The organism is Infirmifilum sp. (assembly GCF_049970975.1).
Lineage (GTDB): Archaea > Thermoproteota > Thermoprotei > Thermofilales > Thermofilaceae > Thermofilum > Thermofilum uzonense.
This window is the reverse complement of record NZ_JBMFLX010000004.1, coordinates 1-47,469: the sequence shown is the minus strand read 5'-3', so window position 1 is coordinate 47,469 and position 47,469 is coordinate 1. Positions and strand designations below refer to the sequence as shown.

Below are 47,469 nucleotides of genomic sequence, written 5' to 3'. Positions count from 1 at the left end.
ATGGGTCTTCCCATCTTCTTAAACTCTAGGGTTAGCTTGACAGGTTTTTCCTCGAACGTTTCCGGTAAAGGAAAGTTCAGGGGACAGTCAAAACTGCAGCGCCAGCACTTTAAGCACTTCTCAACTGCTAGTTGCTTGTCACGCGAGTAGCCTAGAGGGCTCAAAGCAAGGTTTCCCGTAGATGTATAGGTCGGACAACTAGCGATACATATTCCTGGACAATAAAGACATGGATTCTCAACCTGGCGTGCAGGAAGCATTACAAACCTTGCTACGAGGCCCGGCGTAATCTTGATGATTCTTAATACTTTTATACTCGGCAACCTTATTCACCGAGCCACTTTCCTGGGTTCGAGACGTTATTTGGATCAAGGCAACGCTTTATCCTTTTAAGGTATTCAAGCGTGTCTCCAAGTTCATCTCTAACCCATTTCTTCCTCAGTAACCCGATTCCATGATGGTGGCTAATCGTGGCTCCTGTCTCCAAAAGAGTCTTCATGGCTTCCTCCCACATTCTCCAATACGTTTCTTCATTAGCCTCATATGTCAAGGTAAAATAGATGCAGGCTCCAGTTGTATAGAAGTGGGAGGCATGTGCAAGAACCGCGTACACTCCCTTGACTTTCTTGACTCTTTCCTTGAAAACCCGGTAAACGCGGGGCAGGGCGCTCCAGGTTGCAGCAGTCTCTATGGTGTCGAACCATAGATTAAGTGGTACGACAAGTTTCTTCAACTCTGAGATAACGTCAAAGCGCGTTGCAAGCCACTTTTCAACCGGCTCGGGACCAATAGCTACGCCTCCGTAATTCTTAATGATTCTTTCGGACTCCTCAGTCTTTACGCTTAGGAGTCTCTCGTTATCCTCCTCGAATATGAGGAGGAGGATGTCCCTATCGTGGTGGAATCTTAGCGAAGCATCATCCCTATCATACAATCGGGCGACCGCAGGCGTCAAACCCGAGAGCATCAACTCACGCATCGCCTTTAGACCTGACTCGAAGTCAGGAAATGCATAAGAATTCTTCCATTGATTTTTAGGGAGTCTGAAAACCCTTAAAACGGCTTTAGTGATTACACCGAGCTGTCCCTCACTTCCTATAAGTAGGTATTTAAGATTGGGACCTGTTGCAGCTCGGGGAACAGTGTTTTTCCTCAAAGGAATGATTGAGCCATCAGGGGTTACGACCTCCAAGTCCAATACGAGTTCCTCTATGCCTCCGTACTTAGTGCTGAACTGGCCTGTGCTCATGGTTGCTATCAAACCGCCAATGGCGGCTTCTGGAAATGATTGGGGAATATGTCTCAGTGTAAAGCCCCTAGAGTTTAAGAAATCTTCTAGCTTTTTGAGAAGAATACCCGACTCCACTACAACTATAGCATCCTCCTCTGAGAAAGAGATAACCTTGTTCATCCTCTTCACGTCTATAACTACGCAGTCCTTACAAATCGTTCCTCCTATGACTCCAGACCCTCCGGCGTATGGGACAAATGGGATCCTATAATCGTTACACAGTTTAATTATCCTCGAGACTTCCTCAACGGACTCGGGCCACACAACCCCTAAAGGTAGAGGCAGTTCCTCGCCCCTCGTCTCCTTCAATAAAGCTAGCGGCCAATAGTCCCTGCTGTATAGCCTAAGTGTAGTCTTGTCCCGTGCAAATCGTCCAGGGAACTCTGATTCAAGTTTTTCTATAAGTCTCTCTTTAGGAAAATGTTCTTCTCCCATTTCGATAACACCTTAAGGATTTCTATAAAATTTGACATATACATTTTACGAGTTTCTTCTGGGAGTGTGGGAGTAAAAACTCTCTGAATTTGTGGAAGGTCAGCTAATATCTCCCGACCAGCACGTCCTGATCCAAGCATTAACAATTTAAGAACACCCCGGGAGCTAGCCTCTGTGTCTGTCGGACGGGCCACTTGTATCCCAGTAGCGTCGGCCAGCATTTGCAAAAATGCGTCTGATTTTGAGAAGCCACCGGCAACCCACATAGGTTCTTCAATATGTTTTATGCTTTTCATCGCAGCTTCAGCAAGGTAGGCCATGTAGAGGGCAACCCCCCAAGCTAGACTTGCCACAAGATCAGCCCTTGTTGTATGTAATTTGAGGCCAGCTATTAAACCAGATATGTTGTTGGCTTTAGGCGTCCTGAGGCCTCCAAAGGATGGGAGAAAAAGCAAGCGCTTATCTCCTTGAGCCGCTAAAAACTCCATTTCCTCGTAATCTTTAAAGAAACCAATGCTTCTCAGCCAATCAACAACTGAACCCGTAGTCCTGAGGAACCCCTCAACCCCATATGTGATCGATCCCTGGTCTTTCAAAATAACTATAGGAATAAGCCCTGCCTCTGGCATCCTATAATCCCCGGTGCATAGCTCGAGAAAGCTTCCAGTCCCGTGAACGCTTTCAAGCCTCCCTCTTTTAACGACTCCCAAGCCAACCGCTGCTGCTTGTTGGTCAGCTATAACCGCGTTGACTTTGAGCCCCTCAAGCTCTCCTATTTCTTCGACATTATCGACAACCTCGGGAAGTAATTTTGGAAGGCCTAAGATCTCATATACAAGTCCTATATCTCTAAAGTTACGAGGATGGACAAGACCCGTTAGAGTTATACTTGTCGCATCTGACAGGAATTTTCCCGAGATATTGTAAAGGAGGTAGGAGTCCAGCGTCCATAAAAAAGCTTCTCCCTCTTTAACCTTCTCCCTCAACCCACTAATGTTCTCGTAGATCCATTTCATAAGGACAGCAGGAGAGTCTGGGCTCAATATGTACGAAAGAGGTTTACTTATGCTCCTCAGCGCTTTTACATGGACAGGGAGTCCTCTGAGAACACTATTTCCTCTACCATCAATCCAAGTTATAATATTCGTCAAAGGCTCACCACTTTTGTCCCAGGCAACCACTGAAGCTCTGTAAACTGCGAGCCCTAGATTCTTCGCACCTTTATCCTTCGCCCTACGTGCAAAGCCTTTTACAACTTTCAGGATTTCCCGCGAATTCTGTTCTATTAGGCCTGAAGCTAACTTCTCATAGCCGAGGATAAACTTCTCATTATGGACTAGTCGCCCATCAAGATCGTATACTGAGAGTTTGATGCCCGTTGTCCCCACATCTATAACAGCATACATTTAACCCGCCCTTATTCTAACAACCTTCTCAGCTGGGATTTCCACAACTGGATAGGGCTCATCGACGGTAATTGTGCGTCCATTTATCTCAGCTTTGAACCCCTCTCGTAAACCCAACATGACATACGGATGTCTGAGTTTAAATGTCTGCGGTACCACAGGTATGTTACTCTCAATGCGCCCAGACTCTCCCGGCTCCAAAATAGCATGAGCTACCAAATTTGAAGATTCAACTACCTTAAGAGGATCCTCTATAATCATGGCGGCATTTCCAGTCGCAAACCTCGTGGTAAACATGTTTAAAGGAGTGAGGCAGGCTAGAATAAGCGTGTCAACTGCGAATTCCCCGGCGGTTGTTTTAACTTTTTCTACACGGCTCTTACCCTCAATATATAGAACTTTACCCTTAACAGCTTCGACTCCAAACTCGCGTAGAGTGTCGGGCTTGTAAATAAAGGATTCTTCATCGTAGATAACTATAATCTTTTCAGCTAACCTCGAGAGCTTAGAGACTAAAGACAGAGAAAAATGATTAAACCCGTAAACCAGAATGCGCTCTCCTATGAGGAAGCCCGAGTTGGTAAAGTCCCAGGCTGAGGAAAGTGTGAAAACGCCTGCAGGTCTATATCCATAAATCCCGAGCTCTAAGGTTGTTTTTTCCCGGAATCCAGATGCAAGAACAGGCATACCCTTGTGGAACTCACTTCCAGTTTCTCCTAGAGTCCACACTCCATTCTCCTCGACCCTATAAACCATTCTCTCTGTCACTACTTTTGCTTTAGACAGGAAACCACTGACCAAATCCTTACCCCGCGAACGGCTGACTGGGAGATCGTCGTAGAGGAAGAAACCGCCAGGTCGGCTACGGGTCTCGAAAACGATTGATTGCTCATGGTAAGAAGCTAAGGACAATCCTGCGAGCCCGCCGCCGATAATTAGGAGCTTTATTTCGCCCTTCTCACTAACCAAGAGTTCTCCCCCTTAAAAGTAACATTTTCGACTCCTACACCCAGCTCTTCCGCAACTATCTTCGCAACCTCAGCGATGCATTTAGACCCCTGACAAAGACCCATACCGGCGCCAGTTCGCAGCATAACCCCTTGAAGAGTCTTTGCACCTCTCCTTACCGCCTCCCTAATCTCCTCCTCTGTGACAAGGTTACACATACATACGACTCTTCCCCTAGCTTTCTCGGGTGCATATCTGCTCTTAGTGAATGGCTTGCGTAAGAGTATGTTTTCCTTCTCTGATAATGTGAGACCGGAAGCCTTCAACATTTCGAGAATCTTCTCAGCTATCACTGGAGAGGCTGTGAAGGCGGGCGACTCTGTTCCAACAGCGTGGACTACACGTTTGGACTTTGTAGAGTAAACTATACGGAAGTCGTTCTCAGGGGGTATGGGCCTTATCCCTGCATAAGCCTTGATAGGTATCCCGGGATCAACATCCAAGAGAGGGGAAAATTTCTCCATTAGAGCTTTTATGTCCTCCTCATCAACACTCAGATCAGACTTGTCGCGTGCTGGTCTAAGGTTGGGACCCCAGAGACCCTTACCGTCCACTGTGAACATAATTGCTCCGCCCTTAGTCTTAGGGTCGGGTTTGAGGTAAAGTGGAGAAATAAACCTGCGGGTAACGCTCCTGTCAAACACGAGTAGTACTCCTTTTCCCAGTTCAAAGCTGACTTCATCGCCTAGCATGTTGTATATCTCATCGGCCCAGAGTCCAGCCGCGTTCACGAGGAACCTAGCCTTGTAATTTTCCCCTTTGTCCGTTACAATCTCAACAAAGTCATCTTGAATTGATACACGGCTCGCCCTTGTGCTAAACTTGAATTCAACACCATTATCCTTTGCAAACTCGTATAGACGATACATGAGGTCGAAGTTGTCTATGCATCCATACCCGTACACCTCGATCGCTCCTAGGGCCTTTTTTGTTAAGGCAGGCTCTTCTCGCCTCAAATACGCCCTACTTCTAAGCTTGACGGGGTAGTCTTTGCCGAGATTAATTTTCAAGTAAAGCGCTATCAGGGGCATGGCTAGCAGGTGGTGTAGCTTTGTAGCCACAACAAGAGTACTTGTTTTTACGTATCGGACTCCAAGCCTCTCGGCTATTTCAAACATTCTCTTGTTTCCCTCCCTGGCCATTTTACTCTTAACAGAGCTGAAGGGAAGCTGCACGACGTGAATTATAGCGGCGTGACCCTTAGATACACCCCATCCAGGTTCAGGATTTTCCTCGAGAACCAGAACGCTAACATTGTAATGAGCGAGCTTGTAAGCCGTCATTAAACCTATTATTCCGCTTCCAACAATCACTACGTCATATGATCTCATTGTAAATTTACACATGGAAAATATATTAAAAATTTTTCATGTAGTCTTTACCGAAAGAGAATGTCTAATACGTTTAGACCATATAACTCAAATTAAAGCAAGTTTCAACGGCGAAGCTGACTCATTAATCCCAATATAAGGATTAACACGGCCACAATTAGGGATATATTAGGAGGAATACTGGCCCCCCTTAAGCCGATGTATACAAGTCCCGCGCCCATAGTAGCGAATCCCAAAGCCAGAATCTTCTCCATGACCGCATAAATTATTGCGGCGAAGGCAAGGGAAAGTACTACTAAAGCCGTCTCACCGTTAACTATGTAGCCGGTTGCCACTAAAAGGTAAGATATCATAAAGCCGGTAAGGAGTGAGACGACCAGTTTAAAGGCTGCAAAACCTATCATTGCACCAATAATAAATCCTAGTAAAAAAAGCACGAGAGGGGTAAGCGAGGCTTTAAGCGTAGGTGTAGTGAAGGCATAAAATACGTACCCTAGCCAGAATCCAAAAATGAGTGAAGCTGTAAGCCTTGCCAGGCGAACACCCCAAAGAGCTGTAAAAACCCCTAGTAGTATAAAAAGAATGGAGTCCCAGAAGCCAACTTCACCAAACATGTGTATTCAAGTCTTTTTCAAGGCCTCCATAGATAAACGTTTTCTTGTCTTAAAGTAAAAAACAAGCGAGATCATTAAAAGTCCTGTGAAAACGCCTAGGAATATAGGGCTCCAAGCGGCGCCCTCTCCAACGCTGGACCATACAGGCAACTTAGAGTAGTCGGTAACTAACGGGAGCTGGCATCCCCTCTGCTGAACGTAAATCGATGAGTCAATGTAGGGCTTAAACTGTCCATCATCCCATACTAGCCTCATATCCCAGCCTGCGAGTCCCAGCCTTGCCTGTGACACTATTCTTGCCTTTAAGCTGTCGTTTAAGCCGACGAGAACACCTGACTTTGTGAGTCGTTCAAGTTCAAGACCTAGCACTCGCCTAAGATCCTCGTAAGTCACTGTAGAAGCTTCATCAATGAGTTGAACACGGAGCACCGGGTACGGCGTACTAGAGCCGGGTATTGTCTGGAGGCTTAAGACGACTGCGAATCTATCGTCATAACCGCTCCTATATGCGAAAACATTCAAGCCGATTTTTGAGACCTCCTTGTAAGAGGATAGCTTAATCGTGTCAAGTCTTATAGAAGGAATATTGAGTACAACCTCAAAGGCGTTTTCGTCCAAGGGCTCAAGGCACTGGCCTAACGCACGGATGATCCCCAAAGTAATAAAGAGGACTAGCACATAGCGGCAAGCCTTCATGATCTCCCACCAAGAACTAAATAAGGCCCTCTTAACTGTTTCTAGTCTTAGATAACACTATTTTTTGAACTAAAATGTTTAAAAAACAATAAAGTTTTTTATTACTTGTGTCTCAAGAAAACATCCCTCAAAAAATCAGAGGAGCAACGATAAATCTCATACTTTGGATTTTACTCTATATAATCGTTAATGCCCTGATATTTGCTACCATACCCTCCCTTATCCCATCGTTCAAGGATCTTATAGACCCATATTCGACCTACATAGGGATAGGCCTCGCCTTATTCTTCGGCTACATGATCGTGAGAAGTTTCTCTAATCTCGTCTACTGGATGCTCCGCATACGCCACCCACACAGCACAGCCGCAGCCGTTAGAAGCATCTTCACGATAATGGGCATTGGAGCTCTAGCAGCAGGCATCGCCGGTGGAGCCGCGGGTGGAGCAGCCGGCGTGGCCCTCGGAGGCTTCATAGGTATGATCATAGGCTATGCTACTCAACAAGTCCTTGGCCAGGCTGTTGCAGGATTATTCGTGCTACTCGCCAGACCTGTAAGGATCGGAGACTATGTTAATGTTGCAGGAGAGCAGGGAGTAATAGAAGACATCTCAACACTTTTCACTCAGGTAAAGAAGGATGACGGGACCATTGCATTAATACCTAACAACCAACTCGTGGGCTCCAAGATTTATATAATTAAGAGGTCTCAGTAAACAAAGGATTTTTTCTACGTGAGGGTCTGAGTGCTTCAGCATATTCCACTATTTTTGCTAGGAGACTCTCTTTCTTAATCTCCATTACCGCTATTAACTCTTCTCCCATGACGTCCTTTAACTTTACACGCACACGGTAACCCTTCGACTCCAAGTAGTTTTTAAGGGAGACGGCAAGGCTTAACACGTAGCCCCTTGGACTTGTAGGGGGTGTCTTCTTGAGTAAGTGTCCCTGTGATGTAAGCCTTAGCCCGGCACTCGCCCCCCATGCTAGGGCTAATTGAAAAATATGTTTTCTGGCTTGAGGCTGTACGACCACGCCGCGGGAACCTGGTGCTATGATGAATATTCCGTCGTATGAGGGACGCAGGGTTTGGGCTAAGGCCTTAATGGGAACAACGAATAGTACGTAAAGTAGGAAAGAGAATATGAGCATTAACGATTTGAGAGTCTCGAACAAGAGGCCTCGAATAAGCATTTCCCCCATTCTCACTAATATATTTTTGTCTAGGGTATGACTCGCATAATTTAACTTTTCTATTATATGATAATGAAACAAAACATATTTAGAAAGTTAAAGAACGATTAGATGTGGAGACTAGAAGGATAGTAAGAATAGGGAGCAGTTTTTATGTCGCGCTCCCGAAAACATGGGTTCAGGAAAGGGTTGGAGGAAACGGTATAGTAGCTCTAACAGTGGAAGAGGACGGATCCCTTAAAATTACGCCGTTCTCAATTCGAAAGCAGGACGAGAAAAAACAAGTTAGTTTGTTGTGCAGCAAAGATCTCTTCAGAAACATCGTTTCAGCATACCTTCGAGGATTTGAGGTAATCGAGATAACAGTGAATCCAGAGTGCCGAGACGATGTTCTGAGAACTGTCGAAAGGGCTAGGCAGTTATTACTCGGGTTAGAGCTTGTGGGGGAGGAGCCTGGATTAGTTGTTCTGCAGTCCTTTACGAGGCCTGATTACGATCTGGACTCTTTAGTACAAAGGATGAGTTCTACAACCTTATCCATGTTGAATCTCTCGTTCCGTGTTGTCGAGACAGGGGATCTTTCCCTAGCTGAAAAGATCTTATACATGGATGATATAGTCGACAGACTATACTTCCTTGCTGTACGAATAATAAGAAGCAGGATATCGGATCCCTCATATCCCAGCTCTGAAAAGGTGAAGCTTGTAGATACGAGAGTAGTTGTACGTAATCTGGAGAACCTCGGAGACTTGCTGGAAGAATTTATACGCGCTGGGGTCGTGAAGGGTAAGGTTGACTGGGAGTTATACGACAGGCTAGCAAGCTTTCAAAAGAGGGTTGTAGCGCTTGCTCTAGGAGAGAGTATTGTAAGGGAAAATATCTATGAAGAATACTTAACTCTCGAAGACAAGTTAGCCAGGGCAAGGGTCATATTGCCACCAAGGTTTTATGAGACCTTAGAAGATATGAAGTCACTGTTAAAAGATATTCTTGACCTATCTTGAACAACCCTAACAATTATTATCTAGGGTCAAAAGCTTTATCTCTTTAATGTCACTTCGAATACTTGATGAGAACGAGCGTCCCGGTAATCGTCGGCCACAAGGCTAACCGAAAAAGCATACTACAAAAATACCTCAAGTTGACCTTGAAGTTCATCGAGTTTGACGTTAGCCTAGCTAATGGTCGTTTGGTTGTAAAGCACGGTGTAGAATCAGGAGCTCCCGGTGTTAAAAAGTTCATTATAAACTACGGGTACTTACTTATAGAAGGGAAAGATCCTATCTTAGCTCCTTCAAACCTAGAGGAGCATCTCAAAGAGATAGCGGGTAAGGCGGGAGTTTGGCTTGACGTCAAGAGTAGGGGTGTCGAGACAGAGGTTGTCCGGCTAGCCCTGAGCCATGGCATAAGCGACGTCATTGTCAGCACGGGCTTTCATAACATGCTAAGAAAGGTTAAGGAGAGCTATCCCAGTGTTTTAACTATGTTGGGAAATGTTGATTATCGCCCGGCAAACCCGATAAAAGAGGTTGAACTCGCACACGCTGACGGTGTTTCCATAAATGTCCACTACATCGATAAAGAACTGGTTGAGGAGTTACACTCTGTAGGCTACAAGGTCGCCGTTTGGACCGTGAACGACCCGCAGAAGGCGATGTGGTTAAAGGAACTTAATGTAGACTACATCATAACGGATATACCAGAAAAAATAACCAAGATACTTTTGGGGTCTTAGAGAGAGGCCACAAAACCCGGGATCCGCGGGAAAGCCTGAACCTCTGCGATATGTTTTCGCTGTGTGAGCCAGCGTACAAGTCTCTCAACACCTATACCTGCACCGGCACTCGGGACTAGTAGGCCTTTCCTAGCTAAATCGAGAAAATACCTGTAAGAGTCGAGTAAAACCCTATCTCTTCCCATTTTATAAAGTATTTTCTCGTACTGCCACTCCCTCTCTGCTCCCGACAACACTTCCCCATATCCTCCGGGCAAAATTAGATCGTAGTTGTGCCATTCTCCAGTCTTGAAATCCTCGAAGTCGTAGAACTCTCGGGGAATGTCTATTACCCAAAAAGGTTCTTCAAGGGTGGTAGAAGCCTGAATTTCCCAGTCTGAACCATACGTCTCCTCGAGATCCCGCCTCCTATAGATTTTGAAAGGTGTAGAAGGCTTTTGTATTTCAACTCCGATCTCTCTGAATATGCTTGAGCAACACTCTTCGAGATGGTCAAATAACTCTGAAATCACTCCTTCAACGAGGCGGAATATGTCTTCCCTTTTTGCCTCTCTAACTTCAAAGTCCAGCTGTGTGAACTCATATGCATGCCTGCCTGTGGAAGCGCGTTCTCTTCTTTCTATGCGAATGTTAGGGGATAACGTAAAGATTTTCTCGTAGCCTGCAGCAACAAGTATCTGTTTATGGAGAATCATGCTCTGGGTTAGCCTGACCCTTTCACCATAAATCTCTAGCTCGGGTCGGGTCTCGATACTGCTACCGGGGTCTGGCCAAAGGGGGTCTGTAGCCTTACTTGTTACAACGGGTAGCAACCATATGAATCCCCTATCTAGGAATGACTTGGTGAGTGATTTCAGTGTCTCAGAGAAAATATAGAGAATATGTTTTTTCTCACTGTTTGCAAGTGAGGTGAAAATATCGGAGGTTAGGCTTGCATCAAACAGAACTTGTGTCTGGGCTTTCATTCTTGTTTCACCTTTAGCGACAAATCCTATGCATATTATTCATAAAAGTCTATTTACAATATCTAGGAAAAAACTGCAATTTTATAGCCATTTTCCCTATAGAAATCAGAACAAAATACAAAAACACTTCGCTCATGTTATGAAATTTATTTTAAGTAGAACTCAAGTTTCCTTAGAGCACTCTGAATATCTTCACTCCGAAACACTTTGGCTATTTCTTGCCTTATGGCTGAGGGAGCTAAAGAGGGTCTAACCCCAAGCCTTACAACTCTCTCTGGGGTTGCTATAGGTCCCACTTTCTCGCGTACAGCTTTCACAATCTCCTCCTCATCGGCTTTTCCATAGTATATTACGAGAGGTGTTTCAAATTTGTCAGGGTTTTTCATAGGAACTGTAAGTGCCCATTCGACCGTCGGGTCCGACATTATGCTTTTTTCGACTGCACCGGGACTCAGCCTATAACCGCTAACTTTTAAGATTGCATCGGCGCGTCCCGCAGGGTATATGTAGCCGGTGTCACTCATAACTGCTAAGTCGCCTGTTTCGTAGTAACCCTTGTTCCACGATTCGTAAAATTCCTGTGGCGCCTCTACTGGGGTTGAAGGCCAAGGACTCCTTATCACGAGCTTACCTGTTTTTCCTCGAACAGGGATACCCGAATCGTCTACTACATCTACTGCAAATCCTGGAAAGGGAAGACCCGCGGAGCCGGGCTCGATGGGAGTGAACGTATAGTTTACGAGGTTACCCGTTAGGAAGGTGCCCACCTCACTCTGTATATACATGTCTAAGACAGGTATGCTCCCGTTTCTAGAGGATTGTGAGTCCACTATAGGGTAGGGCAGGGTTCCAAGGATCTCATAGCTCCAATACCAGAATTCCGGCTCAAGTGGCTCAGCCGTTATTATTATCTCTCTTAGTGTATCATTCTTCGACTTGAAGATAGAGGGATCCTGTTTCGCTAGAATCCGTATAGCGCTTCCAGTCGTGATAAAAACCGTAACAGCGTAAGCATCGATTATGTCCAGCCACCTGCTCCAGCTAGGCCAGTCGGGGCCACCATTATATAGCAAGACTGTAGAGCCGAGCATTAGAGGACCGAAGAGCTGATAAGTTACTCCTGTTATCCATCCTGGCCAAACAGTACAGAAGACGGTGTCCCTTGATCTAAGGCCTATCCATCTCGAAGTAGAGTATGCCTGTACGAGGAACCCGCCTGCCGCGTGTGTGATTGGCTTAAAGTCCTCTGCATAGCCGCTGTGAAGTCCGAAAAGCTTGTGGTTTGAGTCCACCACCACTTCTCGCGAGTTACAGGAGTATTCGAGAAGATCATCGTATTCCAAAAATACTCCCTTATTTCCTGAACCCTCCAATATCACCAGAACACCCTTGGAGGACAAGCGTTCAAGATAACTTTTACTGTTCCCTAATACATCTATGTTTTTTCCACGACGCATGTACCTCGCTGTTACAAAAAGTGCTTTAGCATTCCTAGTAATAACACGTCTATACATCTCGTAGGGGCTAAAGCCGGTGAATACAGGCTCGAACGGCAGTCCAGCCCTTATCGCTGCGAGCATAAAGGCGAAGGCAGCGATCGTGGGTGGACTGTAAACAACTACCCAGTCGCCCTGACGCAACCCTAGGTTTTCAAGCGCGCAATGAATCTTCGCAACCATCATTTCCAGCCGTGCATAGCTTACCGCCTCAGCATCTCCATTCTCGTCCAATCCGATAAGAGCCGGTTTTCCCCACAGACTTGTTCCTCTATGCTTGCCTATGATGTTCTCGAAGGGGCTTAGGAGGCCCCCCGTGAACCATCTCGCATTGGGCCCCTCACCTGATTTTATAGAACTCCATTTTCTCGACCACCTAAGCATATCGGCCTCTGAGCCCCAGAACTCCTCTAGTTTGCGGATACTCTCCTCATAGACCTTCCTGTATTCCTGTATCGGTATGGCTTTGTACCTCATTGATGGTGGGACAATCCTACGCGCGCTCAAACTCGGTCAACCTCTAAGAGCACCACCTGAGTATACGGCTGAGTAAGCCTCTTGAATATACGCGCTTTGCTAATATCCTCCCAGTGGACGGGTATCGCGATGGAGGGTCGCAGGGTTTTAACGGCCTCGGAGGCCTCCTCTGGGGTCATAACACCATCCCCACCCACTGGCACCAACATTATGTCTAGTGGCTTGTTCTTGACGCTTAAAATTTCCTCTATTAGATCAGTGTCACCCATGTGGTATATCCTGGGCCCACTACGGAACTCCAAGACATAGCCAGCCCCGAAGCCTCTGGGATGCTTTACAGTCTCTTGAATGCCAAGATTGTAGGCATGTACAGCCTCAACTAATACTCCGTTGCTTAACTCGATACTCTCACCAGGAGCTATTCTATTCCCCCTGAACGGTGAGACTACAACCCGAGACCAATCCTCAGCAGGAGCATGCCTCGGGTGATCATGAGTATAGAGAGCGTAATCACAACGCTCGGGCTGCACGACATCAATGCATATACTGGTTCCTTCATAATCTAACCTGACACCAGCTAACCCCCTTCTCGAAACTTTAACACCCCCGAATCGCAAGGACTTCAACACGACCACCTAGCAAATCCTAGGGACGAGAACTCCTCTAGGCGGCTCAATTACCCTATAGCCTCCCACAGCCGTCTTAGACAAGACATAACTCTTGTACTTCTCGCTTTGTTTAACCTCCCCGATAATCCTGGCATTCTTAAAACCGCTCGAGACAAGCCTCTCTAAGACAATATCTGCCTTCTCGGAAGCCACACTGAGCACAGCAACCCCCTCGCTTGCCAAATATACCGGGTCTACACCCAGCATCTCAGCATATCGCTTAACGGGTTCACGCACGGGTATATCCTCGTCTCTGACAACCATTATGAGCCCACTCTCCTGCGCCCACTCATTCAATACGCCTGCGAGACCACCACGCGTGGGGTCCCGAGCTGCGTGAATATACCCCGCGAATTCTTCAAATACTGTTAGAAGTGGGGTCAAGGGCTTAGAGTCACTTTTTAAAAGTCCATGAGCTATCTCCTCCACATCTCCTAGTCCTAGCTGCGACATCAGGATAACGGTTCCGTGGTCACCGATATAATCTGTCACAATAATCTTGTCCCCCGGTTTAGGCTCGTCCACAATAGGGTGTACGGCAACTCCTATACCAACGGTTGTTATCACGATGCGATCTAGTTGACCCTTAGGCATCACCTTGAAGTCACCTCCAATTAGAGCTACACCCTCTTTTTCCAGAACAGATATTAGGGAGTCCACGATTTCCTCTAGCGTTTTCAGGGGGAGCCCCTCCTCTGCGACGATTGAGTCGAGCATGGCTATAGGTCTTCCACCCATCATCACGACATCATTTATCGAGCCGGACGCTGCTAGACTTCCAATGTTACCGCCGGGAAAGAAAGGAGGGTTAACAGTATAAGAGTCAACGCTTACCACTAAGAACTTACCGTCAGGCAACGGGATAAGGGAGCCATCGTCGGGTTTATCTATCCCGACACCCCCCTCGACACGCTTGAGGTTGTCTGTAACCCTGCTAAAGACTACTTTTCTGAGAAGCTCTATTGTCTCGCTTCCTCCCTGCCCGTGCGCAAGAGCAAGGGCATCGATTTTACTCATCCCGGGTCTACCTCTTCTTGAGCTCCTCTGCCAGCCTCAAAATATTCTTATACATTTGTGCCATTAGTTCGCCTTCCTCGCCCAAAGTCTCTCTTATGAAAGATATTTGTTCGAGTATACTTTCCTCTGTGAGCTTAGTTATAATAACGCCTGCATGAACCACCACAAGGTCACCCTTCTCGACTCTACCCTCCGATATTCCTATAAACACTTCACGTGTAATCCCGTCGCCATAGTCGACCTTAGCGACCTTGCCGTCAGTGTCCAGAACCACCGCCGAGGAACCCCAGCACATACTCTTCAACTTTTTCAAAGTAACACGTTAATATATATTAATTGTAAAAAAGAGAATAAGAATAACGTCAACATCTATATAAGGCGCTTATCCCAGCTCGAACTGTGGCCCAGCAGATATTCATTCTACGCGACCCACTACGCTGCTCAGGATGCCGTTTATGCGAGGTCGCATGCTCTCTACACCATGAAGGTACTGTATGGCCGGAGGCCAGCAGAATAAGAGTATTCGAGTTATACCCTGGGGTGGACGTCCCCCAGACTTGTGCGCAGTGCAGGGACTACCCCTGCGTAAAGGCCTGTGGCCAGGCGGCTCTAAGGGTTGATGAGAAAACAGGTGCGGTTATAGTCGACGAGGCAAAATGCACGGGTTGCGGGGACTGTGTAAGGGCCTGTCCGGGCAAGGTCATGAGGCTACACCCGAAGACAGGTAAGGCGATGGTTTGCGACCTTTGCGGTGGTGAGCCGGAGTGCGTTAAGGCATGCCAGGATGCTGGCTTCCATGCTCTACAGGTTGTACCTTATGAGAGTGTTGCCCTCAAGATCTACTCAATATTCCCCGAGGAAGTGGCAAGGAGGCTGCACGAAACACTTTACGGGGGAGAAGAGGTGTTTCTAGGATGATCTACGGGTATCATGGTCGCCTATTAGACATAGACTTGTCCCATGAGAGAATAGGAGAGCATCCTCTAGAGGAAGAAGTTCTACGCGACTATATAGGGGGCCGAGGACTAGCCGCTTACATTCTTCTGCGAGAACTTGGCCATAGATGGGAAAATGTAGACCCCTTAGGGGAAGAGAACATACTACTCTTTCTAACAGGCCCTCTTACTGGATACTATCCCGGAGTTAAGCTTGCGGTGTCAGGTAAGTCTCCACAAAGTAACGGCATTGTAGGGAGTGTGCTTTCCTCAGAGGTTGCTATTGAGCTCAAGGCGGCTGGATATGATGGTGTATTGGTCAGGGGTAAGGCTAGGGACCCCGTCTATGTATACATTGAAGGGGAACGGGTAGAGATAAGGGATGCAAGCCACCTATGGGGTCTAAACGGGCGTGAAACATTCAGTAGGCTGATGAAGGAGGTCTGGAACAACCTTAAATCTAGGAATCTAGCCCGTCAAGGGTTGACAAAAGAGCCGAGCTTTGTCTACATTGGACCTGCAGGCGAAAACAAGGTCAGAACTGCAGCCGTTATGGCTAAGCTGGCACACGCCGCCGGCTACGGTGGTTACGGAGCTGTCATGGGCTCAAAAAACCTGAAGGCACTCGTAGCAAAAGGATTTGGTCCCATGCCCAAGCCAAAGCACCCTGAGTGGGTCAAGCTTCTCATTAAAGAGTCCTGGAACAGGCTAAACCGGAGGACAACCTTCAAGCAGTGGGGTACGGGTTCAGGGGGCTACCAGACCGCCGCGCTAACGAGCAGTGAGCCTGTGAGAAATTGGCAGGAGGAATGGCACGACAACCGCGCTATGGGACAACAATACTTCGAGGCTCATTGGGTTAAAAGATTCTGGGCTGATTACGGGTGCCCCTCGGCCTGCATGAAAATATCCTACTTGAGGAGCGGGGCTAGAAAGGGTGCCCTTACAGACACTCCGGACTATGAGCTTCAAGCCTACATGGGGCCAAATCTAGGCGTCTTCGAGCCTCGCAGCTGCATCTATTTGTCATCGATCGCTGACGACCTCGGTCTTTGCGGTATACAGACAGGTAATCTTCTAGGTTTTGTAGCCGAGCTCTACGAGAAAGGTCTGCTAAGCGAGAAGGATCTCTCAGGAGTTAAGCCGAAATGGGGGGATGCCGAGGCGTTTGCACGGCTTATGTTAATGATTGCTAAGCGTGAGGGGCTAGGGAACATCATGGCTGAGGGAGGTTTTAGGTTTGCGCTTGAACTTCAGAAACTCAAAGGAGTAGATGTGAGAAAATACCTTGTACACTCGAAGGGCATAGCTATAGGGGCTCACGGAGTCAGGAGCGGAAAAGACTATCTTCCCGAATTCTCTTACGCTACAAGCACACAAGGCGGAGACCACACATCAGCCCCCAGAAAACCATATGAGGCACCCTGGGGCGAACTATGGATGACCTTCCCTGATTCAGCGGTTATCTGCGCCTTTAATGCGGAGACAGACCTTATGTTCCAGTTTCTTGAAGCGATAACAGGGTTCGGGATCACCCGCGAGGAGTGGATGAACGCTCATGCAAAAAGAATATTATCCCTCCAACGCGTCGCCCTTTTGCTCGGGGGACCAGACATATACTGGAGACCTCTAGAGGACGATGATCTTCCTCCACGTTTCTATGAGCCGCTCCCCTCAGGTCCTTTCAAAGGTAAAGCTGTGGAAAAGGAGAAGATTGAAAAAGAGAGAGCGGAGTACTTCTCCTTCATGGGTTGGGACAGCCTAGGAATCCCCAAGGAGGAGACACTACAGAGCCTGAACATAGAGTTTGTGAGACCATTCTTGGCAAGAGTCAAAGGGAGAGTGAACAATACACGAGAAAATTAGTTTATCTCTCTTGCCGTTATCATATATCCATGTACCTACCACAAGCTAGCTCTTGATAGGCGAACCATTCAAGTTATTTTATTGACCAGCACTCCAGGCTAACAGATAACTCGATCTCCATTTGGATTAGTGCTTGATGCGGGAAATAAAAAGCAAAGGAGGTTTCCAACGCCATAATATCCAGATAAGAGAGTAGATGGCACGTTTAGGCATGAGTCGAGGCTATTACCCCTCGAGACTCTAGTCTACACACTTTAAAAGAGGGGAGCCACGTCTTACCCTTGCAAGGCTTCCCAATTGTATGCCCCTAAAGTACCAGGGAAGTGAATACTAGAACACAGACACCTGCTTACCACCGTCGACAGGTATCATGGCCCCATTTATGTAGGAGGCGTAGTCACTCGCAAGGAAAGCTGCAAGGTATCCTATCTCTTCTGGAGTTCCCAAACGTCCAGCTGGGATATCAGAGGTCAGTCTTGATAAGGCCTCTTCGAAGCTTATCCTTTCCTTTTCCGAGGTAACACGCGCTATCTCTTCTACCCTCCTTGTTTTTATAACTCCAGGCATGATCCCATTAACTGTGATACCATTGGCCCCGACTTCACGGGCGAGGGTCCTTACAAGCCCCGCGAAGCTGATCCTGATCACGTTGCTCAGAGCTAGGTTCGGGATGGGCTCCTTTATAGCTAGGCTCGTGAGGAAGATAATCCTCCCCCACCTCTTAGATATCATGTAGGGTAGAACTATCCTAGTGAGGTATATCGCGGGATAAATCAGTAGCCGGAAAGCTTCCTCCCAATCATTCATATCGAAGTCCATGAATCTCCCGGGCTTTGGGCCTCCTATCGAGTAAAAGAAAACGTCAGGCATTCCCAGGGAGCCAAGTTTCTCAGAAATTCTTTCCAGGTCCTCACGCTTGGTGAGATCTGCTGGGATAATGTGAGGCTCTCTACCGGAATACTCCTTGATTTCTTCGCTAGCCTCCTTCAGTCTAGCCGGGCTCCGAGCCACAATAATAACCTCGGCGCCGGCTCGGGACAATACCTTAGCAACGCCGAGGCCTATACCGCTTGAAGCCCCGGTGACCAGGGCTATTTTTCCTTCTAGGCTTATTACGATTGCCATAAAATATAATTGATTCATATCTCTAGATTTATTTTTGTCTAGTGACGCACCAGTTCTAATTTATACGCAGCAAAAGTTTATTTCGCCTAACAAGTGGAAGACATGGGTGCAGGTTTTCTTGGAACTCAGGGTTGAGCGGCTCACAGCTTCCGTAGACAGCAGTGAGATAGTTAAGGATATAGATCTCCTTCTTAGAAGTGGGGAAATTGTACTCCTGCTAGGCCCCAACGGTGCAGGCAAGACTACGCTTCTCTCAGCAATAGCTGGGCTTCCACGCGTTCATGTTTCGCGTGGCCGTATTTTGCTGGGAGGCGAGGACGTTACCCCTCTGCCAGCCTATGAGAGAGCGAAGAAAGGCATAGTCCTATCCTATCAGATTCCACCAGAGTTAACGGGAGTTAAGGTCTCAAGGCTGGCCAAACTGATAGCAGAGCGCATGGGAGGCGAAGATCTCATTGGGGCTTTATCAAATATACTTGAGATAGACTATCTATTTGAAAGAGACGCATTTAGGGGTTTCAGTGGTGGTGAGCGAAAGCGCGTCGAGGTCTTCCTGACAGCGCTTACAAGGCCAAGGTTCGCGCTCCTTGACGAGCCTGACAGCGGCGTAGATCTTGATAGCATAAAGCTTATCGCGGAGGCTATAAGGTTCATGGTTGAGGAGCTCAGAACCGGTATGTTAATCGTTACACACACGAGAATCTTAGCCGAGCGTGTCGGCGTAGAAGCCCATGGAGTGGTGTTGAAGGAGGGCCGTATAGCATGCTCGGGTCGGGCTTCTGAACTGTTAGAGTTGCTCGAGGAGAGGGGGTTTGATGGTGTCTGTGGTGGATAGGGAAAAGGTTCTTAAGGCATTGGAAAAGGCCTCGCCTTACGGACCAGACATCGACTTATCAGCCTACAAACCTGCGGGCTCGGTATACGGTTTAGATTCCTCTATGGAGGGTCTTGAAGAGTCTGTAGAGAAGAAGATAGGTGTAAAGCCGGGACAGCTGAGTTACCTTCAGTGGGGCGAGACCGCGCTCGCAAAAGCGATGTCGGAGAGGTTTAAAGAGGTGGGCGTTACTGTAGAGCCCTTAGCGCAGGCATTAAAAAAGTACGAGCTCGCACGGAGACTTGCATGGAAGCTCATAGAGCCCGACGTGGATAAATATACAGCTCACACGTTCCTGTACGGAAGGGAGGCTGGATACTTTGTATATGTGCCTCCAGGAGTAAAGACTCCTTGGCCAGTCTACACATGCCTAAGCCTTTTCACGGGTTACGATGAAGTTCAACATGCCCACAATATTATTTATGTCGACGAGGGTGCTGAAGCTCATGTCACGACAGGCTGCTTAGTCCCCCATGGGAAAAGCGGTGGCCTACATATCGGCGTGTCCGAGTTCTATGTTGCTAAAAACGCTAAGCTAGTCTTCACAATGCTCCATTCATGGGGTGAAGGAACACACGTCAGACCACGAACCGTTGTCCGCGTGGAGGAGGGTGGACAGTACCTGAGCTATTATGCCCTTTACAGCCCAGTGGCTTCAGTCCAGACTTATCCAAAGGTATACCTAGACAAAAATGCTAACGCTAAGCTAGTCTCGGTTGTAGCAGGTACAGGAAATGGCTACTATGACCTTGGTGGCGAGGCCCTCCTACGTGGCGAAAATGCCTCCGCAGAGCTTGTTTCTCGAGTTATCGCGAGTAAAGGCTCTAAAATTTACACGAGGGCTAAGATCAATGCATCGGCTCCCGGAGGCAAGGGTCATATTGAATGCCTCGGCCTACTAATGGACAACGAGTCGATAATAGAGGCCATACCTGTCCTCTCCTCCTCAAAACAGGAAGTCCAGTTAACCCATGAGGCGGCCATCGGGATGATAGCAGGCGAGAAGATAGAGTACCTGATGTCTAAGGGCTTCAGCGAGGATGAAGCGAGGAGTATACTTCTTAGAGGATTTCTCGCTGCGGAAGTGCCCGGTATCCCGCCAGCGGTGAAGGTAGAGATAGATAGGATCATAGATTACATAGTCAGGCATGCGTTTGGATAACCTCAACCATCAATTGGCGTGTATTTTTGTAGAAACGCTTGGTTTAAGCCCCTGAGGGTTTCTCAACCCGCTCAAGACACTTGGATGAAGAGATTTAAATAAAGGGATACGCGTGAAACACCTGTGGAGTCTCGCAAGATAGCCTTAGCCAGCCTGATAGCATCTCTCTACGCCATACTAGTATACATTCTTCCAATGACGTCATTTCTCCTTTGGCAGGTACGGATTGCCGACTCTCTTCTGCCCCTAGTCACTGTTCTTGGTTATCCAGCCGTAATAGGAGTCAGTGTCGGCTGTTTCATTGGAAATATCCTGGCTGCCCCTTGGGGCTCCTCAGGCCTTAATTTCCTTGACGCATTACTCGGTAGCTTGGTGAACTTTGTCGCGGGATACACTGCATATAAGCTCGCCTACAGGAGGGGATTTTTACTAAGGGTTGCCGCTGTTCTATCACAAGTTATCATAGTGAGTATTGGAGTGGGAAGCTATCTGAGGTGGTTCCTTTTATGGGCCTTTAATACAGATGTGACGCTGGTGGTCTCCATTGCAGGTGTATTACCCGGCTCGCTGGTATCTATTTTCTTTCTAGGCTTACCTCTATCGTTGGGAGTTGAACGTGCTTTAAAAACAACAGGATATCGCGTAGAGGTTTAGGACCTATAAGTCTCCCTTACACCCTTCCAGGCCGTTTCAAGTCTAGTTTTCTTCTATTCAAGGTCCCCGGTTCAAAGGAGAAGCTCACGCCTGGAGTAAGGTTATTAGATTACCAGAATCAATGTTTTCTGTATGGTTGCGATTGACGCAACGAGGCCCTCCCGCCTCTCACTCCTGGGTCGATACGCTTTCCCAGTAATAGTGCTAGTCTTCGCTACTGGGGATTTTCTTGGACAGTTCACAATCTATGTTCCCTTGGTCTTGCTCGGCATCTACCACCTTTTTTCATACGAGTTAGGCTGGCCTGAGAAGTTTTTTACACTAGTCCTTTACTCCTATTCTTTCGGCCTTAGTCTGATAGGCTATTCAAGTTTAAATGATTCTTTCTTCTTGGGCTCTCTGATACTCTCCCCGATAGCCCTTATAACGATAGACGTCGAAAGGCTCTTCAGTGAGTACCGCCTCACCAGGAGCACCCTCGAAATTAGAGGTATCAGGAAAGACTCGATCATCCCACGACTCACTGTAAGATACATCCCAACGTATCTCATAGAGGAGGTTAGAATTAAAAAGCCGATCCTCTCCCGTCTATTCCGGCTAAGGTACCTCGACCTTTCCGTAGGGACACCGGCAGGAGGAATCATGTTCAAAGGCATACGCGAGGACTCCTCCTTATTCAAAAATCTCATAGGACTTGCATCAGGAGTCGATCTACCCCATAAAGAAACAGAAAAAATAATTCTCTACTCCTCGGGAGATGGTTTTGAGGTTAAGGGATCATTTAACCGTGAGAAGGCACATAATCCCTTAACGATTTTTTACCGTTTCCTCCTTTTCTTCTCGAACACCTTCAACTCTACGCTTCACGTGGAGGATGGTTTAAATTCTCAAAGTAATACCTCCAAGGAAGATGAGAACTCCCTAACCCGTATGAGTGAAAAAGACAAAAAAGCTCCACGGGATTCAAGGTTACGAAATCGCATCGAGAGGCTCCTCTAACACGCGGGGTGATGGCAAGTGTCCATCAACATAGACGAGAAGGTCAGAATGCTGTTCGGAGAGTACGCAGTAGACAAGAGCCTTACACGAACTGGTTCTGTTAGCAGGATACCCGCCTTTATAGCTGAGTTCATGATAGGCCGACTATGCAGTGAGCCCGGCGAGAAGTGCATCGACGAGGTTACAGCAAAGGTAAACGAGTTATACCCTGAGCCGAGCTCAAGGGAGTTGTTCCTTGGCAGGCTGAAGGAGAAGGGCGCTATAAAAATCCTAGATGAGTTTAGGGTACGCGTCAACCTGAAAAAAGACTTGTTTCTCCTCCAGATACCCGCCCTAAGCATAGATGATGCGCTCATAGATGAGAGGATAATAAAAGAGAACGAGAGGCTCTACAGTGGGCTTTGGGGAGTTGGATTGCTCATTTACGACCCCGGGCTACAGACAAAGGGTAAGAACTTGACCCCCGTGATGATGGAGGACTTCGAGCCTTTCCAAGCCTACAATATAGATGTCGAGGTTTTTAGAGAAGCTAGGACGAGTTTTTCACTTGGGGAGTGGATAGACGTGCTTGTTACGAGCGTGGGCCTAAACCCTTCAGCGTACAGTTTGAAGCAAAAGCTGCTCTTACTCGTGCGACTAATCCCCATGGCTGAAGCCAACGTTAATATCCTAGAGCTTGGACCCAGGGCTACAGGCAAAACATTCACATATAGAAACTTGACCTACTACTCGAGGATATACTCCGGCGGAATCGTGTCGCCCGCAAAGCTCTTCTATGATGCTAGAAGCAACATTCCAGGAGATCTCGTCGTGAACGACGTTGTCGTCTTCGACGAGATAAGTAAGATAAAGTTTTCAAACTCTGATGAGGTCGTAGCCAAGTTAAAGGACTATATGGTGGACGGATACTTCGAGAGGGGCGGCTTTCACCCGAAGAGACCAAGCACCTGTTCCCTGGTACTTATAGGCAACGTGGATGCAGAGAAAACTGCTACCACGCACGGCATAATCTCGCACCTCCCTAGCTTCATGCATGACACAGCCTTCCTGGACCGTGTTCACGGCTTCATACATGGATGGGAGTTGCCCAAGATTATGAAAAGCGATGAGCACCTGGCAAGGGGCTATGGGATCGCCTCCGACTATCTAGCCGAGGTACTTCACAGGATAAGGACTGAAAGCCTCGAAAAGGAGGTCGAGTCAACCTTTGAGCTGCAAGGAGCCCCAACAATAAGAGACGAGAAAGCTGTTAAAAAGCTGTTATCAGGTGCTCTAAAGCTATTATTCCCAGACGAGGGTTATGATAAGGAGGAGCTAGCCCTTGTCGCGGAACCGCTCGTAGAGCTCAGAAATAACGTGAACAGGTTGCTCAACGCGTTGTCACCACGCGAATTCCCGGCTAGAAACCTGAGATTAAAAGTGCGAGGATAAACTCCAATCCCTTTCTCTGCTATCCTCAGGAGCTGCTAGGCTTTCCGAGACGGGATGTCGACTAAGGAAAGCGTCTGCCTGAGCTTCAAGTAAATCTGCCTTATCTCCTCTACAAGTGCTTCAAGATACTCTTCAGCCTTCTCAGGACTAAAGACGACCTCACCCTCTGTTTCAGAGTAGTTGATTATGGTCCCTGGCAACGGATATGCTCGCACGCCAGCTGAGGCGGTGAAGATCGCATCGCTACTATACTGGCTTTTCTTGACGATGTTTGGTCGGAAGAGTTCAATGAGCGCAGTCTCGTCCGTAGCCGCGTGTCCCCCCTCCTTCCCCAAGTACTTTTTAGTTAATCCCCTGTCTCGTGCAAGTGTCCACCAGTCGATAAGGAGTGTCGCAAGCCTGTGGTCAAGCCAAGCTCTCCGAGCAGCGTTGTCTAAAGCGAGAGTGTTGCCCCCGTGGCCGTTTAGTATCAATGCTATTCTAATGCCATGAAATGCAATGCTCTCAAGAACGTCGTAGACAATGTTTTCCAAGCTCTCAGGCCTCACTCTTATAGACCCCGGATAACCATGTAAGCTGTTCGTGACACCGTAGTTTAAGGTTGGGAGGATAAGAGCGTTGATTTTCACAGCGAGTTTCTCAGCTATCAATTCAGGTATATAGTTGTCAGTGCCGAGAGGAAGGTGAGGGCCGTGAGGCTCGATAGTTCCTATGGGAAATATAACTGTGTCTATTCCTTCGCTGAGAAGCTTCCCGACCTCAACATAAGTGAGTTCGGCTAACCTGCGACTTGCCACGATTTCTAATAATTCCTAAAGCCAAATATCAGTTTATTGGTAGCTTTGCAGCTTTAAGCGAAGCTTTCCTCCTCCCAGCCCGTAACCGGGAAGACGCTAACCTCTGAAGGCTTTATGGCGAGTCTTATTTTCTGACCTGAGCTGAGTTCTAGCGCTGGATCAAGAAGGGCTGTTATCCTCTGATTTCCAACTCTAACCTTAACCTGGTTAAACATGCCTATGAACATCTGGATCTCGACTATGCCCTCTAGTGCGTTAGACTCGGATGCATCAACTTTAAAGTCCTCGGTTTTCATTATGGCAGCGACCTTGTCTCCCTCTCTCACGGTGTGTCCAGGTGCGATAAACCCCTCAAGCGACTGTCCATCAAAGGATACCTTTACTTTTTCTCCTGATATTTCCCTGGCAATCCCTACAAGGTACGTGCTTCTCCCAATAAATGTTGCAACAAAGAGGTTGTTAGGTTTAGAATATATCTCCTTCGGGGTGCCTACCTGGAGGATTTTACCTTTGTTCATCACCGCTATACGGTCAGCCAGGCTCATGGCTTCCTCCTGGTCATGAGTCACATATACTGTCGTTATCCCAAGCGATGACTGTATCCTCTTTATCTCTTCACGCATCTCGATTCTCAGTTTAGCGTCAAGGTTACTAAGCGGCTCATCGAGCAGGAGAACCTTCGGCTCCACTACTAAAGCTCTCGCTAGGGCTACCCGCTGCTGTTGCCCCCCGCTTAATTGCAGAGGATATCTGTCCTCCAAGCCCTCAAGCCTTACTAGTTTCAGAGCATCCCTAACCCTCCTCTCTATATCCTCGTCGCTGAGTCCAAGCTGTTTCCGTCTAATCTTTAGACCATAGGCGACATTCTCGAAGACCGTCATGTGGGGCCATAGCGCATAGTTCTGGAACACCATAGCCGTATTCCTCTGGTAGGGCTTCACGAATGTAACGTCTTGATCTGCAAAGAAGACCTTACCCTCCTCGGGGACCTCGAAGCCAGCAATGATGCGCAGGAGGGTTGTCTTCCCGCATCCACTAGGGCCTAGCATTGTGAAGAGCTCTCCATCGCGGATCTCTAGCGAGACATTGTCTAAAGCCTTAACCTTCCCGTACACCTTTGTCACATTCACGATCTTTATCCACACCATAGCTCACACCCCGATGAACGCATACCTCTGCTTTAATACTCCTACAACAATTAACATTGCGACCAGCTGTATAAATATAAGCAGCACTCCCATAGCAGCGGCGATTTGAACACCTATCGGCGACCCTCCCTTATAGACATTCATCATATAGTATGTCATTGGCGCCTGTGATGGGTTGAAGTTCCCGATCGTTATGCTCGTGCTGACCTCCGTAGCCATGTAAATAAAGCCCAGTACCGCTCCGCTGAAAATATAGGAGAGGATGAAGGGCAACACGACACCAAAAACAACCTTAGCCCTGGTAGCCCCCAGGTTAAGCGCGGCCTCCTCCAAGCCGACGTGAACCTGCTGAAAGCCCGCATAGACGGATCGAACCACGTAGGGCAGTTTCCTCACACTGTACGAGACTACCAGCACTACCCAGGCTTGGAAAGCCCCAATCGAGGCAGGGTCTAGAGGAGTTCCAGAAAATATAGTTGTGAAGAAGTAGTAATAGCCCAGGGCTATCACTAATCCAGGGATAGCTATAGGCACGGTTGCAAGAGTATCAAGTAGGTTGGAAAGCCATGATACACGTATCCTGCTCACGCCATAGCCGACCATTACTGCTACGACGACAGCCAGTATAACGGAGAGTGCAGCATAGATTAAGGTGTTCCTGATATAAGTGAATACACCAGGGTCTGTGAACAATCTCTCGAAATAATCGAGTGTAAAGCTTCCCAAGTTTATCTCGAAGCCTCTTGAAGGCATGACATTGAAGGCTAACAGGAAAACACCTATCTGTGGAAAAGCAGTTAATAGTACTAGGGGGAAGACGATAAGATACACTACGAGCTTCCCCAGGGGACCGAGTGGACGAGCCCGGGAAACCAGTCTGCCTCCACGACTGATCATCGCGTAGGAACGCATCCCCACATAGTTCCTTATGGCAAGGAAGCCCATAACGGCGATAAAAAGCATAACTATACCGAGAGCCGCAGATTCAGGTGATACTATTCCTGTCTGCGTCATGAATCCCCTAAATATCTGAGCACTCATAAGATTCCACTCCTGGAAGATTAGAGGCGCTCCGACATCCTCTAGGCTGAAAATATAAACGATTATAGCTCCGGCGACTATTCCTGGGAGAGCTAGTGGGAAGGTGACGCTCCTGAAGAGGGTGAAGCCCCTAGCTCCAAGGTTTTCTGCTTGCTCCTCAGTACTTGGGTCAACGTTAAGGAAGGCACTGTAAGCGTTGAGGTAGACTATCGGATAGAAGGAGATTATTTGTGCTAAGGCGACTCCTACCAAGCCGTCCAGTCTAAGCTTCCATCCAAATAGACTCTGGGTTACGAGGGAGATTGGACCATACTCGCTGAAAAGGATCTTGACTACATAAGAGTTTACAAAGGGGGTCACGAATAATGGGACAAGGGACAGTATTCTGAGGAAATCCTTGCCTGGGAAACTATACCTTGCAAGTATGAAAGCCATAATGATTCCTATGGCTGTAGCTGCCGAGGTCACGAAGAGGGAGAGTATCAGGCTGTTAACAAGCGCTCCATAGTTCAGACCTTTGATAACATAGAGCGTCTCGTTTCCGAGCTGAACAGCAAAAGCGAACTGCTCCCCTGGGAGAGTTTCCAGCCTAACATACTCGCGGGCGGAGAAGATTCTCTGAAAGTTGGAGTACCATGCACCACCTGAGGGTGCCCTGAACGCATTAACGAGAACAAAGAGTATGGGCGAGACAAGGAATACTATTAGGAAACTAGAACCAAAAACTATGAAGACCCACAACAGAGGGTCTAGCTCGTAAAGAGTTGTCCGGATTCTTCTCGTGAGAGAGACAATACCTTTCCTGGCTTCACGTGTCCTCTTAAAGGATTGAATTTTTTCGTAGAGAAATCCTCCGGCCGCTGTTGCAAGTAAGGGTGTGAGAAGAAACGCGACGCCGCGTGCGATTCCATGAGCACCAATCGAGATAAGGAAAAAATCATAAAGTAGAGTGAAGATTGCTAGGAAGCTTAGCCCTGAACTGAATTTAATCCACCTGTAGTCGTAGCCAAGCTTGTATAATATTACAGCCGAGGCTATGCACGCGATCCACAGTATTGGATCAACAATGTTGAGAATAGCTGGAGCAATGAAAAACGTAAGAAGATATGCAATCGACAGGACAGCTCCGACCGTCCAAAGGGTTCCTCTCCTGATTCTCACAGATAAGCACCTAAAAATCTTAACGGACTCTCTTTATATTCTTAATTATAACTCGAGCTCTTTATACCTACACATGGTCTGTGAGCGTGTTTTTGCCCACAGGAAAGATATTTAAGAAGAAAAAGGGAAAAAAGGGGAATTCTTTTTCTAGGAGCCGGTCATCTGTTTGAGAAGTGATTGTGTATTGAGGTATCTTTGTCTGGCCCCTTCGCGCCACTGATTCATCAAGTCCTGGTATATTGAGGGGTTATTAGCCAATTGGTTGCTGATATTTATTGCGTAGTCGATGGTGAATGTAGTTTTCTTCTTTGTTAATGGGTCAGTGAATATTATTGGGGCAGTTAGAGAGTCAACAAGCTTATTGAATTGGTCCTTAGTTATCTTACCGTTGAGGTATGCCTGGGCGATCTGAGCCCAAACGGGTTGGAGGTCGTCGTGCGCGTCTACAAGTGTTGCTTTAAAGTAGTCTACGACGGCAGTAACCCATAGAGAGGATAGCGTCTCATTAAAGTTGATTCCACCAGCGTTCTGCACGTCTTCAAGGGCTTTCTTCAAGTCAGGTCTCTGAGCTCCTTGTGGAGTATCAAAGACCTTCGGGTTGATCGGAAGCCTGTTAATATTCGGGTCAAGCCATACTAGCTGCCCTCCGGTCTCGTTGAGAACCCAGGCGACAAAAACCGCCGCCTCCCTTGGATGGCTTGCACCCTTAAGTACGGCTATTGGGTCGGCATTTACTATGCTTTCACCGTTGGGTATGATGTATAGACAGGCAGGGTTTTGTTGTTGTGCAGTGTAGCCGTAGAAGTCTATTGTTGTCCCGACAGCTATGTCTCCTCTTATAACTGCATCTCTGACGTCGCTGCTACCGCTGTAAATCTTAGCGTTAGCTGCGAGAAGTGTTAATGCTTTCCAGCCTGCGTCCCATCCGTATGCTTGAAGAATGATCTCGAACATTCTAGTGTTACTTGTACTCATCGTTGGGTCAGCTGTGCCTACAAGTGGTACTGCTGGGAGGTTTTTAGCGTAGATAGGGTTCCCGAGATCTGACCACTTCTTTGGCATGGGTAGCCCGTATTTGCTTAAGAGATCTTTGTTTACCGTGAAGCCGAAACTGCTTATACTGGCGCCTATCCAATGGATAAGGCCGTCGTTTCCCACCTTATAAGTTGGGGCCCCTGCGATAGTTTTGGGTATCTTTGCAAGCTCCTGCTTGACTAGGCTAAACTCGGGTATCTTATTCTCGTCTACAGGCTCAATGAGTCCCTGCTCGTCTATAAGGTTAAAGAGAGTAGGGCCTCCGCCCCACGCTACATCTATTCCCCTACCCTTGGAGACTGCATTTTTGATGTATTCAGGCCATTGCTCTGCGTTCACAGGCAAGAATACTATATTTACAATGTTGTACTTTTTAGCTACGTTACTGTTAAGGAACATTCTCCTGGTGAGATCCTGAATTGTTTGCTCATGCCTTGTGATTACATAGAGCGTGACCCCGCTTGGCTGTGTCGGCTGTGTGGGTTGTGATGGTTGTGTTGGTTGTTGTGGTTGTGAGGGCTGTGTTGGCTGCGATGGCTGTGATGGTTGTTGTTGAGACGGCGGAGCCTGCTGAACGGGTGGTTTTTGTAGGAACAGGAAAGCGGCTCCAATAACTCCGATAAGAAGTACCACGGCGGCTAAAATAACGATGTTCTTGTTCATTTTATATCACTATCGAGTATCCAGCATATATGTTGCTTAAATCCTTAACCTGGCTTACCATATAAGAAATATACGAGAAAAAGTTTTACTTAACTAGTCTTGTGCTTGTGGAGGAATACTAACGCGAGAGCTACTAGGACAAGTATGGCCTCCACTATTGAAATTATCATCAGCGTGTTAACAGTACTTGTTAGGGAGTTAAGTGAGCTGGTCAGGCTGTCAACCTTGCTTGATAGGCTGTCGACGCTTGATTTGAGCCCTTGGATCTGACTAGCCTGGGTATTAATTGTTCCAGCCATTGCTTGTGTATTCTGTGCGAGTTGTGCGATTGCGGCTTGGGTCGGAGCCTCAGTTAACACGTATACCCACCACCTGAAGAGATTGGTCACAAATGTTGGGCCGTCTAAATCTTTACCGTAATAGCTTGAAGCCCACGCAGGCTCATAGTCGCCGTAAATGCTTTCGCCTGAGACAACTATGAGAACGTTCTTGTCAGGCCAGTATTCAGCGGCATACATGACAAAGTCGTGATCACCTGTTCCCTTGCCGTAACTCATGAGGTCGTAGACATAGGGAGTCGGGGGAGTGTTGTCGCCCATGTAGCTTTTATGAGCCCAAACGAGACGTATTAATCCGGGAAATGTCTCCTTTACAGGGTCATGGTATTTGCCCTGGGCGTCCTGCCAGATGATACAGCCTGGCCCATGCATGAGTATGGGTAGGGTTATATCTCTCTTCAGAAGATCGGTTCTGAGGCCAGGATAGTTGTCGGGCTCTACGAATGTGAGCATTCTGTAATAGGCTTTTGCTGTCATGTCAGGGTTATCGCTGTAGACAGCCCCGTGCTCTAGCCTGAGCTTTGTTCCTATTCCTGCTAGGAGGTCGTTTAGCTGGAGTATTGTTTTACCGCCAGGACCATAGTCGCTGTCTCCTGCTACATAGAGAACCTTGTTGCCTGTGTTAAGCCATGCCTTAATTGCTGCGATTTCGTCTGGACTGAACGCGACTGTAGGTTGCCCCAGTAATAGTATATCAACGTCTTTTAGTGTTGAGGGGGTTATAGGCTCTTTTATAATCTTCCATGTTACGAAGGTTATGTTCCCCATTATATAGTTTAGATATTTGTTGCTTTCACCGTGACCTAAATCGGCGGCAACGATAACTGGCTGAGCGGAAATGTTGTGGGAGAAAGCAATAATTGCCATCAAGAACAGTAATATGATTAATGTTTTTTCTGTTTTCATCGATGATGATAGGGCTAAAAAAACTTATAAAATTTACCTTTTCACTTTTTCCTCCTAGTGTATTTCGTGAGACCCAGCAACAGTATAAAGAGGGCTGCAGCTATTAGGACTCCAAGCAGGATTGTTGCAAAGTTCAAGGATTCAGGCTTGGCTTCGCTTGGCTGTGTCGGCTGTGTGGGTTGTGATGGTTGTGTTGGTTGTTGTGGTTGTGAGGGCTGTGTTGGCTGCGATGGCTGTGATGGTTGTTGTTGAGACGGCGGAGCCTGCTGTGCTGAATACAAGGTAAATTCTTTTGTGGTCTCGTGGCCAGCATAGTCTATGACCTTTACTACGAGTTTAGCTTCGCCAGCGTTTTCAGGGATTTTTCCTTGGAGTTTAAATGTCAGGGATTTCAAGGGGTCAAGAATCGTCCCGGGAGTATAGAGTTGTGGGCTTAGTGCATACTCATTGTTTCCTACTACCAGTTTTGCCGTGAAGTTTGCTACACCCCATTCCTCGTCGCCCGCGCTTATGTATGCCTGGAAGGAGGCTCCAGGCACGGGTTTCTCAGGTATAAGCATTTTTAGATTTATAGTTGGAGGTGTGGTATCAGGGGCGTTGTTCAGTGCTACGACGAGTTTACTCTGATATGGGAGTTTTATTCTAACAGCTAGGAAGAGCTTGTCCCCCATCACTAACTTGTCTGTGACGCTGAAGAGTGAGCCTCCAGTTGACTCAATTACCTTTGCCGAGAAGTCACCGTTCCAGGGTAGACACCAGACCATGGTGTTTTCCAAATTGAGGTAGTTTAGCTTGTTTTCAAGTGTTAATACGTATGCATGCGGCCACTGATACAAGGATGTGGGTGTAAACACCTGGTTTGAGACGCCAAGGTTATTTCTAGGCGGATAGATTCCGACAGGGATGGAGTTTTGTGCAAGCTTACTTGAGTCGTTTGCGAAGCCTATGAAGGTTGGAGGCTTCACGGGGAAGTCTATTAGTCCAGATTTGAGGTCGAGCAAGTAGAAGTCTAGCCCATCGTATATTGCTGAGCCCATGCCAAGGGTAGTTATCGTTAAAAAGTACGTAGTCTTGCCTGTGCGGGTACTGGTATACTTGACAAAAAGGTCTCTGTGCACGTGTCCAGACAAGACATAGTTAACGCCGTTTTCCTCAACTATCTTCAGGAAATACCGGGTGATGTTCATATTCCCGCTCCAAGAGGAGTATATTGGGGAGTTCGGGTTCTTCTCTGGATCGTATGGCGCTATCACTTTTGCGTCATCGTAGGTTGTCTTTAACTCGCCCTGGTAGTAGAATACGGGGTGATGAACAAGTATCACTTTTACTGGTATCTGGGAATACTGCTTTAACAGTCCTTCAGCCCATCGTAGTTGCTCCAAAGTCGGGTAGCCCTGCTCGTACGAGTATAGCCCGATTATCAGTAGCTTGTCCGCTATAACCCTATACCATGTCGTGCTCCCGAAGTACACAAGCCATGCGTCAGGAGGAGTATCGTGATTTCCCGGGATCGCTAGAATAGGATACGAGTAGAGAAAGGCGAGCTCATATGAGTATGCCCATCTATACTGTTGCTCGCTGGCTGTGTCAGCTATATCACCTGTGTCAATGATGAAGTCTGGCCCAAGAAGGCCCGACATAACGTAGCCCGCCAGCCTGTTCATGTCGCCAACAATCACGTCAGGTTGTCCGGCCCCGTAGTGCTGGTCGCTTACGTGTACTATTTTAAGCGTCGTCTTGGAAGTGTCGTAGACCCATACACTCCTAGGAATCTCTGTTTTAGACTGTCCTACAAGTACAAGATCGTAGAGGCCAGGCTTAACGTCGCCGGGAATCGTTACTGTTACGACTCCGCTCGAATAGGAGACCGTTACGGTGTAGTTTGCAACCACTAGTTTTTCTCCGTTTAGGAAGACAGACCATATGTAACCTGTCTTTGGCTGGTCCTGCGTGCCGGCTAGCTTGAACGAGAAGCTCTTTCCCGGTAAGACTATAGCTGGTTTACCCATGCCCAGGTCAGGGGAGACGGATACCCGTGATAGCGACGGGATTCCTGGTAATGAGGGTTGAGAGGCGGCGATGAGAGAATAAGAGAGCATTAATGCTAAAAGCACAAGGGTTGTTTTTTTCTCCATCGGGTTGAGATAGTTAATATTCTTAATATGATTTTTGGTTAATGAGCCTTAGATCGCAAGAATTCGCGAAGTTTCATAGCGGCTTTTTCGGAAACAGATAGGCTTTCGCTCAGACTGTTGAGCCACACCGGAAGCAGGTTTAGCTCTAATATGCCAAAAGCATAGTCGAGTGTGTCGGGCGAAAAATAATATCTTATGATGCTGGATACGCCCATATTCTCGACTTCACGGAGAAGGATTTGTCCGTGCTTACTGGGAATTTCCTCAAAGGAAATCTTCTCCATTTTACCATTCAGTACAGAGAGGAAGCGTCGATTCCAAACATCAGCAACGAAGCCATTGTATAGCTCTCCTGGGGAGCTCAAGTAAGTCGGTATACTTGTAACGTGGATTTGTACCTCGCCTGGAGCCCGAACAACTCCGATCTCTCCACAATCACTCAAGTAGCGTCTAAGGCACACAGTATACCCTCTACTAGGATTAGCTACCGCAACCACCCGGAAGAAAGCTCTTTTACCCCTAAAATGTACAGCAACCCCTCGGTTGCTTGTTACAGAGAAGTCTATCGGAAGACCAATAAATGAGGCTCTCTCAAGTGCCTCAGCCGCTATCTCTGCTAGGGCTCTCCCAGCAAGCTTTTCAGCCTCCTGCGATACAGCGTATTCTTCCGGGCTAGCCATCTCTCACACCCTACAGTTTCACCCGATCCCACGGGGGCTCGATCGCATCGAGGCGGTCGTGAGTAATGGGTCGAGCAAGCTCGCGCACATAGTCAGGGAACAAGGCTATATAGTTTTGGTAGCGGTAATCTCCAAGAATCAGCACGGCTTGATCTCTTGGTCCCCTGAGTGCCCTGCCCAAAGCCTGAGATGCTTTTCTTATCGCTGGATAAACGTACGCATAGAAGCGTCCTTTTTCCTCGCCGTAAAGCTTCTGGTAGTATTCAATATACAGTTTTGTCTTTGTCGTGGGTCTTTCGAAGGGTATGCCTACCAGGAAAACACACATAAGCTCCTCGCCAGGATAATCTGCTCCCTCAGCAAAGCGTCCCCCCATTGGCGCAACCAAAAGACCATTCCCGGTATTCGCAAGAGCCTTAAACCTTCGGAGCATCTCTGATGCCTCCACGCCCGTCATGTCCCGTCTCTCCTGGAAAACCTCATAGCCCAGACTCTCGGCTTTATCAAGGAGACCGGCCTGGACGAGCCTGGACTGCACTCTGTAACTTGCAGTAAAGACCGCTGTGTTCCGCTTTATCCTTGAAAGAGTCTTCACGATGGCTTTAACATACTTGTCAGCCATCTCGATGCTGAGCTCCTCTCCTCTAGTTGTGAGGTCTTTGACTAAATAAACTGATGCGTTGGTCTCATCGTAAGGGCTAGGAACAGTAATAACGTAATAGTCCCTGAGACCAATCGTCTCCGCAAAAGCCTCCACAGGAGCCAGGGTTCCAGACATAAAGATGACACGCTTGAATGACTTCCACACGCTTGAGAGTATCTCGCCAGCTCGCATGTCCCATATGTTGAGGTAGATTCGTCCATTGAGTTTCTCAACTATGTGGGCTATGCCCTCAACTCCCTGAAGCTTCAGAGCCGTCTCAAAGAAGGTAGAAAAATGGTATAAACTCGACTGAGGTCTCTTCCCCTCCTTGAACCTCTTCTCCCTAATTCTTTCTCCTAACTCTAGTGCACGCACAAGCATTCTCTCATAATTTCCGGGTAGAAGTGATTCCGGGCTGAAGATATCGCTTTCCTCTTCCTCTAGTTTACCGTAACGCGTGAGAACCTCTCGGTGTACAGCCTCTATAAACTCAGCGACCTCCTCGTCCTTTGCTTCCTCAGCCTCCCTGTAAGCACGCTCCATAGTACCCTCTGTTATCGTATCTCCCCCTAAGTTCAGGTTTTGAAGATTATGGGCCTCGTCTACTACGAGTATGGACTCCTTGAAGGGAAAGACTCCTTTGACACTCCAGCTCAGACTTTCATCAACAACGTAGTTGTAGCTCAATGAGATAACGTCTGCAACTCGTAGTAATTCACGCTGGAGGAAATAGGGGCATACGCCAATAGCACTCGCCGAACTATATATCTCGGAGTAGGTTAAGGCGCCTTTATCTATTAGAAGTTGAAGATCAACACCCTCCCTTAGCTTTTTATAGTAGGGACACCTACTCTTTTCGCGGCTACAAATATATGATACCTCTGAATAGTCAAGATTCTCCCCGAATCGCTTGGCAAGGAGACACATATCCTTTTTACCGCGGAGACCTAGAGCAACTAGCCTAACACCAGCTTTCTCCCTGAAAACTTTAAACTCTTCCACTGGTCGATCAGTTTCGCTACCCGTTCTCACAGCCCATACAATTCTTCCACCCTTCTCCAGGAAGGGGAGCAATGCATGTATTACTACAGGTGTCTTACCGAAACCCGTGGGAGCCTCTAAAACTATGCTCTTTCTTTTAATCTGCTCTGATATTATCTTGGCTACTTCTAGTTGGTGTCTCCTTGGCTTATACGGGAAACGTGCAGTCATTAAACAAACACTTCACATCCGATTACTCAAAACTAAAGTTTAACGCTCAGAACTTTGGAGATGTTCTACGGGAATACTGTAGGCACGTCTGTAAACTCTACTGGCCTTAATATTTGGCTAGCTCACCCGTTTTCTTTGAGTTTTTCTCGATTAGATTAAGTAGAATAAATCCAGCCATATTTAGGAGGAGCGTCGACAATACAAGTATTATCCACTCACATTTGACGGGGATCAAAGTAGGCATCCCCAACGCGTGATACCTGAGAATTTCAGAGACGTAGGTGAAGGGCAGGATCATCGAGACAACACGAAGACTCTCCGGCAGGCTGGAAACCGGGTAAAAAACTCCCGAGATACCCAGTATTATGAATTGAAGGATGTTATTTAAAGGCCCCGCGTCCTTAAAACGTAAGACGAGAGCCCCGTATAAGAGGCCGAAGCCCATCGAAGTGAATAGTCCAAGGAGAAGTACGAGTAGGACTGGAAGCGGGTCAAAGATGATGACCTGAATGTTAAAGAGAAGCTTGAAGAAAACGTAGGTATAGGCTATCGTTAAGGTTAAGCTGATGATGCGTGCGAAAATATTTCTAGCGAAAATCAACACTCTGTTCGCGTTTGTCAGGTAGATAAACTCTAGAGTACCCATTTGTTGTTCTCGGCGAATAGCCATACCGAAGCTCCATAGGCCATATGAGACTATGTCCCAGAGGATCATAGCCCATAAGAAAGAGTTTAACACGAGGGGGCTGCTCCATTGACTTTTGGGTAGAAACATCAAAACCGGGAAGATTAAGAGAACGAGCCACGCGGGCGCAGTTATGATGTCAGCTATGATCCAGGCAGGGTATCTAAGGTAGATCTTCAGGGCTACTCTGGACACCCATGAGAGTTCTACAAGTAGCGCTCTAGGCCCTTTAACGAACCTAGTATTTCGCGAGTTCTCCCTTACTACGAGCCTCGACCTCCCATCTCTCATATACAAACCTCCCCAGGATTAAGTAGAGTAGGCTAAGTCCCAGCATGATTGCAATTTTTTGTTGGAAGTCAAGGCTGGTGGCTGACGCTTGAATTATTTGCCTGAGAAGCTGAGACGCATGTGTAGTTGGCAGTAGAGAGGCGGCAAGCCTGACTATGCCAGGGAAGACTTCCAACGGGTAGAAGAATCCCGATAACATTGCTATGAAAGAATTAATAGTGCTTGCAACAGCCCATACTTCCTTAAACCTCATAGTGAGAGCTGCCACCGCTAAGCCTATACCCGCTAGGGGGAGAAGACCGAGTAATATAATTAGGGAAGCAACCAGCCAGTCGAGTGGGCTTAATAGCGAGCCCTGTAGTGCGACGACAACTGTCAAGTCGATAGTGAATACTATTAGGATGAGAATCGACTGTGCTACCGCGTGGAATATCCAGACGAGAATTGTATTGTTCGGGGTCAGGTAGTGTAGTTCGAAGGTGCCCATGAGTTGTTCCTCACGAATTACACTAGACATGTTCTCCACCATGATCATACTAGATATCATCAAGACTCCCCCTAGGGTAAAGTACAATAGTGGACTCTTGACCCCTGTGTTAACGGTAAAGTTGTCCAGGGCTGAGTATCCGGCCACAGCATAGCCTATACCCATGAAGAGCCATGACATCATGAATGGCATAGCCATAATCGTGAAAAGGCTGCCGACATAGCGTGTGAACAGTTTCGTCTCCTTCATCAAGATGCTGATAAACAAGGCTGCGTAGAGGAACCTAGGCCTGGCTCTCAAGTCTTTCACCAGTGTAATAAACAAATACATCCTCGAGAGTGGGCTCTATACTCTTCACACTAAGCATCTTATTGTCGGTCCTGAGTAGGTGTTCGAGCACCTCTCTCAGTGACCCTTTCTCGTCGAGTATTACCTTTAAATCAACTCTGCCCGCTGAAGGGTCAAGCCACTGATGAGCCATGCTAACCACCCCATCAAGACCTCTCAGGGTTTCAAATGCACCATTATCTTTAACTCCAATCAACTCTATTTCAAGGATGCTTTTGCTTGATATTCTTCTCTTCAGATCTGAGGGAGAACCGACCGCCAGTATTTTTCCCTTATTTATAATGGCAACTCGGTCTGACAGCATGTCGGCTTCAAACATGTTGTGTGTTGTCAGAAGCACTGTTTTGCCCTTTTTCTTTAGTTCCAAGATGATTTCCCGGATCTTCCTAGCAGAGTTCGGGTCTAAGCCTATTGTCGGCTCATCTAGGAAGAGTACAGGGGGGTCGTGAAGCAATGCCCTAGCGATGTTGAGCTTAGACTTCATACCCGTACTGTACTCTTCGACTAGTCTGTCAGCGTCCTCTTCAAGGCCGAGTAGAGATAACAACTCATCAACCCTATCTTTAGCCCAGCCGGGCTCAAGATGGTAAAGACTTGCAAAGTAGAGGAGGTTTTCCCTGCCGCTGAGCTTCCAGTAGAAGCCGCGGTCACTGTAAAGGCTTACACCTATGCTTTCACGGACTTTTTCCGGCTCTCGAACTACATCGTATCCGTTGACGTAAGCCTCACCCGAGTCCGGCAATAGGAGCGTGCTTAGGATCTTAATCATGGTTGTCTTACCGGCTCCGTTGGGACCCAGAAGGCCGAAAACTTCTCCAGAAGATATCTCAAACGAGACATTTTTCAGAGCCTCGACGACCTTCTTTCTACCCCTGTAAAATGAGGAACGCTCACGGCTTATGAAAGTCTTTGAGATGTTTCTCGCTTCAACTGCAAGCACTCAGCTCCACCCTTACACTCTTAACAGCTATCCCAGTGAACGTTTTTAAATGAGTATCGGTATCGGAAACCGATATACGATGCACATGTATTTGACCAGGTTTGCTCGCAACCCCTTGCGTGTTTTAGTCTTGACTCTATTGAGAAACAGGCCCATGAGCGGGATAGAGATAATAAACCAAGTCGAACTTATAACAGGTGGATTATGGAGGCCCTCTCCGGGAAGTGTTTATCCTCTTCTTCGTGAACTCGAAAATGAGGGCCTAATAGAGCACACTATTGTTAATGGACAAAAAGTATACAGCTTGACGGATAAAGGCCTCGTTGAAGTCGAGGAGTGTGGTCTCGGAATTAAACCGGCCACAATAGAGGATGTGATCAGAGTGATAGAAGGCTATGTTGATTTCCTAAAGGATTACGTTGCACAAAACAAGCTAAACAAAGAAGCTAAGGAGAAATTGATGAGGATAATGAAAGAGCTCGAGAACGTGGCTTCAAATCCATAAGATTTATTAATCTACCGTCGCTTGTATCGGTGTCCGATATGAGGAAAAACATCATCAGGGAGGGTAAGGTGAGCCGCCCAGCCGTATTCCTACTTATTATCCTCTCAACTATCGCCGTACAAGGGGTATATTCTGCCCCTATTCCTCAAGCTTCACAATCTAGCACTAGGACTGGAGCCACTTATATCTTCACGATAGAAAGCATAAGCGTAGTGGACTTTTCAGGAACTACAAAGACAGTTACTGTCGCCGTAACATATTACGGTAGGTATACCCTTTTAGGCTCAAGCATTTCACTTCAGCCACAGTGTAACGCCTCTGTGCTTTCAGGTCAGCCAGTCCTATTAGGGTCTTGGAGGCCTGGCACGACAAAGATAGCAACCTTCACGGTTGACGGTACGAACGCTACGACTCATTGCCCGGTAGGGATACTTGTCAGCTGGCAGGATAGCTGGGATGACGCTTATGGTATGAACACCCAGATGGGAGGATCTACTTTGATAAACACGGAGCTTGTTGCGTGCTGGCTCACCGATCCGAGAGTAAGCGTAAGTCCTCAAATGGTTTACATGAATACCATAAACAGCGCTGTGATAGAGATCGCTAACCAGGGGATCTCTGACATGCGAGATGTCACTGTGAGTATAAATGGTCAGGGAGTAACCCTGTTAAACATTACTGTCCCATTATCTTATAATGTCGGCTTACTTGCAGGAGGCTCAAGGATACGTATACCCTTGCAGCTTGTTCCACAATCCAGCTTTCCAGCGCTATTAGTTACTTTATCATACGTAGACTGTACGGGTAATGCAAGGTCGTCTACCTTCAACATACCGCTTTACGCTACCCAGGGTCAGAGCATAATAGTGATCCCTGATCCTGCAACAGTTACCGCCGGGGCGACAAACAAGATAACGCTAAGGGTGGTAAATCTCGGCTCGATCACCGCGAAAAACCTGCAGGTCATACTCAACCTTCAGGGATCTCCCTTGGCAATTACACCCTCCGTACTGGGGATTGGAGACTTAAACCCCGGTGAGATCAAGACATTCCCTGTAAGGGTAGAGGTACCCAGCACCGCCTCAACGAGCACACCTGTATCCTACCAAGCAATATATAACACGCCTGGCAGCGGCCTAACCTACACCCAGGGATCATTCACCTTATTCATTCTTCAAAGGTCGTCGGTAACCATCACGTCAATTGAGGTTGTCCCTCAAACAGTTGAGGTGGGCTCTAACGTTGTGTTTGCCTTGAGCCTCATAAACGACGGAACCTACCCGGTCTACGCCGTAAACGTCTCAGCATACCCTGGTGAAGGCCTCGTCTCGTCAAGGACACTTTACACCTACCTTGGCCAGCTAAACCCACAGGTTCTGACGAGCGTACCTTTCTCGTTCAAAGCACTAAAAGAAGGCGACTACGAGGTTCGATTCCTGGTTACATACGTTGATGCCTATGGTAACAAGGGCTCTGCGGAACGTGTGTCCTTCGTCAAGGTAGTTAAACCCTCCGCGTCGACAACCAGCTCGCCCCGGACTTCCGCCAACCCCACCTCGTTGCTCCTAGGTGGATTATTCCTCCTATTAGTCGCTTTGGGCGTTTACCTTTATAAGCGTAGGTCAAAGAAGGGTGCCGGGAGTTGAGATTCTCGGAGTACTTCTATTTGGCTTTCACAAGTCTAAAGGAGAAACGCGGAAGGGCGATCGGCGCAATAATCGGGGTCACAATAGCTGTCCTAGCCCTGAGCCTAGCGTTGGGAATAGGCGAGAGCTTTCAGAAAACCTTTGTGGAACAGCTTCAGAGGACAATAGCCGCTAACAGTATAATCGTGACAGGCGGGTATACAGGAGGTTTCAGCGACGCGGACATAGCCTACTTTAAAAGGATACCCGGCGTGAAGGACGCCTTTGGACTTGCAACTACTACCGGTGTTACGATCACATCTTCCGGCGAGCAACCAGTCACCTTGGTGGCTATAGACCCTCAACGCCTGCCCGATTTCCTTGGCGTCTCAGATATGCGTCAAGTAGTGGCTGAGGGGTCTACACAGCCGAGCGGGCTAGGCGTACTCGTATCATACAACCTTTGGAGTGACCCGAATACGGGGCAAAGGATCCTGGACGTCGGCTCCCCTCTCGTGGTACGTATCAAGTCAAAGAGCATCCAGCTAGTGGTTTCAGGTCTCATGGTTCAGTCTTCAAGCATGATGGGGGGCTCGGTGGGGCATATGAGCGGTACTGCCTATATATACATGGATCCATCCACCTACTTTACCTATGTTTCCAACACTAGAAACTATGCAGCGGTTATAATATTGGTTGGGGATCTATCAAGGCTGGATCAGATAACAAAGGAAGTTAGGGCGGTTGCCCCTCCCGGATCCAATATAATTTCTGCGGCTTCCATGGTGAGCCAGTTCACGGCACTTGTAGGAGCCCTTGAGACTTTCATCGGATTGGTCTCGGCTGTCGGCATGGGTGTGACAGCCCTCTGGATATTTGACAGCACAACAATCAGTGTTGTTCAGAGGACAAAGGAGATAGGCATATTGAAGGCGCTGGGCTACACGAGTTTGGACGTGCTCATAATATTCCTTCTCGAGGCTATCATAATATCGGCAATTGGAATAGTGATAGGTCTCTCACTTGCCCTGATTCTCTCAATGTTTGTAAAAATACCTATGTTTACCCTTCAAATAGGGCTGACGCTCACGCCAAGCGTCGTGGCTCTCTCGTCACTTCTACCTCTCTTCATGAACGCGCTCGCAGCATATATCCCTTCACGTAGAGGGGCTTCCCTTAACCCTGTGGAGGCGCTCAGGTATGAGTGAGATAATTATCCTTGAGCATGTATCCAAAATATACAATAGCGCCTCAGGCCCCGTAATTGCAGTAAACGATGTTTCAATGAGCGTGAGACAAGGAGAGTTTTTTGCAATAGTGGGGCCAAGTGGTAGCGGAAAAACCACCATGTTACACCTTATAGGGGGTCTCGACCGGCCTACCAGCGGGAAAATAATAGTCGCTGGGAGGGAGATTTCTAGCCTCAGGAGCGATGAGTCGCTGAGCCGATACAGGAACGAGATCGTAGGCTTCGTATTCCAGATGTTTTACCTGGTTCCCCGCTTGAAAGTGATCGAGAACGTCGAACTGCCCTTAATTAAAAAAGGAATCCCGAGGGATGAGAGGAGGAAAATGGCTCTAGAAGCCTTGAGAATGGTGGGTCTTGAGAGCGCTGCGCTTAAATACCCTACCCAGTTGAGTGGGGGAGAGCAGCAGCGAGTGGCCATAGCCAGAGCTATAGTCGGAAGGCCTAGGATACTTCTCGCGGACGAGCCCACGGGGAACCTAGACGCGAGGAACTCTCAGGTAATCATGGATGTCTTCAGGAAATTAAACCAGGAGTACGGCATAACCATTGTAATGGTTACTCACAACCTTGAGCTAATATGGTATTGTGACAGAGTGGCTAGGATGCAGAGCGGCTCGCTCGTAGATATATATACTCCTGACACTTATGACCAGCTGATCGTAAGCTTCGTCAAAAAAGTATAGCTTTAGCAATCAAGGCTGGGAAAAGTACCTATCCAACCCCACTCTCCTACTCCCTCTCAGACCTTCCGCTACCTGTTCAGTAAGCTGTTCCCAGGAGAGGCTCCCATCTATAGCCCATCTCGCGATTAGACCAGTATAAGACTTCAGGAATGAGAGGAAGCGCGGCCAGGAGATTCCTTGCCTTTTAAGCTCTGGTCCCCAGTACTCCCACAGGTATCGGGCGAGCATGCTTCCGCTCCACACGGCTAAGCCCAGAGCTCTATTGCCGAGCTCTTTACTTAGAGCCTTGTAAAGCTCAGATATTCTCAACTTTATCTCTACAGGCTCTGGAGGCTGAGCTAGGCTCAATACCTTTCTCCTGGTTTTAATTATGTATAGCAAGCTAATATTATTTTTTCATTAAACTATATTCGTCTTAAAAATTTACAATCCTAGCTCTCTGGCGATTTCATCTGCTACTCCCCCACCACCAAACCTCGCCCATACAGCACACGTTCCCTCGAGGGAAACCATGCATGGACCATAAGGCTTTTCGGGTGTACACTTCTTTAAGAACATGGGGCAATCTGTGGGCTTAGCCTTCCCGAGCGTCACCTCCGCACACCTGCAACCCGGCGGGGTGTCCTTTCTCCACTCTTCTGGCCTGATCTCCTTGATCCCGAACTGCTTGAAAGCATCCATCCTCGCGAAAGAGTCGCGTAACCTTAGACCGCTTAACGGGAAGAAGCCTATACCTCTCCAAGCATCGTCAACCGTTTCGAATACTTTATGTATCATAGCCTGCGCCTTTAAATCCCCGCTCCAGGTGACCGCCCTCGTATACTCGATCTTCACCTTCGCTTCTCGTGAAATAATTTGCCGGAGGATCTCGGCTATGGACAACAGGACATCCAAGGGCTCAAACCCTGAGACCACAACGGGCACAGAGTAATTTTCGGCCACAGGCTCCCATGCCTTAGCACCTGTTATAGTCGACACATGTCCCGGTGCGATGACCCCCATAACGGGGGGCTCTGGTGGCTTTTCGCGGAGAATATCCATAGCGTAAAACATTGCGGGGGGCGTCAGCTTAGCCAGGCTTAAAAGTTTTAAGTTATCGGGCATCTTACCGCTTAGAACGGCCTGAGCGTATGCTGGAGCAGCCGTTTCAAAGCCTATACCTAGGAAAACAGCCTCCTTTCCATCATTCCTCGAGTCCTTGATAGCTTCAAGGATGTTCAACACAAGCTTGACGTCACCACCCATTGCCTTAGCTTCCTCAAGAGACGTGACGCCACGTACCTCATTTATTGTGCGAAGCTTGTAGGTGTCTCCATAAGTGTAGACGCGGATACCGTCAAGTGACAGCCTTATAGCATCTTCAATGTATTTCGAAGGTGTAACACAGACTGGACACCCGGGTCCAGCTACGAGCTCTAGCCCCTTCGGCATCAAGCTTCTCAAGCCAAAATGAACGATAGTCCACTCGTGAGTGCCGCAGAAGTTCATAATCTTGATGCTGTCAAGTCCGAGTACTTTCCTTGCCTGGTTAAACCTTTCATGGATGACTCTGGCTAACCTCCGTGCTAGCTCCTCGCTCCCCCTGAAGGTTTTTTCTAACTCTTCAATGGTTCTGACGTCTGTAGCTCCTGGCTTCATTACCTATTTCTTGTACTAATTCAGCCTCCCAAAATATAAGCTTCGCCTATGAGCCGTTAGTAAAAGCTTACATATCACTGTTCTAATCATGCTCGCCCACAGGAGTATATTCAGCGATATGTAACATGATGTATTAACAAATGCCTTAATACGGAAAAACGCTCAAGCCAACGATGCCATATGGCAACTAAAAGATACGACGTTGTAATTGTTGGTGGAGGTGCCGGTGGGCTTGCAACAGCCCTTGCACTGAAAACACTCCGCTCAGACCTTAAGGTCCTAGTAATAAGGAGGACAAAGTCACAACCCGTGCCCTGCTCCGTACCATACATTGTAGAGACTATAGGATCATTAGAGGGGTGCCTTATCCCTGACTCAATACTTACAAGCTCCGGCGCAGAGCTCCTAATAGACGAAGTCGTCAAGATTAACCCAGAAGAGAAGTTTGTGCTAACTTCGAGCGGCAGGAAGATCAACTATGACAAGCTAGTTCTTTCAATGGGAACAAGCCCCGCGAAGCTAAACATACCGGGTATAGGCTTGAAGGGCGTCGTCCTCATATCAAAGGAAGGAGAACCTCTAGCTCAGGCCCTAGAGGTATTAAAGAATGCGAAACGCATCGTGATAATAGGTGCGGGATTCGTTGGAATGGAGTATGCGGATGACCTGGCAAAGGGTCGTGAAATACACGTTGTTGAGGTTTTAGACGAGGCTCTGGCCCTTTCCTTTGACAAGGAGTTCGGAGAAATCGCCAGGAAGAATCTAGAGGCTAAGGGAGTAAAGTTTCACCTTAAAACGGGGGTAAAGGAGATATTAGGGAACGGAAAAGTTGAAAAGGTACTCCTGAGCAATGGTGATCAATTGGATGCAGACGCTGTTCTTATCGGGGTAGGAGTAACACCAAATACCGAGATAGCCAGAGAGGCCGGTATTGAGTTGGACGAGCAGGGACACGTTATCGTGGACTCCTTCATGCGTACAAACATCCCTGACATCTACGCGGTGGGAGACATAGCCCAGAAAAGAGACTTTTTCACCGGGAAACCCATCCGTGCATACTTTGCAACCCTAGCAGTCTTCGAGGGCAGAGTTGCAGCAATGCATATAGCGGGGGTAAATCCATCTAAAGGCTGCGAAGGAATACTGCCAGTCTTCTCCACTACCATCGCTGGAACAGCCCTCACTGCAGCGGGACTCACCGAGAGCGCGGCGGAAAAGCTCGGCTTGAAGGTGATAGCCGTCACAGTGGAGGCACTCAACCGACACCCAGCTAGTCTTCCCGGAGTCTACAAGATAAAGTTTAAAGCACTCTTCTCGAAGGGTGATCTACGACTTGTAGGAGTTCAAATTGCAGGGCCCGAATCCGTTGGCGAGATGATTAACTATGCAGCGGCTGCAATCCAGAGCAACCTCACAGCCTATGACATCGTAAAGCTACAGTACGCGACTCACCCACTTCTAACCGCATCACCAATAGTTTACCCACTACACATGGCAGCTTTAAGTGCAATCAGCCAAAAATGAACAGTACCTTTCATATCTAATAACTTTCCCTCGTAGAACAAAAATAACTCGTGTTCTCTAACGCCCGCCATCGCCAAGATCTTTTTCCAATAGATATTCTGTCTTGTGTGCGCGGAAACCAGCCTTGTAGAGCTCTTCTACAATTTTCTCCTTAGTAGAGTCAACGGGTATCGTTATAAGATGGATATCAGATTGAAGCGCTATAGAGCGTAACCCGTTAAGGAGGGCCCATAGTGCGTCGATAGAACTATATGAAGAAAGAGCTACATAGTCTATGAAGAGCTCGTCGTCCATGGAGAACTCTGCAAGCCCTTTTACACGGGTACCCCTGTAAACAAGCAGGGCCTTCTCACCAGTTGAGTACCTCTTATACACCATCCTGTCTACAGGCTCGGTAAGCGTGCTCCACCAAGTTGTAGGCTTGAAGCTTTTAAGCCTCCTTATAGAGGAAGCCTTCTTAAGCTTTAGTGTAAAAGCATTCATAGGCATCTCGACTAGACGTGAGGGATCTGCCGCGAGGAACAAGATGACTCCTTTCACATTATAGCCTCTCTTAAGATAGAAGTCCAAGGCCCTAAGGTTGCCCTCCTTAACGCTCAACGCGACTCTCTCAACATCCTCTCGCTTTAAGAGCTCCTCCACGGCCTGAATGAGCTTGCCCCCGATACCCATGTCCCTGTAATCTGGATCCACAGCTAGACTGTCAATATAAGCAAGCTCCCTGTACTTGTAGGCAATTATGAAGCCTACGACCCTCCCGTTAACCTCTGCCACTAGGACTTTCCGTCGTCTCGAACGAACGCCAATCATGGCCTTGAACCACTCGAGGTCTTCCTCGTCGAGCCCCTCAAGCGATTTCAGGTGAATACGAAATATGCACTCAGCGTCACGGGAACGCGCGGGTCGAACTATAACCTCGGTTGATCGGCTTCCGCTCGAGAAGGAAGCTTTGAGTCAACTCATTAAATTAGACCACCTGCCGACACGTATGATAAACGAGAGATTTTTAAACTTTTCGTTTTACAGAAACTATATCTTTCAATAACCCAGGGAAAGCAATATATTTCCTTATACAGGACACGCATACATGAATCACTTATGGATAATACGACGTTCAAGAGGGTTTTACTATTCACTCTTCTAGCCTATCTCCTCGCTTTTCTAGTCGACTTCATTCTTTTTGCGACGAAAGGCTATGAGCACCGTCTCGCACTTAACTTGTGGGCTTTTTCCAGAATGTGGATTGTCACTATAGCAACCATTATCTCTCTCAGGGTTCTCGGTGAGAATGCGTGGTCGACGTTAAAGAGCCATTTGGCAATACACAAGAGATCCATTATTCTTTTCCTAGCTGCTCCCTTATTTGTATATGTTGCTCTTGGGGTCTACATCGGTATAGCTGAGCCACTAGGGCTCTTCGACTTCAATTCTTATGTAAACAAAATACGAGAAGTCCTGGGAAGCCAGCTCCCGCAATTAACGGAGGGAGATCTACGAGACCTTGCTGAAAAGATCGCGTATTCGACCGTAACAGTCAATGCATATATAGCAGCCATAACCATTAACGCGTTTTTCGCCCTTGGAGAAGAAATCGGCTGGAGGGGATACCTGTACCAGCAACTCGGTTACACACCTAACCTTAAAAACACTATAATAATCGGTACGATTTGGGCATTGTGGCATGCACCTGCAATCCTCTTACTAGGATACAATTACCCTGCTAGTAGAATATTTGGGCTCCTGTTCTTTATCCCTCTCGGCATAGTTCTCACATATCCACTCCTACTATTCACAAGTCATGCGAAAAGCGTCTTACCAGCGGCTTCACTGCACGGAGCATTCAACGCATTATGGCCTCTAACCCTAATAGCATCTAATCTCCCAGCCTTCCAGCGAGAAACGTTACTTGGCCTAGGATTACTTGGGATACTCTCCATACTTGTTGTCGATCTATTCCTTTACGTTGTTCTACCCCTGGAAACGTCACAGTTAATAAAAACTGACTTTTCAAGCTAAAGGCTTTCCTGTACCACACCTTAAAGAATTCTCATTATATTTAATGCCTAACAGGAAAATCCCTTGTTGTTACACCGATAACATTCTTTCAACATTCTTGCATAGAGAAGTCCTTAGCTTGAACATTTTTAATAAGTCAGGGGTTCATACATTGCTTTTTATAAATCTCCAGTTTATAGAAAACGGAGATACATAGGTTGAAGAGAGCTTTCAATTCTCACTAAAACATTTATACGCGATATGCTAGCGTTTAAACCTGGGTAGGATGAATAGGATAGTGGTCTATGTATTCTTGATGAGCGTATTACTTCTAGGCGTGTCCATATCTGCCGCGCCTACATCG

Annotated in this window: 43 protein-coding genes and 1 pseudogene; 16 read left to right on the top strand and 28 right to left on the bottom strand. The window is 47.5% G+C overall.

Annotation, left to right across the window (positions count from 1 at the left end; genetic code table 11):
- The 7 genes and pseudogenes from ACP5KC_RS01880 to ACP5KC_RS01850 all read right to left on the bottom strand — a co-directional run.
- A pseudogene (locus tag ACP5KC_RS01880) lies at positions 1 to 323 on the bottom strand (hypothetical protein); the annotation flags it as partial.
- Positions 324 to 325: 2 nt separating this feature from the next.
- A complete protein-coding gene (locus ACP5KC_RS01875; protein WP_273434340.1) occupies positions 326 to 1,726 on the bottom strand; it encodes an FAD-binding oxidoreductase in 1,401 nt (466 codons plus the stop codon).
- Positions 1,690 to 3,132, bottom strand: a complete 1,443-nt coding sequence (locus tag ACP5KC_RS01870) for an FGGY-family carbohydrate kinase (protein ID WP_428286776.1) — start codon at positions 3,130 to 3,132, stop codon at positions 1,690 to 1,692. Before ACP5KC_RS01870 ends, ACP5KC_RS01875 begins: the two co-directional genes overlap by 37 nt.
- The gene (locus ACP5KC_RS01865; RefSeq protein WP_428286775.1) at positions 3,133 to 4,101 is read right to left on the bottom strand and encodes a hypothetical protein; all 969 of its coding nucleotides are present in this window, start codon (positions 4,099 to 4,101) and stop codon (positions 3,133 to 3,135) included.
- On the bottom strand, positions 4,077 to 5,471 hold the full coding sequence (locus ACP5KC_RS01860; RefSeq protein WP_052883637.1) for an NAD(P)/FAD-dependent oxidoreductase: 1,395 nt from the start codon (positions 5,469 to 5,471) through the stop codon (positions 4,077 to 4,079). The genes ACP5KC_RS01865 and ACP5KC_RS01860 overlap by 25 nt, the downstream gene beginning before the upstream one ends.
- A 104-nt stretch (positions 5,472 to 5,575) precedes the next feature.
- Positions 5,576 to 6,085, bottom strand: coding sequence for a hypothetical protein (locus ACP5KC_RS01855; protein ID WP_273434343.1), 510 nt, complete (start codon positions 6,083 to 6,085; stop codon positions 5,576 to 5,578).
- 6 nt (positions 6,086 to 6,091) lie between these two features.
- Entirely contained in the window at positions 6,092 to 6,781 is a 690-nt protein-coding gene (locus tag ACP5KC_RS01850) for a hypothetical protein (protein ID WP_424737787.1), read from the bottom strand.
- A 107-nt stretch (positions 6,782 to 6,888) separates the two neighbouring features.
- On the opposite strand from ACP5KC_RS01850, the gene ACP5KC_RS01845 reads away from it, so the two are divergent.
- Positions 6,889 to 7,494 (top strand): mechanosensitive ion channel domain-containing protein, encoded by a 606-nt coding sequence (locus tag ACP5KC_RS01845; RefSeq protein WP_052883640.1) that lies wholly within the window; start codon positions 6,889 to 6,891, stop codon positions 7,492 to 7,494.
- Here the strand turns inward: ACP5KC_RS01845 and ACP5KC_RS01840 are convergent.
- Positions 7,478 to 7,987 carry a hypothetical protein gene (locus tag ACP5KC_RS01840; RefSeq protein ID WP_428286774.1) on the bottom strand — a complete coding sequence of 170 codons (510 nt, stop codon included), beginning with the start codon at positions 7,985 to 7,987 and terminating at the stop codon, positions 7,478 to 7,480. The two genes, ACP5KC_RS01845 and ACP5KC_RS01840, sit on opposite strands and share 17 nt — an antisense overlap.
- A 98-nt stretch (positions 7,988 to 8,085) precedes the next feature.
- Here ACP5KC_RS01840 and ACP5KC_RS01835 point away from each other — a divergent pair, with 98 nt between their 5' ends.
- Positions 8,086 to 8,976 (top strand): PhoU domain-containing protein, encoded by an 891-nt coding sequence (locus ACP5KC_RS01835; RefSeq protein WP_052883642.1) that lies wholly within the window; start codon positions 8,086 to 8,088, stop codon positions 8,974 to 8,976.
- Between the two features lie 65 nt (positions 8,977 to 9,041).
- On the top strand, positions 9,042 to 9,707 hold the full coding sequence (locus ACP5KC_RS01830) for a glycerophosphodiester phosphodiesterase (RefSeq protein WP_273434348.1): 666 nt from the start codon (positions 9,042 to 9,044) through the stop codon (positions 9,705 to 9,707).
- On the opposite strand, the gene ACP5KC_RS01825 is transcribed toward ACP5KC_RS01830, so the two are convergent.
- The 5 genes from ACP5KC_RS01825 to ACP5KC_RS01805 form a co-directional block, all read right to left on the bottom strand.
- Positions 9,704 to 10,672 (bottom strand): asparagine synthetase A, encoded by a 969-nt coding sequence (locus tag ACP5KC_RS01825; protein WP_191118655.1) that lies wholly within the window; start codon positions 10,670 to 10,672, stop codon positions 9,704 to 9,706. The genes ACP5KC_RS01830 and ACP5KC_RS01825 overlap by 4 nt on opposite strands.
- A 146-nt stretch (positions 10,673 to 10,818) precedes the next feature.
- Entirely contained in the window at positions 10,819 to 12,675 is a 1,857-nt protein-coding gene (locus ACP5KC_RS01820; RefSeq protein WP_428286773.1) for an AMP-binding protein, read from the bottom strand.
- Positions 12,672 to 13,271 (bottom strand): MBL fold metallo-hydrolase, encoded by a 600-nt coding sequence (locus ACP5KC_RS01815; RefSeq protein WP_191118656.1) that lies wholly within the window; start codon positions 13,269 to 13,271, stop codon positions 12,672 to 12,674. The genes ACP5KC_RS01820 and ACP5KC_RS01815 overlap by 4 nt, the downstream gene beginning before the upstream one ends.
- A gap of 9 nt (positions 13,272 to 13,280) precedes the next feature.
- Complete coding sequence (gene hypE, locus ACP5KC_RS01810; RefSeq protein ID WP_428286772.1) at positions 13,281 to 14,330, bottom strand: hydrogenase expression/formation protein HypE; 1,050 nt, start codon at positions 14,328 to 14,330, stop codon at positions 13,281 to 13,283.
- 7 nt (positions 14,331 to 14,337) lie between these two features.
- The gene (locus ACP5KC_RS01805) at positions 14,338 to 14,625 is read right to left on the bottom strand and encodes a HypC/HybG/HupF family hydrogenase formation chaperone (protein WP_052883646.1); all 288 of its coding nucleotides are present in this window, start codon (positions 14,623 to 14,625) and stop codon (positions 14,338 to 14,340) included.
- A gap of 104 nt (positions 14,626 to 14,729) precedes the next feature.
- On the opposite strand from ACP5KC_RS01805, the gene ACP5KC_RS01800 reads away from it, so the two are divergent.
- A complete protein-coding gene (locus ACP5KC_RS01800; protein WP_428286771.1) occupies positions 14,730 to 15,248 on the top strand; it encodes a 4Fe-4S dicluster domain-containing protein in 519 nt (172 codons plus the stop codon).
- Complete coding sequence (locus ACP5KC_RS01795; RefSeq protein ID WP_273434355.1) at positions 15,245 to 17,131, top strand: aldehyde ferredoxin oxidoreductase C-terminal domain-containing protein; 1,887 nt, start codon at positions 15,245 to 15,247, stop codon at positions 17,129 to 17,131. The genes ACP5KC_RS01800 and ACP5KC_RS01795 overlap by 4 nt, the downstream gene beginning before the upstream one ends.
- 330 nt (positions 17,132 to 17,461) lie before the next feature.
- Here the strand turns inward: ACP5KC_RS01795 and ACP5KC_RS01790 are convergent, their stop codons facing one another.
- Positions 17,462 to 18,256, bottom strand: a complete 795-nt coding sequence (locus ACP5KC_RS01790) for an SDR family oxidoreductase (protein WP_424740051.1) — start codon at positions 18,254 to 18,256, stop codon at positions 17,462 to 17,464.
- A gap of 34 nt (positions 18,257 to 18,290) precedes the next feature.
- Here ACP5KC_RS01790 and ACP5KC_RS01785 point away from each other — a divergent pair, with 34 nt between their 5' ends.
- The 5 genes from ACP5KC_RS01785 (at position 18,291) to brxL (ending at position 23,376) form a co-directional block, all read left to right on the top strand.
- Complete coding sequence (locus ACP5KC_RS01785) at positions 18,291 to 19,091, top strand: ABC transporter ATP-binding protein (RefSeq protein WP_428286770.1); 801 nt, start codon at positions 18,291 to 18,293, stop codon at positions 19,089 to 19,091.
- A complete protein-coding gene (locus ACP5KC_RS01780; RefSeq protein WP_428286769.1) occupies positions 19,075 to 20,292 on the top strand; it encodes a SufB/SufD family protein in 1,218 nt (405 codons plus the stop codon). Before ACP5KC_RS01785 ends, ACP5KC_RS01780 begins: the two co-directional genes overlap by 17 nt.
- A 123-nt stretch (positions 20,293 to 20,415) precedes the next feature.
- A complete protein-coding gene (locus ACP5KC_RS01775; protein WP_424737808.1) occupies positions 20,416 to 20,946 on the top strand; it encodes a QueT transporter family protein in 531 nt (176 codons plus the stop codon).
- A gap of 132 nt (positions 20,947 to 21,078) precedes the next feature.
- Positions 21,079 to 21,945 carry a hypothetical protein gene (locus tag ACP5KC_RS01770; RefSeq protein WP_273434618.1) on the top strand — a complete coding sequence of 289 codons (867 nt, stop codon included), beginning with the start codon at positions 21,079 to 21,081 and terminating at the stop codon, positions 21,943 to 21,945.
- Positions 21,946 to 21,963: 18 nt separating this feature from the next.
- Positions 21,964 to 23,376, top strand: a complete 1,413-nt coding sequence (gene brxL / locus ACP5KC_RS01765; protein ID WP_424737814.1) for a BREX system Lon protease-like protein BrxL — start codon at positions 21,964 to 21,966, stop codon at positions 23,374 to 23,376.
- Positions 23,377 to 23,411: 35 nt separating this feature from the next.
- Here the strand turns inward: brxL and ACP5KC_RS01760 are convergent, their stop codons facing one another.
- From ACP5KC_RS01760 to ACP5KC_RS01710, 11 genes are all read right to left on the bottom strand, one after another.
- Complete coding sequence (locus ACP5KC_RS01760) at positions 23,412 to 24,173, bottom strand: creatininase family protein (protein WP_052883654.1); 762 nt, start codon at positions 24,171 to 24,173, stop codon at positions 23,412 to 23,414.
- A 53-nt stretch (positions 24,174 to 24,226) separates the two neighbouring features.
- Positions 24,227 to 25,321 carry an ABC transporter ATP-binding protein gene (locus ACP5KC_RS01755; RefSeq protein WP_273434623.1) on the bottom strand — a complete coding sequence of 365 codons (1,095 nt, stop codon included), beginning with the start codon at positions 25,319 to 25,321 and terminating at the stop codon, positions 24,227 to 24,229.
- Positions 25,322 to 25,324: 3 nt separating this feature from the next.
- Positions 25,325 to 27,523: an ABC transporter permease gene (locus ACP5KC_RS01750; RefSeq protein ID WP_428286768.1), complete on the bottom strand. Its 2,199-nt coding sequence runs from the start codon at positions 27,521 to 27,523 to the stop codon at positions 25,325 to 25,327.
- A gap of 147 nt (positions 27,524 to 27,670) precedes the next feature.
- On the bottom strand, positions 27,671 to 29,221 hold the full coding sequence (locus tag ACP5KC_RS01745) for an ABC transporter substrate-binding protein (protein ID WP_424740062.1): 1,551 nt from the start codon (positions 29,219 to 29,221) through the stop codon (positions 27,671 to 27,673).
- 89 nt (positions 29,222 to 29,310) lie between these two features.
- The gene (locus ACP5KC_RS01740) at positions 29,311 to 30,465 is read right to left on the bottom strand and encodes a hypothetical protein (protein ID WP_424740064.1); all 1,155 of its coding nucleotides are present in this window, start codon (positions 30,463 to 30,465) and stop codon (positions 29,311 to 29,313) included.
- Between the two features lie 41 nt (positions 30,466 to 30,506).
- Positions 30,507 to 32,600, bottom strand: coding sequence for a metallophosphoesterase family protein (locus tag ACP5KC_RS01735; RefSeq protein ID WP_424740067.1), 2,094 nt, complete (start codon positions 32,598 to 32,600; stop codon positions 30,507 to 30,509).
- A gap of 38 nt (positions 32,601 to 32,638) precedes the next feature.
- Positions 32,639 to 33,280, bottom strand: a complete 642-nt coding sequence (locus ACP5KC_RS01730; protein WP_428286767.1) for a hypothetical protein — start codon at positions 33,278 to 33,280, stop codon at positions 32,639 to 32,641.
- 10 nt (positions 33,281 to 33,290) lie between these two features.
- A complete protein-coding gene (locus tag ACP5KC_RS01725) occupies positions 33,291 to 35,135 on the bottom strand; it encodes an ATP-dependent DNA helicase (protein WP_052883660.1) in 1,845 nt (614 codons plus the stop codon).
- Between the two features lie 106 nt (positions 35,136 to 35,241).
- Positions 35,242 to 36,111, bottom strand: coding sequence for an ABC transporter permease (locus ACP5KC_RS01720; protein WP_273434270.1), 870 nt, complete (start codon positions 36,109 to 36,111; stop codon positions 35,242 to 35,244).
- Entirely contained in the window at positions 36,059 to 36,898 is an 840-nt protein-coding gene (locus ACP5KC_RS01715; protein ID WP_273434268.1) for an ABC transporter permease, read from the bottom strand. Before ACP5KC_RS01715 ends, ACP5KC_RS01720 begins: the two co-directional genes overlap by 53 nt.
- Complete coding sequence (locus ACP5KC_RS01710) at positions 36,882 to 37,886, bottom strand: ABC transporter ATP-binding protein (protein WP_273434267.1); 1,005 nt, start codon at positions 37,884 to 37,886, stop codon at positions 36,882 to 36,884. The genes ACP5KC_RS01715 and ACP5KC_RS01710 overlap by 17 nt, the downstream gene beginning before the upstream one ends.
- Positions 37,887 to 37,965: 79 nt before the next feature.
- Between ACP5KC_RS01710 and ACP5KC_RS01705 the strand changes: the two genes are divergently transcribed.
- From ACP5KC_RS01705 to ACP5KC_RS01690, 4 genes are read left to right on the top strand one after another with little or no spacing between them, the layout of a single operon-like run.
- Positions 37,966 to 38,391, top strand: a complete 426-nt coding sequence (locus ACP5KC_RS01705; RefSeq protein ID WP_428286766.1) for a PadR family transcriptional regulator — start codon at positions 37,966 to 37,968, stop codon at positions 38,389 to 38,391.
- A gap of 38 nt (positions 38,392 to 38,429) precedes the next feature.
- Positions 38,430 to 40,037, top strand: coding sequence for a COG1361 S-layer family protein (locus tag ACP5KC_RS01700; protein WP_428286765.1), 1,608 nt, complete (start codon positions 38,430 to 38,432; stop codon positions 40,035 to 40,037).
- A complete protein-coding gene (locus ACP5KC_RS01695) occupies positions 40,034 to 41,224 on the top strand; it encodes an ABC transporter permease (RefSeq protein ID WP_273434260.1) in 1,191 nt (396 codons plus the stop codon). Before ACP5KC_RS01700 ends, ACP5KC_RS01695 begins: the two co-directional genes overlap by 4 nt.
- Positions 41,217 to 41,948, top strand: a complete 732-nt coding sequence (locus tag ACP5KC_RS01690) for an ABC transporter ATP-binding protein (RefSeq protein WP_273434259.1) — start codon at positions 41,217 to 41,219, stop codon at positions 41,946 to 41,948. The genes ACP5KC_RS01695 and ACP5KC_RS01690 overlap by 8 nt, the downstream gene beginning before the upstream one ends.
- Before the next feature lie 9 nt (positions 41,949 to 41,957).
- On the opposite strand, the gene ACP5KC_RS01685 is transcribed toward ACP5KC_RS01690, so the two are convergent.
- Together ACP5KC_RS01685 and hypD are read right to left on the bottom strand one after the other, a co-directional pair.
- Complete coding sequence (locus ACP5KC_RS01685; RefSeq protein ID WP_273434257.1) at positions 41,958 to 42,296, bottom strand: hypothetical protein; 339 nt, start codon at positions 42,294 to 42,296, stop codon at positions 41,958 to 41,960.
- Positions 42,297 to 42,371: 75 nt separating this feature from the next.
- Positions 42,372 to 43,586 (bottom strand): hydrogenase formation protein HypD, encoded by a 1,215-nt coding sequence (hypD, locus tag ACP5KC_RS01680; RefSeq protein ID WP_273434256.1) that lies wholly within the window; start codon positions 43,584 to 43,586, stop codon positions 42,372 to 42,374.
- 180 nt (positions 43,587 to 43,766) lie between these two features.
- Between hypD and ACP5KC_RS01675 the strand changes: the two genes are divergently transcribed.
- Positions 43,767 to 45,110, top strand: a complete 1,344-nt coding sequence (locus ACP5KC_RS01675) for an FAD-dependent oxidoreductase (RefSeq protein ID WP_424737841.1) — start codon at positions 43,767 to 43,769, stop codon at positions 45,108 to 45,110.
- Between the two features lie 57 nt (positions 45,111 to 45,167).
- Here the strand turns inward: ACP5KC_RS01675 and ACP5KC_RS01670 are convergent, their stop codons facing one another.
- Positions 45,168 to 45,971 (bottom strand): GNAT family N-acetyltransferase, encoded by an 804-nt coding sequence (locus ACP5KC_RS01670; protein ID WP_257719679.1) that lies wholly within the window; start codon positions 45,969 to 45,971, stop codon positions 45,168 to 45,170.
- Between the two features lie 237 nt (positions 45,972 to 46,208).
- On the opposite strand from ACP5KC_RS01670, the gene ACP5KC_RS01665 reads away from it, so the two are divergent.
- The gene (locus ACP5KC_RS01665) at positions 46,209 to 47,126 is read left to right on the top strand and encodes a CPBP family intramembrane glutamic endopeptidase (RefSeq protein WP_428286764.1); all 918 of its coding nucleotides are present in this window, start codon (positions 46,209 to 46,211) and stop codon (positions 47,124 to 47,126) included.
- Positions 47,127 to 47,469: the final 343 nt, after the last annotated feature.

Excerpts from the sequence above, each read along its gene's own strand:
- ACP5KC_RS01855 (WP_273434343.1), bottom strand. The coding sequence starts at position 6,085 with ATGTTTGGTGAAGTTGGCTTCTGGGACTCCATTCTTTTTATACTACTA.
- ACP5KC_RS01860 (WP_052883637.1), bottom strand. The coding sequence starts at position 5,471 with ATGAGATCATATGACGTAGTGATTGTTGGAAGCGGAATAATAGGTTTA.
- ACP5KC_RS01720 (WP_273434270.1), bottom strand. The coding sequence starts at position 36,111 with ATGAGAGATGGGAGGTCGAGGCTCGTAGTAAGGGAGAACTCGCGAAAT.
- ACP5KC_RS01850 (WP_424737787.1), bottom strand. The coding sequence starts at position 6,781 with ATGAAGGCTTGCCGCTATGTGCTAGTCCTCTTTATTACTTTGGGGATC.
- ACP5KC_RS01725 (WP_052883660.1), bottom strand. The coding sequence starts at position 35,135 with ATGACTGCACGTTTCCCGTATAAGCCAAGGAGACACCAACTAGAAGTA.
- ACP5KC_RS01875 (WP_273434340.1), bottom strand. The coding sequence starts at position 1,726 with ATGGGAGAAGAACATTTTCCTAAAGAGAGACTTATAGAAAAACTTGAA.
- ACP5KC_RS01770 (WP_273434618.1), top strand. The coding sequence starts at position 21,079 with ATGGTTGCGATTGACGCAACGAGGCCCTCCCGCCTCTCACTCCTGGGT.
- hypD (WP_273434256.1), bottom strand. The coding sequence starts at position 43,586 with ATGAAGCCAGGAGCTACAGACGTCAGAACCATTGAAGAGTTAGAAAAA.
- ACP5KC_RS01755 (WP_273434623.1), bottom strand. The coding sequence starts at position 25,321 with ATGGTGTGGATAAAGATCGTGAATGTGACAAAGGTGTACGGGAAGGTT.
- ACP5KC_RS01795 (WP_273434355.1), top strand. The coding sequence starts at position 15,245 with ATGATCTACGGGTATCATGGTCGCCTATTAGACATAGACTTGTCCCAT.
- ACP5KC_RS01805 (WP_052883646.1), bottom strand. The coding sequence starts at position 14,625 with ATGTGCTGGGGTTCCTCGGCGGTGGTTCTGGACACTGACGGCAAGGTC.
- ACP5KC_RS01665 (WP_428286764.1), top strand. The coding sequence starts at position 46,209 with ATGGATAATACGACGTTCAAGAGGGTTTTACTATTCACTCTTCTAGCC.
- ACP5KC_RS01700 (WP_428286765.1), top strand. The coding sequence starts at position 38,430 with ATGAGGAAAAACATCATCAGGGAGGGTAAGGTGAGCCGCCCAGCCGTA.
- hypE (WP_428286772.1), bottom strand. The coding sequence starts at position 14,330 with ATGAGTAAAATCGATGCCCTTGCTCTTGCGCACGGGCAGGGAGGAAGC.
- ACP5KC_RS01745 (WP_424740062.1), bottom strand. The coding sequence starts at position 29,221 with ATGAACAAGAACATCGTTATTTTAGCCGCCGTGGTACTTCTTATCGGA.
- ACP5KC_RS01790 (WP_424740051.1), bottom strand. The coding sequence starts at position 18,256 with ATGGCAATCGTAATAAGCCTAGAAGGAAAAATAGCCCTGGTCACCGGG.
- ACP5KC_RS01730 (WP_428286767.1), bottom strand. The coding sequence starts at position 33,280 with ATGGCTAGCCCGGAAGAATACGCTGTATCGCAGGAGGCTGAAAAGCTT.
- ACP5KC_RS01825 (WP_191118655.1), bottom strand. The coding sequence starts at position 10,672 with ATGAAAGCCCAGACACAAGTTCTGTTTGATGCAAGCCTAACCTCCGAT.
- ACP5KC_RS01740 (WP_424740064.1), bottom strand. The coding sequence starts at position 30,465 with ATGAAAACAGAAAAAACATTAATCATATTACTGTTCTTGATGGCAATT.
- ACP5KC_RS01735 (WP_424740067.1), bottom strand. The coding sequence starts at position 32,600 with ATGGAGAAAAAAACAACCCTTGTGCTTTTAGCATTAATGCTCTCTTAT.
- ACP5KC_RS01705 (WP_428286766.1), top strand. The coding sequence starts at position 37,966 with ATGCACATGTATTTGACCAGGTTTGCTCGCAACCCCTTGCGTGTTTTA.
- ACP5KC_RS01830 (WP_273434348.1), top strand. The coding sequence starts at position 9,042 with ATGAGAACGAGCGTCCCGGTAATCGTCGGCCACAAGGCTAACCGAAAA.
- ACP5KC_RS01675 (WP_424737841.1), top strand. The coding sequence starts at position 43,767 with ATGGCAACTAAAAGATACGACGTTGTAATTGTTGGTGGAGGTGCCGGT.
- ACP5KC_RS01870 (WP_428286776.1), bottom strand. The coding sequence starts at position 3,132 with ATGTATGCTGTTATAGATGTGGGGACAACGGGCATCAAACTCTCAGTA.
- ACP5KC_RS01690 (WP_273434259.1), top strand. The coding sequence starts at position 41,217 with ATGAGTGAGATAATTATCCTTGAGCATGTATCCAAAATATACAATAGC.